This is a genomic window from Paenirhodobacter sp. (assembly GCF_047600745.1).
Lineage (GTDB): Bacteria > Pseudomonadota > Alphaproteobacteria > Rhodobacterales > Rhodobacteraceae > Rhodobacter.
Map to the genome: position 1 here is coordinate 224148 of NZ_JASGKI010000006.1, position 55001 is coordinate 279148.

The 55001-nt window shown below is 67.7% G+C and carries 58 protein-coding genes, 5 pseudogenes and 1 other annotated feature (1 of these 64 only partly in view); of the genes and pseudogenes, 30 read left to right on the top strand and 33 right to left on the bottom strand.

Annotation, left to right across the window (positions count from 1 at the left end; genetic code table 11):
- From QM789_RS20215 to QM789_RS20250, 8 genes are all read left to right on the top strand, one after another.
- On the top strand, positions 1–71 hold the final stretch of the coding sequence (locus tag QM789_RS20215) for a hypothetical protein (protein WP_420353640.1). 142 nt of this gene lie to the left of the window's left edge; only the last 71 of its 213 coding nucleotides appear in the window; its start codon lies off the left edge, out of view; it ends in the stop codon at positions 69–71.
- A 286-nt stretch (positions 72–357) separates the two neighbouring features.
- A complete protein-coding gene (locus tag QM789_RS20220) occupies positions 358–1167 on the top strand; it encodes an IclR family transcriptional regulator (RefSeq protein ID WP_420353641.1) in 810 nt (269 codons plus the stop codon).
- Between the two features lie 18 nt (positions 1168–1185).
- Positions 1186–1359 (top strand): hypothetical protein, encoded by a 174-nt coding sequence (locus QM789_RS20225; protein ID WP_420353642.1) that lies wholly within the window; start codon positions 1186–1188, stop codon positions 1357–1359.
- 370 nt (positions 1360–1729) lie between these two features.
- The gene (locus tag QM789_RS20230) at positions 1730–2197 is read left to right on the top strand and encodes an FAD-binding protein (RefSeq protein ID WP_420353643.1); all 468 of its coding nucleotides are present in this window, start codon (positions 1730–1732) and stop codon (positions 2195–2197) included.
- 303 nt (positions 2198–2500) lie between these two features.
- Entirely contained in the window at positions 2501–2938 is a 438-nt protein-coding gene (locus tag QM789_RS20235; RefSeq protein ID WP_420353644.1) for an FAD-binding protein, read from the top strand.
- Positions 2869–4050 carry an FAD-binding protein gene (locus tag QM789_RS20240; protein WP_420353965.1) on the top strand — a complete coding sequence of 394 codons (1182 nt, stop codon included), beginning with the start codon at positions 2869–2871 and terminating at the stop codon, positions 4048–4050. Before QM789_RS20235 ends, QM789_RS20240 begins: the two co-directional genes overlap by 70 nt.
- Positions 4051–4085: 35 nt before the next feature.
- Complete coding sequence (locus tag QM789_RS20245) at positions 4086–4895, top strand: FAD-binding protein (protein WP_420353645.1); 810 nt, start codon at positions 4086–4088, stop codon at positions 4893–4895.
- On the top strand, positions 4789–5007 hold the full coding sequence (locus QM789_RS20250; RefSeq protein WP_420353646.1) for an FAD-binding protein: 219 nt from the start codon (positions 4789–4791) through the stop codon (positions 5005–5007). Before QM789_RS20245 ends, QM789_RS20250 begins: the two co-directional genes overlap by 107 nt.
- Positions 5008–5036: 29 nt before the next feature.
- Here the strand turns inward: QM789_RS20250 and QM789_RS20255 are convergent, their stop codons facing one another.
- From QM789_RS20255 to QM789_RS20265, 3 genes are read right to left on the bottom strand one after another with little or no spacing between them, the layout of a single operon-like run.
- Complete coding sequence (locus tag QM789_RS20255) at positions 5037–5858, bottom strand: sugar phosphate isomerase/epimerase family protein (protein ID WP_420353647.1); 822 nt, start codon at positions 5856–5858, stop codon at positions 5037–5039.
- Positions 5855–6466 (bottom strand): NIPSNAP family protein, encoded by a 612-nt coding sequence (locus QM789_RS20260; protein ID WP_420353648.1) that lies wholly within the window; start codon positions 6464–6466, stop codon positions 5855–5857. Before QM789_RS20260 ends, QM789_RS20255 begins: the two co-directional genes overlap by 4 nt.
- 11 nt (positions 6467–6477) lie before the next feature.
- Positions 6478–7527 (bottom strand): Gfo/Idh/MocA family protein, encoded by a 1050-nt coding sequence (locus QM789_RS20265; protein ID WP_420353649.1) that lies wholly within the window; start codon positions 7525–7527, stop codon positions 6478–6480.
- 171 nt (positions 7528–7698) lie between these two features.
- Between QM789_RS20265 and QM789_RS20270 the strand changes: the two genes are divergently transcribed.
- Both QM789_RS20270 and QM789_RS20275 read left to right on the top strand, forming a co-directional pair.
- Positions 7699–8508, top strand: a complete 810-nt coding sequence (locus QM789_RS20270; protein ID WP_420353650.1) for a shikimate dehydrogenase family protein — start codon at positions 7699–7701, stop codon at positions 8506–8508.
- A gap of 356 nt (positions 8509–8864) precedes the next feature.
- Positions 8865–9026: a transposase gene (locus QM789_RS20275; protein ID WP_420353651.1), complete on the top strand. Its 162-nt coding sequence runs from the start codon at positions 8865–8867 to the stop codon at positions 9024–9026.
- Between the two features lie 376 nt (positions 9027–9402).
- On the opposite strand, the gene QM789_RS20280 is transcribed toward QM789_RS20275, so the two are convergent.
- Positions 9403–10302 (bottom strand): LysR family transcriptional regulator, encoded by a 900-nt coding sequence (locus QM789_RS20280; RefSeq protein WP_420353652.1) that lies wholly within the window; start codon positions 10300–10302, stop codon positions 9403–9405.
- A gap of 203 nt (positions 10303–10505) precedes the next feature.
- Between QM789_RS20280 and QM789_RS20285 the strand changes: the two genes are divergently transcribed.
- Both QM789_RS20285 and QM789_RS20290 read left to right on the top strand, forming a co-directional pair.
- Complete coding sequence (locus QM789_RS20285; protein WP_420353653.1) at positions 10506–11543, top strand: hypothetical protein; 1038 nt, start codon at positions 10506–10508, stop codon at positions 11541–11543.
- Positions 11477–12892, top strand: a complete 1416-nt coding sequence (locus tag QM789_RS20290; protein ID WP_420353654.1) for a PQQ-binding-like beta-propeller repeat protein — start codon at positions 11477–11479, stop codon at positions 12890–12892. The genes QM789_RS20285 and QM789_RS20290 overlap by 67 nt, the downstream gene beginning before the upstream one ends.
- 32 nt (positions 12893–12924) lie before the next feature.
- On the opposite strand, the gene QM789_RS20295 is transcribed toward QM789_RS20290, so the two are convergent.
- Together QM789_RS20295 and QM789_RS20300 are read right to left on the bottom strand one after the other, a co-directional pair.
- Positions 12925–13194, bottom strand: coding sequence for a hypothetical protein (locus tag QM789_RS20295; RefSeq protein WP_420353982.1), 270 nt, complete (start codon positions 13192–13194; stop codon positions 12925–12927).
- A 100-nt stretch (positions 13195–13294) separates the two neighbouring features.
- Positions 13295–13825 (bottom strand): annotated as a pseudogene (locus tag QM789_RS20300) (LysR family transcriptional regulator); the annotation flags it as partial.
- Positions 13826–14019: 194 nt separating this feature from the next.
- Here QM789_RS20300 and QM789_RS20305 point away from each other — a divergent pair.
- The 8 genes and pseudogenes from QM789_RS20305 to QM789_RS20340 all read left to right on the top strand — a co-directional run bounded on the left by QM789_RS20305 (position 14020) and on the right by QM789_RS20340 (position 21169).
- Positions 14020–14542, top strand: a pseudogene (locus QM789_RS20305) (ABC transporter ATP-binding protein).
- A gap of 209 nt (positions 14543–14751) precedes the next feature.
- On the top strand, positions 14752–15063 hold the full coding sequence (locus tag QM789_RS20310) for a TOBE domain-containing protein (protein ID WP_420353655.1): 312 nt from the start codon (positions 14752–14754) through the stop codon (positions 15061–15063).
- 147 nt (positions 15064–15210) lie between these two features.
- Entirely contained in the window at positions 15211–15651 is a 441-nt protein-coding gene (locus tag QM789_RS20315) for an HAD-IA family hydrolase (protein ID WP_420353656.1), read from the top strand.
- Positions 15606–15726: a sequence feature (AL1L pseudoknot), on the top strand. Its footprint overlaps the gene before it by 46 nt.
- Positions 15624–16222, top strand: a pseudogene (locus QM789_RS20320) (DDE-type integrase/transposase/recombinase); the annotation flags it as partial. (Overlaps the previous feature by 103 nt.) The gene QM789_RS20315 and the pseudogene QM789_RS20320, both read left to right, overlap by 28 nt.
- A gap of 91 nt (positions 16223–16313) precedes the next feature.
- A pseudogene (locus QM789_RS20325) lies at positions 16314–16514 on the top strand (IS30 family transposase); the annotation flags it as partial.
- A 371-nt stretch (positions 16515–16885) separates the two neighbouring features.
- Positions 16886–17125, top strand: coding sequence for a hypothetical protein (locus QM789_RS20330; RefSeq protein WP_420353657.1), 240 nt, complete (start codon positions 16886–16888; stop codon positions 17123–17125).
- 1275 nt (positions 17126–18400) lie between these two features.
- Positions 18401–19447 carry an NAD(P)H-dependent flavin oxidoreductase gene (locus QM789_RS20335; RefSeq protein WP_420353658.1) on the top strand — a complete coding sequence of 349 codons (1047 nt, stop codon included), beginning with the start codon at positions 18401–18403 and terminating at the stop codon, positions 19445–19447.
- Between the two features lie 168 nt (positions 19448–19615).
- Positions 19616–21169, top strand: coding sequence for an ABC-F family ATP-binding cassette domain-containing protein (locus tag QM789_RS20340; RefSeq protein ID WP_420353659.1), 1554 nt, complete (start codon positions 19616–19618; stop codon positions 21167–21169).
- Here QM789_RS20340 and QM789_RS20345 read toward each other — a convergent pair.
- From QM789_RS20345 to QM789_RS20385, 9 genes are all read right to left on the bottom strand, one after another.
- Positions 21156–22496, bottom strand: coding sequence for an NAD(P)/FAD-dependent oxidoreductase (locus QM789_RS20345; protein WP_420353660.1), 1341 nt, complete (start codon positions 22494–22496; stop codon positions 21156–21158). The genes QM789_RS20340 and QM789_RS20345 overlap by 14 nt on opposite strands.
- Positions 22497–22519: 23 nt before the next feature.
- Positions 22520–23842, bottom strand: a complete 1323-nt coding sequence (locus tag QM789_RS20350) for an NAD(P)/FAD-dependent oxidoreductase (RefSeq protein WP_420353661.1) — start codon at positions 23840–23842, stop codon at positions 22520–22522.
- A complete protein-coding gene (locus QM789_RS20355; protein WP_420353662.1) occupies positions 23839–24714 on the bottom strand; it encodes an ABC transporter permease in 876 nt (291 codons plus the stop codon). Before QM789_RS20355 ends, QM789_RS20350 begins: the two co-directional genes overlap by 4 nt.
- Before the next feature lie 11 nt (positions 24715–24725).
- Positions 24726–25676, bottom strand: a complete 951-nt coding sequence (locus tag QM789_RS20360; protein WP_420353663.1) for an ABC transporter permease — start codon at positions 25674–25676, stop codon at positions 24726–24728.
- Positions 25677–25736: 60 nt separating this feature from the next.
- Positions 25737–27392: a peptide ABC transporter substrate-binding protein gene (locus QM789_RS20365; protein WP_420353664.1), complete on the bottom strand. Its 1656-nt coding sequence runs from the start codon at positions 27390–27392 to the stop codon at positions 25737–25739.
- A gap of 65 nt (positions 27393–27457) precedes the next feature.
- On the bottom strand, positions 27458–28789 hold the full coding sequence (locus QM789_RS20370) for an NAD(P)/FAD-dependent oxidoreductase (protein WP_420353665.1): 1332 nt from the start codon (positions 28787–28789) through the stop codon (positions 27458–27460).
- Position 28790: 1 nt separating this feature from the next.
- Positions 28791–29489, bottom strand: coding sequence for an SDR family NAD(P)-dependent oxidoreductase (locus QM789_RS20375; RefSeq protein ID WP_420353666.1), 699 nt, complete (start codon positions 29487–29489; stop codon positions 28791–28793).
- The gene (locus QM789_RS20380) at positions 29486–29989 is read right to left on the bottom strand and encodes a MarR family winged helix-turn-helix transcriptional regulator (RefSeq protein ID WP_420353667.1); all 504 of its coding nucleotides are present in this window, start codon (positions 29987–29989) and stop codon (positions 29486–29488) included. The genes QM789_RS20375 and QM789_RS20380 overlap by 4 nt, the downstream gene beginning before the upstream one ends.
- A gap of 154 nt (positions 29990–30143) precedes the next feature.
- Entirely contained in the window at positions 30144–31769 is a 1626-nt protein-coding gene (locus QM789_RS20385) for an ABC transporter ATP-binding protein (protein ID WP_420353668.1), read from the bottom strand.
- 243 nt (positions 31770–32012) lie between these two features.
- Between QM789_RS20385 and QM789_RS20390 the strand changes: the two genes are divergently transcribed.
- Positions 32013–32633, top strand: coding sequence for a LysE family translocator (locus tag QM789_RS20390; protein WP_420353669.1), 621 nt, complete (start codon positions 32013–32015; stop codon positions 32631–32633).
- 11 nt (positions 32634–32644) lie between these two features.
- Here QM789_RS20390 and QM789_RS20395 read toward each other — a convergent pair whose 3' ends face one another.
- The 10 genes from QM789_RS20395 to QM789_RS20440 all read right to left on the bottom strand — a co-directional run bounded on the left by QM789_RS20395 (position 32645) and on the right by QM789_RS20440 (position 41864).
- The gene (locus QM789_RS20395; protein WP_420353670.1) at positions 32645–33760 is read right to left on the bottom strand and encodes an HPP family protein; all 1116 of its coding nucleotides are present in this window, start codon (positions 33758–33760) and stop codon (positions 32645–32647) included.
- Positions 33761–33843: 83 nt separating this feature from the next.
- Positions 33844–35073, bottom strand: a complete 1230-nt coding sequence (locus QM789_RS20400; protein WP_420353671.1) for an alginate export family protein — start codon at positions 35071–35073, stop codon at positions 33844–33846.
- A 177-nt stretch (positions 35074–35250) separates the two neighbouring features.
- Positions 35251–35712 carry a nucleoside deaminase gene (locus tag QM789_RS20405; protein WP_420353966.1) on the bottom strand — a complete coding sequence of 154 codons (462 nt, stop codon included), beginning with the start codon at positions 35710–35712 and terminating at the stop codon, positions 35251–35253.
- On the bottom strand, positions 35619–36029 hold the full coding sequence (locus QM789_RS20410) for a hypothetical protein (protein WP_420353672.1): 411 nt from the start codon (positions 36027–36029) through the stop codon (positions 35619–35621). The genes QM789_RS20405 and QM789_RS20410 overlap by 94 nt, the downstream gene beginning before the upstream one ends.
- Positions 36030–36033: 4 nt before the next feature.
- A complete protein-coding gene (locus tag QM789_RS20415; RefSeq protein WP_420353673.1) occupies positions 36034–36999 on the bottom strand; it encodes an ABC transporter substrate-binding protein in 966 nt (321 codons plus the stop codon).
- Positions 36996–37748 (bottom strand): alpha/beta fold hydrolase, encoded by a 753-nt coding sequence (locus QM789_RS20420; protein ID WP_420353674.1) that lies wholly within the window; start codon positions 37746–37748, stop codon positions 36996–36998. The genes QM789_RS20415 and QM789_RS20420 overlap by 4 nt, the downstream gene beginning before the upstream one ends.
- The gene (locus QM789_RS20425) at positions 37745–38722 is read right to left on the bottom strand and encodes an isopenicillin N synthase family dioxygenase (RefSeq protein WP_420353675.1); all 978 of its coding nucleotides are present in this window, start codon (positions 38720–38722) and stop codon (positions 37745–37747) included. The genes QM789_RS20420 and QM789_RS20425 overlap by 4 nt, the downstream gene beginning before the upstream one ends.
- Before the next feature lie 96 nt (positions 38723–38818).
- Positions 38819–39733 carry a LysR family transcriptional regulator gene (locus tag QM789_RS20430; RefSeq protein WP_420353676.1) on the bottom strand — a complete coding sequence of 305 codons (915 nt, stop codon included), beginning with the start codon at positions 39731–39733 and terminating at the stop codon, positions 38819–38821.
- A 371-nt stretch (positions 39734–40104) separates the two neighbouring features.
- Positions 40105–40893 carry an SDR family NAD(P)-dependent oxidoreductase gene (locus QM789_RS20435; protein ID WP_420353677.1) on the bottom strand — a complete coding sequence of 263 codons (789 nt, stop codon included), beginning with the start codon at positions 40891–40893 and terminating at the stop codon, positions 40105–40107.
- On the bottom strand, positions 40890–41864 hold the full coding sequence (locus QM789_RS20440; RefSeq protein WP_420353678.1) for a hypothetical protein: 975 nt from the start codon (positions 41862–41864) through the stop codon (positions 40890–40892). The genes QM789_RS20435 and QM789_RS20440 overlap by 4 nt, the downstream gene beginning before the upstream one ends.
- 96 nt (positions 41865–41960) lie before the next feature.
- Here QM789_RS20440 and QM789_RS20445 point away from each other — a divergent pair, with 96 nt between their 5' ends.
- On the top strand, positions 41961–42848 hold the full coding sequence (locus QM789_RS20445; RefSeq protein ID WP_420353679.1) for a LysR family transcriptional regulator: 888 nt from the start codon (positions 41961–41963) through the stop codon (positions 42846–42848).
- Between the two features lie 2 nt (positions 42849–42850).
- On the opposite strand, the gene QM789_RS20450 is transcribed toward QM789_RS20445, so the two are convergent.
- Positions 42851–43516 (bottom strand): FMN-dependent NADH-azoreductase, encoded by a 666-nt coding sequence (locus QM789_RS20450; RefSeq protein ID WP_420353680.1) that lies wholly within the window; start codon positions 43514–43516, stop codon positions 42851–42853.
- 84 nt (positions 43517–43600) lie between these two features.
- Here QM789_RS20450 and QM789_RS20455 point away from each other — a divergent pair, with 84 nt between their 5' ends.
- Positions 43601–44506 carry a LysR substrate-binding domain-containing protein gene (locus QM789_RS20455; protein ID WP_420353681.1) on the top strand — a complete coding sequence of 302 codons (906 nt, stop codon included), beginning with the start codon at positions 43601–43603 and terminating at the stop codon, positions 44504–44506.
- 136 nt (positions 44507–44642) lie between these two features.
- On the opposite strand, the gene QM789_RS20460 is transcribed toward QM789_RS20455, so the two are convergent.
- Positions 44643–45233, bottom strand: a complete 591-nt coding sequence (locus QM789_RS20460; RefSeq protein WP_420353682.1) for an NADPH-dependent F420 reductase — start codon at positions 45231–45233, stop codon at positions 44643–44645.
- Positions 45234–45300: 67 nt separating this feature from the next.
- On the opposite strand from QM789_RS20460, the pseudogene QM789_RS20465 reads away from it, so the two are divergent.
- From QM789_RS20465 to QM789_RS20475, 3 genes and pseudogenes are all read left to right on the top strand, one after another.
- Positions 45301–45582: pseudogene (locus QM789_RS20465) on the top strand (AraC family ligand binding domain-containing protein); the annotation flags it as partial.
- Between the two features lie 261 nt (positions 45583–45843).
- Positions 45844–46083, top strand: a complete 240-nt coding sequence (locus tag QM789_RS20470; protein WP_420353967.1) for a helix-turn-helix domain-containing protein — start codon at positions 45844–45846, stop codon at positions 46081–46083.
- Positions 46080–46298 carry a hypothetical protein gene (locus QM789_RS20475; RefSeq protein WP_420353683.1) on the top strand — a complete coding sequence of 73 codons (219 nt, stop codon included), beginning with the start codon at positions 46080–46082 and terminating at the stop codon, positions 46296–46298. The genes QM789_RS20470 and QM789_RS20475 overlap by 4 nt, the downstream gene beginning before the upstream one ends.
- 13 nt (positions 46299–46311) lie before the next feature.
- On the opposite strand, the gene QM789_RS20480 is transcribed toward QM789_RS20475, so the two are convergent.
- Entirely contained in the window at positions 46312–46671 is a 360-nt protein-coding gene (locus tag QM789_RS20480; protein ID WP_420353684.1) for a MerR family transcriptional regulator, read from the bottom strand.
- 81 nt (positions 46672–46752) lie between these two features.
- On the opposite strand from QM789_RS20480, the gene QM789_RS20485 reads away from it, so the two are divergent.
- Complete coding sequence (locus QM789_RS20485; protein ID WP_420353685.1) at positions 46753–47565, top strand: aminotransferase class IV family protein; 813 nt, start codon at positions 46753–46755, stop codon at positions 47563–47565.
- A 56-nt stretch (positions 47566–47621) separates the two neighbouring features.
- Here the strand turns inward: QM789_RS20485 and QM789_RS20490 are convergent, their stop codons facing one another.
- Positions 47622–48635 (bottom strand): zinc-dependent alcohol dehydrogenase family protein, encoded by a 1014-nt coding sequence (locus tag QM789_RS20490; RefSeq protein ID WP_420353686.1) that lies wholly within the window; start codon positions 48633–48635, stop codon positions 47622–47624.
- Between the two features lie 92 nt (positions 48636–48727).
- Here QM789_RS20490 and QM789_RS20495 point away from each other — a divergent pair, with 92 nt between their 5' ends.
- Positions 48728–49621: a LysR family transcriptional regulator gene (locus QM789_RS20495; RefSeq protein ID WP_420353687.1), complete on the top strand. Its 894-nt coding sequence runs from the start codon at positions 48728–48730 to the stop codon at positions 49619–49621.
- Here the strand turns inward: QM789_RS20495 and QM789_RS20500 are convergent.
- The 3 genes from QM789_RS20500 to QM789_RS20510 are packed head-to-tail and all read right to left on the bottom strand — an operon-like array spanning position 49616 to position 53079.
- Positions 49616–50653 carry an aldo/keto reductase gene (locus QM789_RS20500; protein ID WP_420353688.1) on the bottom strand — a complete coding sequence of 346 codons (1038 nt, stop codon included), beginning with the start codon at positions 50651–50653 and terminating at the stop codon, positions 49616–49618. The two genes, QM789_RS20495 and QM789_RS20500, sit on opposite strands and share 6 nt — an antisense overlap.
- A gap of 31 nt (positions 50654–50684) precedes the next feature.
- The gene (locus QM789_RS20505; protein ID WP_420353689.1) at positions 50685–51926 is read right to left on the bottom strand and encodes an SGNH/GDSL hydrolase family protein; all 1242 of its coding nucleotides are present in this window, start codon (positions 51924–51926) and stop codon (positions 50685–50687) included.
- Positions 51916–53079, bottom strand: a complete 1164-nt coding sequence (locus QM789_RS20510; RefSeq protein ID WP_420353690.1) for an MFS transporter — start codon at positions 53077–53079, stop codon at positions 51916–51918. The genes QM789_RS20505 and QM789_RS20510 overlap by 11 nt, the downstream gene beginning before the upstream one ends.
- 107 nt (positions 53080–53186) lie before the next feature.
- On the opposite strand from QM789_RS20510, the gene QM789_RS20515 reads away from it, so the two are divergent.
- Complete coding sequence (locus QM789_RS20515) at positions 53187–53672, top strand: GNAT family N-acetyltransferase (RefSeq protein WP_420353691.1); 486 nt, start codon at positions 53187–53189, stop codon at positions 53670–53672.
- 48 nt (positions 53673–53720) lie between these two features.
- Positions 53721–54581 carry a LysR family transcriptional regulator gene (locus QM789_RS20520; RefSeq protein WP_420353692.1) on the top strand — a complete coding sequence of 287 codons (861 nt, stop codon included), beginning with the start codon at positions 53721–53723 and terminating at the stop codon, positions 54579–54581.
- Here QM789_RS20520 and QM789_RS20525 read toward each other — a convergent pair.
- Positions 54578–54994 (bottom strand): nuclear transport factor 2 family protein, encoded by a 417-nt coding sequence (locus QM789_RS20525; protein WP_420353693.1) that lies wholly within the window; start codon positions 54992–54994, stop codon positions 54578–54580. The two genes, QM789_RS20520 and QM789_RS20525, sit on opposite strands and share 4 nt — an antisense overlap.
- Positions 54995–55001 lie beyond the last annotated feature (7 nt).

Sequence of the window (55001 nt, forward strand, 5' to 3'; positions counted from 1 at the left end):
AAGTCGAAGGGCCGCGTGATGGGCTGGAGATCGGGGTCTTTGCCGGGGTCGGGTCGCACTGTGGCGGATGATGCCCGAACGCACGCCCGCGCGGGGCTGTGCCGATGTCTGCGCTGCGATCTGTCAGGCGGAGCATGCCGCCGATCTGTCCCATGAGGCTTCGGCATCTGCCGCACCTCGCCCGAAGCGGCCCCGGGGTATGGGTGCTTTCCGATGTGGGTTGCGAACAGCCGGTGTCCAGTGCGCCGACGCGGCGCTTCCCGGTGATGGCGGATCAATCCCGTTCCCGGGCCGAAGGCGGGTTGACCTTTCCGGAGTTGAAAGGTCTTCTCGCCACAGCGAAAGGGGAGCGGTCGAGTGAGCAGTGTTCTCGAAAAAGCCATGACCATCGTCGAGCTTCTGGTCGACAACCCGGCGGGGCTGCCGGTCTCGGCCATTTCGGCGGCGACGGGGCAGCCGATCAGCGGGGTGCATCGGACGCTGCACGAACTGATCCGGCTGGGCTATGTGCGGCAGTTGCACGACGGCGGGGATTACGCGCTGTCGATCAAGCTGGCGGCGATGGGGCTGGGTTTTCTGGGGCGCGCGGGGATCACCGATGTGGCGCAGCCGATCCTCGACCGGCTGGCGGCGGCATCCGGCGAGCTGATCCGGCTTTCGGTGACGGATGGGCGCAAGCTGACCTGGGTGGCGGTGGCACAGGGGGCGACGCGGGGCCTGCGCTACGATCCGGGGCAGGAGCAGGGGGTGGAGGTGCATCTGGCGACCTCGGCCGGGGGGCGGGCGTGGCTCGCCTCGATGAGCGACGAGGCGGCGCTCGAACTGGTCGGCACGCAGGGGTTTTCGCGCGCGGGCGGCCCCGAGGGCGCCCCGGCGGGCGTGGCCGGGCTGCTCGCGATCCTGAACGAAACCCGGGAGCGGGGCTATTCGGTGGCGGTCAGCACCTATCTTCTGGGCATGGCGGCGATGGCGATGACCGTGCGCTATCACGGCGAAGGGCCGGTGCTGGGCTGTCTGTCGATCGCGGGGCCTGCGGTGCGGATGGATGCGGCGCGGATGGCGGAACTGGCGCCGATGCTGCGGGAGGCGGCCGATGACCTGGGGGTCGCGGCGCTCGGCTCGCAATATTTCGCGGCGCGGATGAAGGCGCTCGGCCAGGGCGGCTAGGGCGATTCGGAGCGTCAGGTGGCGCAGCAGGCGGGCGTGCGGGGAGGGATCCCCGGCGCCCTTTTTCATGCGCGGCAGCGGCGTTTCCGGCAAGCCTTTGGAATGGCGTATCATTTCCGGGAATGCCGCGATATTTCGGAAACGAACTTAAAAGTGGAAAGCATTTCAACATTGTGTATATCGTCGGGGTGACAGGAAACGCCCTGCCGGTGGGATGAGGACCGGCGGGGCCATCAGGCGAGCGAGGATGCAGTCCGAACCCCTTTGGGGGACCGGCGGGCTGTATCCGGGGATGAAGAGATGATGTTCACGGAAACCGTCGGGGCCACAGGCCGACATCGGCGTTGGGCACCCCGGAGGCCGACCAACCCGGCCCGCGACGATGCCGCCACGCGGGGGGATCCGTGCGCCCGACCGGGATTGGCCAGAAGCAAGAGGCCAGAAACAAGAGGAATGAAATGACCATGCACCGCGAGATCGACTGCGATGTGCTGGTGATCGGCTCGGGGGCGGGGGGCTTGCCGCCGCCGTCACCGCCGCCGAACGCGGGCTGAAGGTGATCGTGGCGGAAAAGGCCCCGGTTCTGGGCGGCACGACCGCGTTTTCCGGCGGCTGGCTGTGGATTCCGAACGCGCCGCATGCGGTGGCGGCGGGGCAGGGCGAGGATCTCGGGGCGGTGCGCGCCTATCTGCGCGCCGTCATCGGCAACCATTACGATGCGGCGATGATCGACCGCTACCTTGAGGCGGCGCCCCGGATGCTGGCGTTTTTCGAGGACCGGACCGAGGTGCAGTTCACCCCCGGTTCCGGCGTGCCGGATTTCCATGGCAATCTGCCCGGCGCGGCGGCGGGGTGGCGCTCGGTGGTGGCGGCGCCCTATGACGGGCGGCGTCTGGGGCGGCTGATCGAGCGGCTGCGGCGGCCGATCCCGGAGACGACCTTCATGGGCATGGGGATTGCCTCGGGCGTCGACATGCGGATGTTCCTGACGGCGACGCGCTCGGCCCGAGGCGTTCGGCTATGTTACTAAGCGGGTGCTGCGGAACCTGCGCGATCTGGCGCTGTATCGGCGGCCGATGCAGCTGGTGAACGGCAATGCGCTGGTGGCGCGGCTGATGCGCTCCGCCGCCGACCAGGGCGCGAGCTGCTGACCGTGCCCCCGCGCAGTCTCTGCTGCGTGATGGCGGGCGGGTGACGGGGGCGATGCTCGACACGCCGCGGGGGCCGGTGGCGGTTGCGCCGGGCGTGGCGTGATCCTGGCGACGGGCGGTTTTCCGCGCGACGAGGCGCGGCTTTCCGCGATTGCTGCCGCATGTGCAGGCGGGCACGCCGCATGTGTCCGCCGGCGCCGGAGACGAATACCGGCGACGGTCTGCGGCTGGCCGAAAGCGCCGGCGGGCGGGTGAGCGAGGACCTGGCCCATGGTGCCGCCTATGCGCCGGTGTCGCGGGTGCCGCGCGCCGATGGCACAGAGGGGCGTTTCCCGCATCTGGTCGAGCGCGGCAAGCCGGGGCTGATCGCGGTGCTGGCCTCGGGGCGGCGCTTTGTGAACGAGGGCGGCCCCTATCACGATTATGTGCGCGAGATGATCGCCGCGACCCCGCCGGGCGCGCCGGTGCGGTCCTGGCTGATCTGCGACCGGCGATTTTTGCGGCGCTATGGGCTGGGCGCGGTGAAGCCCGCGCCGCTGCTCTATGGGGGCTGGATCCGGAACGGCTATCTACGAAGACCGGGGCGACGCTTGCCGAATTGGCGGACGGCTGCGGGATAGACGCGGCGGGGCTTGAGGCGACGGTGGCGCGTTACAATACCGATGCGGCAAAGGGGGAAGACCCGGACTTTCATCGGGGTGAAACGCTCTATAGCCGGGTGCAGGGCGATCCGGACCATGAGCCGAACCCCGCCGTCGCGCCGATCGGGCCGGGGCCCTATTATGCGGTCGAGGTCGTCCCCGGCAGTCTCGGCACCTTTGCCGGGGTGGTAACGGATGCCGATGGCGCGGGTCTGGGCGCCGATGACCGCCCGGTACCGGGCCTATACGCGGCGGGCAATGACATGAACAGCATCATGGGCGGCGCCTATCCGAGCGGGGGCATCACCCTCGGCCCGGCGATGACATTCGGTTTCCTCGCCGCCGAGGCGATCGCCTCGGGCGAGGGCGCAAAACGGGAGGAGGGAAACATGGAGTCTGATCCGCAGGAGGTCGATCTTCTGGTGCTGGGCGCGGGCGCCGGCGGGATGACGGCGGCACTGGTCGCGGCTCTGGAAGGGCTGGATGTGCTGCTGGTCGAAAAGACCGGGCAGGTCGGCGGCACGACATCGACCTCGGGCGGGACGACATGGGTGCCGGGGACTCATCTGTCCGAGGACAGGGCCCGAGGAGGACGCGCAGAGTTTCTGGATGCCATCGTCGGGAATCGGGGGGGCGAGGATCTGCGCACGGCGTTCCTGGCCTCCGGCCCCGCCGCGATTGCCGAACTGGAGGCGAAGACGGAGGTGAAATTTGCCGCTGCCGCCGCGCATCCGGATTATCTTGATGGGCCGGGGCAGGCCTATGGCGGGCGGGCGCTTGGGCCGCTGGCGTTTGACGGGCGGCTGCTGGGCGCGGATTTCGACCGGATTCGCCCACCGCGGCGCGAGTTCATGGGGCTGGGCGGGATGATGGTCGGGCGAGCGGAACTGGGCGCACTGCTTTCGCCCTTCGCTTCCCTCGGGAATTTCCGCACGACGATCACAATGGTCGGGCGCTATGGTCTGGACCGGCTGCGCTATCCGGCGCGGCACCCGGCTGATCATGGGAAATGCGCTGGTGGCGCGGCTGCTTCTATAGCCTGCGCAAGGCCGGAGTGCCGGTGCTGTTCGATGCACAGGCAAGCGAATTGATCGTCTGGACGGCGTGCGGGTGATCCGGCGCGGTGGTGAACGGACGCCGGATTCTCGCGCGCAGGGGGGTGGTGCTGGCGACGGGCGGCATCTGCTGGAACGCGGCGATCCGCGCGCGGCTGTTCCCGGCGGAAACGCGGGCCTATGCGCTCGGCCCGGCGACGAATACCGGCGACGGGGCGGATCTGGCCACGGGCATCGGCGCGGCGTTCGACGATGGCGGCGACAGCCCTGCGCTGTGGATGCCGTGCTCGTCCTACACCCGGGCGGATGGGACGCTGGCGGTCTGGCCGCATATCCTCCTCGACCGGGCCAAACCCGGCCTGTTCGCGGTGAATGCGAAGGGGGAGCGGTTCGTGAACGAGTCGGATTCCTATCACGATTTCTCGGTCGGGCAGATCCGGGCGGGGGCATTCCCGGCGCATCTGGTCTGTGATGCGGGGTTCATGCGCAAATACGGGATGGGGATGATCCTGCCCGGGGCGCGCAATCTGAGCGCGATGCTCAAGGCGGGCTATGTGATCGAGGCGCCGACACTCGATGCGCTGGCGGCGCGGATCGGCTGTGACGCGGTGGGGCTGAAACGCACGGTGGCGGAGTATAACCGCTATGCGGAGAGCGGCGTGGACGCGGCATTCGGGCGTGGCACCTCGGTGATGAACCGCTTCAACGGCGATCCGGCGCAGGCGAACCCCTGTCTGGGGCCGGTCGGCGCGGGGCCTTATCTACGCGATGGCGGTGAAGCCCGCGGATCTGGCGTCTTCGGCGGGGCTGGCGGGGGATGCGTTCGGGCGGGTGCTGGCGCAGGACGGCCAGCCGATCGCCGGGCTTTATGCCTGCGGTAACGACCTCGCCTCGATCTTTCGCGGCACCTATCCGGGGCCGGGCACGACGATCGGCCCGGCAATGGTCTTTGGCTGGCGGGTGGCAAAGCACGCGGCGGGGACGCTTGGCTAAGAGGAAAGGCCCCCGAAAGGGGGCCTTTGTCAGCCGCGTCCGGCGGCGCGCAGGATCGCCCTTGTGGCGGCGATGGCCATTTCCGCCCGGCCAAGCGCATCGACCTTGGCGGCGAGCGCGCGGTGCGGGATCTCCACGCTGATCGGCATGCCTTCGGGGATGACACGGGCCAGCACGATCAGGTCGATCCCACCTTCGCCCGGCATCAGCCGTTCGCCGCGCGCGACACGGATCAGCCCTTCGTCCGACGGGTCGTAGGGCTTCGCGCCGTCGCAGAACTGCACATAATGCAGCCGGTTGCGGGGCAGGGCGGCGATTTCGTCCAGCGTGGTGCGTGCCCGGTCCCAGTGCAGCGCATCGACGAGGACACCGCCGCCGGGCTGGTCCGCCGCCTCGACGATGCGCAGCGCGGTGGCGGCATCGGGCACCGCCGTCCAGGGCATGAACTCAAGGTCCGACGTCAGGCCATGCCGCGCGGCCAACTCCGTGAAGCGCGCGAAACTGGCGGTCAGGCGGGCCTCATCCGGGTCATCCCCGGCGACGAGGACATGCTTCGCGCCAAGCGCCTCGGAGCGCGCGCAGAAGCGGGCGAAGAGATCCCAGTCGTTTTCGGGTTTCAGGCGGATGATTTCCATATCGCCAAGCCGCACGCCGGTATCGGCCAGCGCCGCGCGGACCTCGCGCAAAAGCGCATCGTCGGTCAGCAGGGGATAGTCCGGCTCGCCGCTCGTGGCGGCGGGCAGGAGGCGCAGGCCGACCATATCGTAACCGGCGGCCGAGGCGGTTTTCACCGCCTCAACCGGGCCAAGCTCGAAGGTCGTCAGAAACGCGAGCGAGATCGGATGCGTCATTTGAGCGGCGAGAACGGCAGCGGCAGGGCGATCTGGCTGGTCATGTCGGGCGAGAGCCAGTCCGGCCCGCCCTTCGGCGGCCATTTGCCATCGGCGACGGATTGGTTGCGGGCCTCGGTCCGGGCGGCGAGGCTCGGATAGGGCCAGATCTGGGTGATGCGCGGCTCGCCATCAAGGCCATACATGGCGACGGTCAGCGGCGAATAGGCGCTGCGTTCCGGCACGGCGGCGCGCCACTTCTCCTGCGTCTGGGCGATGCCGTTCAGCTTCGCCTTGTAGGTGCGGAATTCGTAGATCGGGCCAAAGGTGCCGGTCGCCACCGGGGGCAGGAAGTCGAACGCGCGGTAGCTTTCCATGCTCAGCTTGCGGGTGAATTCGGTCGCGCCGAAGGGGTCGTCGGAGAGCAGCGCGCGTTCGCGTTCGGCGCTCAGATCGGCATGGCTGTCAAAGCCGCGCAACACGAAGACGCGGTTCAGCGTGCCGATGTCGGTGGCCCAGGCGCCGAGCAGCCTGCCCTTGCCCGCGGCGACCCAGGCTTCGATGCCCGGCGCGGCCTTGGCGGCGCCGCCGAACACGGTGTCGAGGGTGGCGATTTCGTAATAGCTCATCTTTGGTCCTTTCAGGCGTTGAGGGGAGAGAGATCGACCGCGACGATGCGGCCGGTTTCGGCGGCCACGCGGATCGCGTCGAGCACGATGATATTGGCGGTCGCGTCGCGCGCCGAAACGTGGGGCGTGCCGCCGTGGCGGATCAGATCGGCGAAATGCGCAAGCTGCGCTTCGTAGGGGTCGCCGGGGGTATGGGCGAGGCGTTCGGGCACCATCTCCGCCGTCCAGTCGGGCGCGCCCGGATGACGCCAGAGCGTCAGATCGGGCAGGGACAGGCCGGCCTTGCTGCCCGCATACATATGCGCGGACACCGGATGCGCCGGGAAGCGGGCGGGGTTCTCACCCGAGGTCAGATCCCAGGCCCAGGGCCCGGCGGCGGCATCCGAGATGCACAGCGTCGCCAGCCCGCCCGAGGCGAAGCGCAGGCAGACGGCGGCGGTATCCTCGACCGCGAAGCCCCGGCGGGCATTGCTGGTAAGGGCCTGAACCGTGGCGATTTCGCCGAAGAAATGCCGCAGGAGGTCGATTTCATGGACAAGGTTGATCAGCAGCGGCCCGCCCGCGCCGGGGTTGCGCCGCCAGGCGGCGTTGAAATAGGGATCGGGCTTCGCCAGCGCGCAGGTGACGGTGGCCATGACCAGATCGCCGAGCACGCCCGCAGCGATGGCATCGCGCGCGGCGCGGGTGATCGGGTTGTGGCGGCGGTGATGGCCGACCAGAACCGGCACGCCGGTCTCTTCGGCCACCGCGATCAGCCGCAGCGCGGAATCGAGGCTTTCCGCCACCGGTTTTTCCAGCAGCACCGGCAGCCCGGCGCGCAACAGCGCCGCGCTCACCGGCAGGTGGGTTTCGTTCGGCGTGGCGACGATGGCGGCATCGGCCAGACCCGAGGCGATCAGCGCCGCGACATCCGGCAGGCAGGGCACGCCGCACGATTCGGCCGCCACCGGGTCCACGATCGCCGACAGGCGCATCCCCGGCATCCGTTCCAGCGTGTCGATATGAGTGCGCCCGATGACGCCCGCGCCGATGACGGCGATATTGAGGGTTTCCCCAGCCATGCGTTTCCTCCCCGAAGCGCTCCTCCGTCATTTGTAAATGAATTTTATTCTTGAACCAAGTTCCATTTATTGAAAATCTGCACCGGACGGTGGAGGAGACCGGATTCGGGGGCGGCCACACCGGGCTTTGTCACCCCCGGGGGCCGCTGCGGAGCGGCGAGAGGAGAGACAATGACGACCTTGCGTATCGACGGCGAAACGCGCTTTCTGCCGATCATCGGCCACCCGATCGGGCAGGTGAAATCGCCCGCCGCGCTGAGCCGGATCATGGCCGAGCGGGGCTACAACGGGGTGGTGGTGCCGCTCGACGTGCCGCCTGCGGTGCTGCCCGGCTGGATGGCGGCGGCGCGGCAGGTGGAAAACTGCGACGGGATCGTCATCACCGTGCCGCTCAAGGCGCCCTGCATGGCGTTCTGTGACCGCGTGTCGGACCGGGCGCGGGCGGCGGGGGCGGTGAACATCATGATCCGCGAGGGCGGCCAGTGGCTCGGCGATGCGACGGACGGGCAGGGGCATATGGACGGCGTTGCCGCCGAGGGCTTTGACGTGGCGGGCAAGCCTGCGCTGCTGGTTGGTGCGGGTGGCGCCGGGGCGGCGATCGCCTATGAGATTCTGGCGCGCGGGGCATCGGAACTGTCGGTGCATGACATCGAAGCGGGGCGGCGCGACGCGCTGATCGCGCGGCTGAACGCGGCCTTTCCGGGGCGGGCGAAGGTCGGCTCGACCGATCCGCGCGGCTTCGCGCTGATCTCGAACGCGACGCCTTTGGGGATGCGCGAGGGCGACCCCCTGCCGGTGCAGGTGGAGCATCTGGTGGCGGGGCAATTCGTGTCGGACGTGGTGACGCGCCCCGCCGTGCCGCCCCTGATCGCGGCGGCACGGGCGGCGGGCTGCGGCACCATGCCGGGCAGCGGTATGTTCGACGCGCAGGCGGTGCTTCTGGCCGAACTCCTGATGGGCGTGCGGAAGATTTCTGCCTGAGGGAGCGGGCGGGTTGCGGCGCGGCCCGCCCGGTTTCGGATGTCCCAGCGATCCCGGCGATGGCCAGCACCCTGAGCGGAGAGGCATCCCGGGCCCCGTTGCGCCCGCCTTTCGACGTCGGATCCCGCGCACCGGGCGGTATTGCGGATATGGCTGCGCATCCCGGCCACCGCGGGGTCGTGGCGTGCCCGGGCGGTGACCGACTTGCGTCGCGGTTCCGTCTGACAAAGCCCGGTTGGTATGCGCATGTCTTCGGCGTTTCGTTTGCGGTTTGCCCGCGCGCCTTGATGAAAGTCGGCGTGAGGCTTGGGTCTCTGTCAATGGCCCGCGCTTGAAAGCGCTTCGGTTCGAACGGGGTGACCTACCGCTCCGCCATTGATGATCCTTCCCGATTCACATCGTCGAAGAAAGTCGGGCCATGGGTCGGCCTGACGCCCTCAAGCAATCAGTCAGGCGAACGCGACGTATCGGGCGGAATTACAAAAGCCGGCGACATCAACCTGTGGCGCACGCTGTGACCCGGGCCGCGACAGTCATGCTGCACCGTGGGCGTTCGGCAGAGCTGAGAGCATGGGCCAAGGAGGTCGCTCGCCGCCGCGGCTGCTCACGGACCGAAGCATGCGCCCGGGTGAGCGCAAACGAAGGCGAGCAAGAGCAGAGCGGCGACGAAAAGCAATCAGATCACCGAACCCGCCTCGGTGCGACCGACACGTCGTGACGGAAAAGGCTTGACTGGAACTGCCCCGGTACCGAAGTCCTGAGCATAAGCCTTGACCTGGCTGACCGGTCTGGTCCGGCATCATGGTGCCACGGAGGACGACCGCCGCCTATCGGTTGATCCCGGCGCAGGCGGACCGGGGCACTGTCCGAAATCCCGGCGGGGGATGAACGGGCCTAGTGTAGCAGGATCCCGTCCGTGCCGGTGCGGCAGCGCTGCCGTATCAGGTCGGCGATCTCGCGCACCCGCGCGCGGCGGGATCTGTTCGGCGTGACATACAGATAGGTGAGGTCGCGGATGATCGGGCGCGTGCCGGGCGGGGCGCAGACCGTCAGTTCGCCGCGCGCCAGATGCGGCGACAGCAGACGCAGGGATTCGAGCGCGACCCCCGCCCCCCGGAGCAGGCTCGGCATGATGTAATTCACCCGGTTGTAATGCAGTCGCCGGGGGCCGGGCCAGTCGGCATCGTTTTCGGTGAACCAGTCCTCCCAGCTGACAGCATTCGTTTCATTCGTCAGCAGAAGCTGCTGCGACAGGGCCGTGACGTCGGTGACCTCCCGCGCCAGATCGGGCGCGCAGACCGGTGCGAACACATCCGGGCCGAGCGGTTCGACATCGCGCAGCTTCTGCGCCCCGGCGCCGTAAAGGATCGCGACGTCATAGTCGTGATAGGATTCGAAATCCGGCGCTTCGTCGGCGGCGATACGGATGTCGCTGTCATGGTGTGTCATGATCTCGACCAGCGCGGGGCCGAGGATCTGCGCCGCAATGCCGGGCGGGCTGGTGAAGGACAGCGGCCGCTCCGCGTTCCGGCGCACCGCGTCGAGGCCCAGCCGGATATGCCGGAACCCTTCATCGACATGGCGCAGTAGCCGTTCGCCCTGCGCCGTCAGGGCGACGCCGGTGCGGGTGCGCGCGAACAACGCGCATCCCAGCCGCTCTTCGAGCTTGCGCATCGCCTGGCTGACCGCGCTGGTCGAGAGGGCCAGCGTGGCTGCGGCGTTCTTGAACGACCGCAGGCGCGCGGCCTCGGCGAAGATTTCGAGACTGCCGGGAGGGACCGCAAGACGAGGCATTCGTGACCTTTCGGGTTAAGTGGCGCTTAATATGTATTTAGCACGCATCGTTTGAGTGCAACGGCATACCGGCGTATATCGCGGATCAGGGACGGAAAGATCGGCGGTTCTTCCCGTAGCGGCCACCCGGCGCATAAGCCGGAGTGAACCGGGCGTCAGCGCCGATGCCGTTCAGCCGCAGACCGAAACACGAGGACAAGACCTTGCAATCCAATCCACAGGCCGGGGGATCGCCCCTCTGGCTTACTGTCATATGCTGGATCGTCGCGCTGGTGGTGCTGGCGATCGCGGCATATTTCGTCAAAGGGGGCGTGCAGCTCCTGTCGCTGGGCGGTTCGCCCTATTACGTCATCGCCGGTGTCGTGCTGCTGGTGACGGGAGGGCTGCTGGCACTGCGGCGGCCCGTGGCGGGGTACATCTACGCCGCCTTTTTCGTGCTGACCGCGGTTTGGGCGGTGTGGGAGTCCGGCTTCACGTTCTGGGCGCTGGCGGCGCGGATCGGCATGTTCGCCGTGCTCGGCCTGATCCTCGCGCTCCTGGTGCCGCAGTTCCCGGCGGTGCGCGGCAACCGGGCCGTGCGTCGGGGCGCGTATGGGGCCGCGGTGGTGCTGGCCGTCGGGCTGGCGGCCGCGCTCTATGGCGCCTTCACGCCGGTCTGGCTGGTCAAGCCGGGCTATCAGCCGGCGGTCGCCACGGATTACGATCCGGCCTCCGAACCCGACACATGGCTCGGCTTCGGGCGGACGACCTCGGGCGAGCAATTCGCGCCCTATGACCAGATCACCCGCGAGAATGTCAACAAGCTCAAGGTCGCCTGGACCTTCCGCACCGGTGACATCACCGGAAACGGTGCCGAAAGCCAGAACACGCCCCTGCAGATCGGTAATATCCTTTACCCCTGCACGCCGAAGAACAAGGTCTTCGCGCTGGAGGGCGATACCGGCAGGGAGTTGTGGAAGTTTGATCCCGGCGTCACCGCCGAGGATGCGGCGAACTGGAACCGCTGTCGGTCGCTGGCCTATTACGAGGTTCCGGGCCTGGCCGATGACGCGCCGGGCAAGAAGCGGCTCTATGTGACCACCGCCGACATGCGGCTGATCGCGCTCGACGCCGTGACCGGGAAGCCGGTCGAGAAGCTTTGGCGAAAACGGTCAGGTTCTATCTTGCTGTCGGCATGGGCAAGGTCATCCCGGGTTTCTACAACCCGACCTCGGGGCCGCTGCTGGCCGGGGGCAACCTGATCGTCGGCGGCTGGGTCATGGACAACCAGTCGACGGACGAGCCTTCGGGCGTGGTGCGGGCCTTCGACGCGGTGACGGGCAAGCTCGCCTGGGCCTGGGACGTCGGTCGTCCGGGGCAGCCGAACCCGCCGCCCGCGGGCGAATTCTACACCCGCGGCACGCCCAACACCTGGGCCACGCCGAGCTATGACCCCGACCTCAACATGGTCTTCCTGCCGACCGGCAACGGCACGCCCGACCTGTTCGGCGGCAACCGCTCGCCAGAAACCGACCGGGTGAGTTCCTCGGTCGTGGCGCTGAACGCGACGACGGGGGCGGAGGTCTGGACCTTTCAGCTTGTCCATCATGACGTGTGGGATCTGGACATGCCGTCGAAGCCGGTCCTGTATGACATGCCGGACGGCAAGGGCGGCCGGGCCCCGGCGGTGATCCAGGCGGGCAAGAACGGCGAGATCTATGTGCTCGACCGCCGCACCGGCAAGCCGCTGACCGCCGTCGAGGAACGCCCGGTGCCCACCAAGGGCGTCCCCGGGGAGCGGCTCTCGCCGACGCAGCCCTATTCGGTGGGGATGCCGTCGATGCGCGATCCGGTCCTGAGCGAGGCGCGGATGTGGGGGATCACCCCGATCGACCAGCTCAACTGCCGGATCCAGTTCAAGGAACTGCATTACGAGGGCGATTATACCCCTCCGCAACTGGTCTGGTATCTGCAAAACCCGTCCTGGTATGGCACCACCAACTGGGGCGGCCAGTCGATCGACAAGCGCCACGACATCATGATCGTGAACGATATGCGCGTCGCGATGAAGGGCAAGCTGCTGTCGCGCGAGGATCAGATCCGCCGGGCGCGGGAAACCGGCAAGACGAAGCCCGGCGTGGGCGGCGTGGTGCCACTGGAAAACACCCCCTACGGCGGGGAGCGCGGCATGGTGCAGTCCTTCCTGGGCGTTCCCTGCACGACGCCGCCCTTCGGCACGATCGGCGCGATCGACATGCGCACGCAGAAGATGCTCTGGCACCGCTCCATCGGCACGCCCGAGCAGTTCGGCCCGCTGGGCATCAAGACCCACCTGCCGGTCGAGCTCGGGATGCCCAGCCTGGGCGGCACGGTGCCGACGGCCTCGGGGCTGATCTTCTTCTCGGCGACCTCGGATTACTACCTTCGGGCGCTGGACGTGATGACGGGCGAGGTGGTGTGGAAAAGCCCGCTTCCCGTGGGGGGCAGTTCGACGCCGCTGATCTTCGTTTCACCAAAGGACGGGCGGCAATATGTCGTCGTGACGGCAGGGGGCGCGCGCTCGGCGCCGGATTACGGCGACTACATCATCGCCTACGCCCTGCCGGAATGATCCAGGCCCGGGCCCCGCATCCGGGGCCCGGTTCAACCGGCCTTGCCCATGTGCAGCAGTGGCTCGATCCCGAGGGTCGGGTATTTCCGCCCGACCTGCAACGCTTCGCCGCGCAGTTCGGCGATCAGCCAGTCGCGCACCCTGGTGGCCTGCGGCGAAAGCTCGCGCCCACGCGCATTGACGAAATGGCACAGCCACCCGGTGCGCGTGGCCGGAACCAGCGCGCCGATGCACAGCCAATGCGACACCACGTTCAGCCAACCGAGCGCCACCCCCTGCCCCAGCAGGGGCGCCTGAATCACGATCGCATACTCCGAAAGCGCCAGCGGTGCGCCGCGCGGTATCGGGAAAGAACAGGTGCGGCCAGTCTTTCGAGGTTTCGGCGATGTCGAGCCGTTCCAGCGCGCCATTGAGCGGATGCAGCGGGCGCAGCGTATATTCGGGGCTGTACACCGGCACCAGCATTTCACGCATGATGAAGGCGGCATCGTGCCGCGGGTCGGGGCCTTCGACGTAGCGCATGCCGAAATTCACATCGTCGACCGAGCCGGAGATCGCCTCCATGATCAGCTGAAAGCGCGGATTCACCGTCGGAAATTCGGCCTTGAACCGCGACATGCGCGGCATCAGCCAATGCGTGGTGAAGGGGGGTGAGAGCGAGAGGGTCACGGTCTCCATCCCACGCTGGCGCTCACCGATCTGGCGCAGCGCGGTTTCGATCAAGGCGAGGCCCCGCGTCGTTGCCTCTGACAGGATGCGCCCCGCCTCGGTCAGGGTGACCCTACCGGGCTGGCGCAGGAACAGCGCAGTGCCAAGATGGCTTTCGAGCCGGGCGATCATCCGGCTGACCGCAGCCGGGGTGAGTTTCAGGTCGGAGGAGACATCGGTGAAACTCCCCCCGCCGCACCACGGCGCCAAAGGTGAAGAGCGCATTCATAGAAGGCAGCAGGGCACGGATGCTCAACATTACATAATGTAACGCAATTCCCTTTTTCAATTGCCCGAAACGGCTTTTATGGCCGAACATCCAGTCATGACACGAACCGGCTCGAAGGCCGGAACGGTCTGGCAGGAGCGCACGACCCTACCGCTGGTCGAACAAGAACCAACAGACAGGGAACCGCCGTATGACCCGATCGGAGCAGGACAAATGTGGCGTTTCGATCCGGAACGCGACGAGACGCCATGGCCGGTTCACGGCGCTGGACGCGGTGAGCCTCGAGGTGGAGCCGAGCGAATTCGTGTCGATCCTCGGGCTGTCGGGGTCAGGCAAGACGACCTGCCTCGGGCTTCTGGGCGGCTTCGCGCAGCCGACCTCGGGGCAGATATTCCTATGCGGAAAGGACATTACATTTACGTCGCCGCACAAGCGACATCGGGATCGTGTCCCAGAACTACGCGCTGTTTCCGCATATGACGGTGGGGGAGAGCTTCACCTATCCACTGCACGCCCGGCGGATGCCCAAAGCGGACGGGCCCGCGCGGCTGGAGGCGGCGATGGCGATGGTAGACCTGCGGATCTACGCGGAACGCGCGATTTCCGCGCTGTCGGGCGGGCAGCGGCAACGGGTGGCACTGGCGATGATCTTCGAGCCGGAACCGCTTTCGGCGCTGGACAAGCAACTGCGTGAGACGATGAGATCGAACTGAAGGCGCTGTATGCGAAGCTAGTCGCGACGGTCATCTATGTGACCCATGACCAGCGCGAGGCGCTCACCATCTTGGACCGGATCGCGGTGATGCGGGCGGGGCGTGCAACTGGATACGCCCGGGCGGCTGCACGACCACCCGGCCGTTTCCTTTGTGGCGGGGTTCATCGGCGAAGCGACGCTGATCCCGGCGGAACGGATCGAAGCGCGGTGCCTGCGGGGCGGTTGTTCCTGGCGGTGCAGTCCGAAAAGCTGATCCTGGCCGGTCCGCAGACTCCGCCCGAGGCCAACCGGATCGGCACCACGTTGGTTTCGACGCTGTATCAGGGTGAGGGCTATCGCCTGCTGGCGCGGCTGGTCGACGGATCGGACATCAGCCTGCGGCTGCCGGGCAATCACGCCGGGCGCCAGATGCTGCATGGACCGATCACCGCGGTGACGCTGGCGCTGCATTCCAAAGACATGATCGTGGTGCCCGAGGCCCTGACATCCCTCGTAAGCAACAAGGAATCTTTGCGGTGAAACTGAACGATTTCAAGGTGCTGACCTTCGACGTCGTGGACACGCTGATCGACTTCGAGAACGGCGTTCTGGCGGCGGAAGGCGGCGGCCACCGATGACGAGATCTTTGAGCCCTACAAGCGCGGGCGCGACCGGCAGTCCCATGCGATGAAGGATATCTATCTGTCTCTGGCGGCAGAGGCCGGTTTCGCGGCGGATGCGTTCCAGCTTGCCTGCCTGCGCTGGCCCGCCTTTGCCGATTCCGCCGAGGCACTGGCCCGGCTGAGGGCGATGACCAATGCCTACTGTACTGCCTTTTCGGCCTATTCCGAGAGCCTTGGAAACCCGTTCCACGACAGCGTGACCCGCGACGATACCGGCTGCGCCAACCCCGAACCGCAGTTCTTCGCCTTCAACAAGAGGCGGCAGTTGGCACATCGCTTCCGACAGGCCGAGATCCTGCATGTGCCGCAGAGCCAGTATCATGACATCGGCATCGCGCGGGAGCTTGGCTATGCCACCTGCTGGATCGTGCGGCGTTCGGGCCTTGCTGGATTCGGCGACACTGCTTCAGCATTGCCGGAGATGCTCGACCAACGGTCGAAGTGATGGTGTCGCATCATTCATGCGCATCGGGGGAGGCATGGGGTCGAGCCGATCTGCGGCGTGCTGCCGATTGCCCCGTCCACCTACTACAGCCATCTGGCGAAGCGGGCCGACCCGGCGCGACAGTCCGCCCGGGCGCGCCGTGACGATGCGCCACGCCCCGAGATCCTTCGGGTCTATGGCGTTCGCAGGGTCTGGCGGCAGCTGTGACGCGAAGGCTTCGACATCGCCCGTTGCACGGTCGGGAAACTGATGAAGAATAAAGGGATTCGGGGCATCATTCGTGGCGAGCCTCACAGGACGACGATCCCGGACACGTCCGTTGGACAAGGTTAACCGCCAGTTCCGCATGCCTGCGCCGAACATGCTGTGGGGCAGCGACTTCACCTGTGCCGCCACCTGGAAGGGCTTTGCTTATGTGGCCTTCGCCATCGACGCCTATGCCCGCAAGATTTTGGGCTGGCGCGTCAGCACCTCGGCGCATGCAGGCTTCGTTCTTGATGCGCTGGAGCAGGCCGTGCATGACCGGCGCCCGATCGAGGGGCTGGTTCATCATTCTCACCGCGGTTCGCAGCGCGGATTCAACCGGTCGTCGCAGCACCCCGATTTTGGAGGTGCTGATGACGACCGGAAAACGGACGTCGGAGTGATCGACGCGGCGCAAATTGTCCTCGTCAGGTCGGTCGCCAGTCTGGCCGCGTGAACATCTGTGCCGGTTCTGGCGGGAGATTGCAGCGGGACCGTCCAGCGAAGAAGCCGCTGTTGCCGCAGGTGTTTCAGCTCCGGTCGGAACCCGATGGTTCCGGAGTTCTGGCAGAATGCCTCCCACTCATCCTGCACTATCGGCTCCTGTGCCGAAGCGCCGTACCGCCCTTCGTGCGCCGGGTGGTGGAGACGCTGGATGCGAGCGGCCATCCGATCCGCCCCGATCAGAACGGCACCTTTCGTGGCGTGATGGGCTACAGCGACCGGGGCGAACGGCAGCCGACCTCGGTTGTCTGGCTGGCAGAGGAGGTTCGCCACCGCCCCAATCTGCGCCTGATGACCGGCCACCACGCCCTGCGCCTGCTGTTCGACGGCAGCCGGGCGACGGGCGCCGAGGCCGCTGCGCATTCTGTCGTGTGCAGGTTCGCATGCTGCGGGCTGGCGGCTGGGCAGCATCTTCTTCGGGGTCACCAAATCCTGTTCGCGCGGGGCGGTCACGCTGGCGGCGCCGGATGACCATGCCGCGCCGGTGTTGGATTTCCGCATACTGTCGGACCCGCGCGACCTGACCCGCCTGAAGGACGCCCTGCTGCGCGGGGCGGGCGTGCTGACGGCCCTGCTGGATGCGGCGGGGCCGCTGCGGAGGGCGCTGGTGCGGCGGCTGATCACACGGGGCGAAACCATCGCCGGGCTGCGGGTGGCTGATGCCTCGGTCATGCCGACGCTGCCGCGCCAACCTGCCCACGATCATGATCGCCGCGCGCGGGGGTGAGGTGATGGCCGACAGATCCGACGCGCCCCCTTCCTGCGCGCAAACGGGGACTGGCCCGTCTTTGTCTCCGCACGGGAGCATGAGGGGCGGATGGTGTGGAGCCCGTGCCATGCACCAACTCTCGGGGTCTTGCGTCGTTTTCCTCCGTTTCGGTGGATCGTGGGTCTGGCGCATGACGACGCAGAAACGGCGGGAGATTTCGTACCGCGAATATCGTGGGGAGGATCGCGCCTCCGCGGCAGCAAAGGCCCGAATGCGAGGGTGCCGTCTTCGCCGGGGAAAGGACGGTCGCGTCGGTCAACACCGCCATGAGCCAGCTTCGCCCGAGGCTATCGACCGTTAGTCTCCGGACGCCTGAAGGCAAGCGCGGCCTGCCCGCACAGCCGACAGGCTACCGGACATCCTTGCGGTCTTGCGGTGGCCGGCTTCGACGTCAACAGCAGCAGAAATCCCAAAGTCGTCGCCGTAGACATTGAGGCTCATATACAGGAAGCGTGGCCTGCGGGATGGAACTGCCATCCCGCAGGCGGAGTTTTCCGTCTCCGAAGCCCTGCGCAGCACCAGTTCGTTCCATCGCCTCGGAAGCGCAGTATCAACGCCCGGTCAGCCACCGGGTCGGTCGGTCGATGCCAGCCGCAGCCGGGCCTCGGCGTCATCAACGCCCTGAACGCGTGGTGTGCCCACATGCTCCACGCCTCGAAGAAGTCGCGGCGGAGGCCATAGGGGGCACTTCGTCGCGGAAGCGGTCCCAAGGGCTTCCGGCCCGCCGTCGGCACGGCGAGCGACAGCGGTTCCGCCGCAGGTCGATGATCGCCTGCCGGTTTGCCCATCCACCGCCGCAAGGTCGGCGATGGGCAGGGCCCCCACGGCATCTCAGAGCACCAGCACGCGACGTGTCCTCGGAGGATTGGATGACGGCAGTCACAGACGAATGGCTTGAGGCGGGCGCAGTTCCTGCGGGTCGATCCTCGGTTGAAGGCGAGTTGCACAGCGCTGAACGCGATGCGGGGTGTCGGAAGCCGGTCAGCGCGCGGCGGCTGTGGTCGACGGGTCTCGGTGTCGAACGAGACTGTCGGTGCTGGCGGCAGGGTTTGCGCAACGCGGCGCCCCGGTGGAGGACGTCGCCCGCCGCCTTCCGATGATGGCGCAGCGTCCCGAAATGCGGGCGGATCCGACGTGAGGACACCGGGCCGCAGGACGGGCGGGATTTCCAAAGGAAGGGGTGGATTTTCCCGGGGGTTGGGGCGATGCTGGGCCTGCAAACCGGGGGGAAGCATGATTGATGTGTTGGGGGTCGCGCGCCCCATCGTTCAGGCGCCGATGGCCGGGGTCTCCACCCCGGCGTTGGCGGCGGCAGTGTCCAATGCCGGAGGGCTGGGCTCGCTCGGGATCGGGTCCAGCACTGTCGCGCAGGCGGGTGCGGCCATCGCCGAGACCCGCGCGCTGACCGGCAAGCCCTTCAACGTTAACGTCTTTTGCCACGAACCGGCGCGCCGGGACGCGGCGCGCGAGGCCGCCTGGCTGCGGCATCTGGCGCCGCTCTTTGCCGAATTCGGCGTGGAGCCACCGGTGGGGTTGCAGGAGATCTACCGGAGCTTTCTCGGGGATGACGCGGCGTTCCGGATGTTGCTCGACGCGCGCCCGGCGGTTGTCAGCTTCCATTTCGGCCTGCCCGGCGCCGACCGGATCGCCGCCTTCCGCGCGGCCGGGATCCGGATGCTGGCGACGGCGACCAACCTTGCCGAAGCGCGGGCGATCGCGGCGGCGGGGCTCGACGGGATCGTGGCGCAGGGGATCGAGGCGGGCGGTCATCGCGGCATGTTCGACCCCGGGGCGGCGGACGAGCGGCTGAGCACATCGGTCCTCGTGCGCCTGCTGGTGACGCGGGTCGGCCTGCCGGTGATCGCTGCGGGCGGGATCATGGACGGCGCGGGGATCCGCGCGGCGCTCGACCTTGGGGCGGTGGCGGCGCAGCTTGGCACGGCGTTCATCCTGTGCCCGGAATCGGCGGCGAACGCGGGCTACCGGGAGCGGCTGACGGGCCCCGACGCGGGCGTGACCCGCCTGACGCCGGTCCTGTCGGGGCGCCCGGCGCGCGGGATCGTCAACCGCCTCATCACCCATGGCGAGGCGCCGGGAAGCCCCTCGCCCGCAGCCTATCCGCTCGCCTATGACGCGGCCAAACGGCTCCAGGCGGCCTCGGACACCTGCGCCGCGCACTGGGCCGGACAGGGCGCCCCGCTGGCCCGCGCGCTTCCGGCGGCGGATCTGGTCGCGGCGCTGATCGCGGAGATGGAAGCCGCCCGGCCCGGAAGGGCATGATCGCCGCCGAGGGGGGCGGAGAAGCCCGATGCCCTCGGGCCCCGGCCCGCCTCCCGGCTTGAAACCCTCGCGGGCCGTTCCTATCTGGAAGGGGTCAATCGGAGGCACTTTCAATGGACCTGACCCTCGCCGCATTCGCCCCTTCGGTTCCGCTGCGAGAAGTTCCCCATGGCCTCCATCTCCCTGTCCCGCCTGTGCTGGTCCGCGCCTGACGGCACGCCGCTTTTCACTGACCTCGACCTCAGCTTCGGGCCGGAGCGCACCGGCATCGTCGGGCGCAACGGATCGGGCAAGAGCACGCTTCTGCGCCTGATCTCTGGCGATCTGTTCCCGGCCTCGGGCACGGTGCGGGTCACCGGCCGCGTTGCGATGATGCGGCAGGACGCATCCGGCGAGACCATCGCCGATCTGCTCGGGGTCCGCGCCGCACTCGACCTGCTGGACCGGGCTGCGGCGGGGCTTGCCGATGACCTGAGCGAGGCCGATTGGACCCTGCCCGCGCGGATCGAGGCGGCGTTGCTGCGCTGCGGCCTCTCCCCCGCGCCGCAGACCCCGCTCGCCACGCTGTCGGGTGGGCAGCGCAGCCGGGCCGCCCTTGCCGCGCTGATCCTGACCGAGCCGGATTTCCTGCTGCTGGACGAGCCGACGAACAACCTCGACCAGGACGGGCGCCGGGCGGTGTCCGACCTTCTTCGGGACTGGACCGGTGGCGCGATCGTGGTCAGCCATGACCGCGCGCTGCTGGAGGAGATGGACGCCATCGTCGAGCTGACCTCCCTCGGTGCGGCCCGCTATGGCGGGAATTACAGCGCTTACCGGCAGCGCAAGGCGGCCGAACTGGAGGCGGCGGCGCGCGACCTCGCCCATGCGGAACAGACCGGCAAGGAGACCGCCCGCCGCGCGCAACAGGCGGCCGAGCGCAAGGCACGCAAGGACTCTGCCGGGCGCAGGGCGCGGGCGAAGGGGGATCAGCCGAAGATCGTGATGGGTGCCGCGAAGGGCCGGGCCGAGGCATCCGGCGGCGCGCGGCTGCGCGATGCCCGGCGGGCGGCGGCGGAGGCGGCGCTGTCTGCCGCGCGCGAGAGGGTGGAAATCCTGCAACCCCTGCGCATGGACCTGCCGCCGACAGGGCTTGCGCCGGGCAAGGTGGTGCTGCGGCTGGATGCGGTGAGCGGCGGATACGACCCGGCCCGCCCGGTGATCCGCGACCTGTCGCTGACCGTCACCGGCCCCGAGCGCATCGTCATCGCCGGGCCGAACGGCAGCGGCAAGACCACGCTCCTAAGGCTGATCACCGGCCAGATCGCGCCGCAAAGCGGACGGGTCGAACGGATGGTGCCCTGCGCGCTGCTGGACCAGCATGTCGGGCTGCTGGACCCCGCGCAGACCCTGCGCGACAATTTCCGGCGGCTGAACCCCGGAACGGAGGGCCATGCAACGCTCGCCCGGTTCGGGTTCCGCGCGGCGGATGCCCTGCGCCGGGCGGGTGACCTGAGCGGGGGCGAACGGCTGCGGGCGGGCCTTGCCTGCGCGCTCGGCGCGATGCCGCCGCCGATGCTGCTGATCCTCGACGAGCCGACCAATCACCTCGATCTGGACGGGATCGCGGCGCTGGAATCCGCGCTGGCGGGGTATGACGGCGCCGTGCTGGTGGTCAGCCACGACACCGCCTTTCTGGAAACCCTCGCCCCGGACAGGACCGTTCACCTCAGCGCGTGGTGATGCCGATCATCGGTTCGATCCGGCTGCCATCGGTGAAGCGCGACAGGCGGAAGGGCGCGGGATCGACGACCGGCGCCGCCCCCGTTACCAGATCCGCCGCCAGCCGCCCCGCCCCCGGGCCAAGGCCGAAGCCATGCCCGGAAAAGCCGGTCGAGACGAACAGCCCCGGCGTGCCTTCGACGGGGGAAATCACCGGGATCACGTCGGGCAGCACGTCGATCGCCCCGGCCCAGTATTGCGCCACCGTCGCGCTGCGGAACACCGGATAGGCGGCCTTGACCGCAGCGAACATCCGGTCCGCGCGCTTGATGTCCGGAATGGGGTCGAGGATGCGGGTGTCCTCGAACGGTGTCCGGTCCCCCGCGCCCCAGCGGCGGCGGGTGCTCAGCGCCTCCAGCGTCTGCCGCCCCAGGGTCATCCGCATGCCGCGCCATTCGTTCTTCAGCGTCGGCAGGAAGGCGCGGAACAGGCGCAGGCTGTCGGGCGTGATCTCATAGCGCCCGGTATCGGCGCCCGCGATGGTATAGCCGCCATCCGTGCGCCGGCGCAGGGTGAAGGTCTTGTATTTCACCGTGCCCTCCGGCCCCTCGGGCACCGGGCTGGTGCGCAGGGCGGTGCCGGTGGTGCGTAGCTGCGGCAGGTAGATCCCCATGTTGTCGAGGAACAGCCGCGACCACACGCCCCCCGCCAGCAACACGGCGGAACAGCGGATCGTGCCCTTTTCCGTCACCACCGCCGAGACCCGCCCGGCGGTGGTTTCCACAACCCGGACCGCGCAGTTCTGATGCACCGTGCCGCCGCGCTCCTGCACCGCGCGGGCGATGGCGGGGGCGGCCTTTTGCGGCTCGGCGCGGCCATCGGCGGGGTTGAACATCGCGGCCTTGATGTCGAGGTCCAGCCCCGGAAACCGCGCCAGCGCCTCGGCCTTCGGCAGGATCCGGGCGGGGATCTGGTATTTCGCCTGCTGCGCCACCGCCGCCTCGGCATCGGCCACATCGGCATCGGTCGCGAGGGTGAAGGTCACGCCACATTGGCTATAGCCGGTGTCGCCGCCGATCCGCGCGTTCAGCCCCTGCCACAGGCGGGTGGATTCCACCATCAGCGGCATCTCGCGCGGGTCGCGGTTCGACAGCCGGACCCAGCCCCAGTTGCGGCTGGACTGCTCGGCGCCGACCTCGCCCTTTTCGCACAGCGCGACCTTCAGGCCCCGATCGGCGAGTTCGAGCGCCGCGCAAACCCCCGCGATCCCGCCACCGATGACCACCACATCCACCGATTGCGGCAATTGCCCATCGCTGACCACCGGGTCAAGCATCGGTCCTGGCATTCGACTTCTCCTTTTGATGGCCCTCAGGCATGCGGGGGCAGGGGGGCACGTTGGATCAGCGCGCGCAGATCGTCGCGCAGGCGGTAGCCGCACAGCGCCATCTGCGGCGCGAAACTCATGTAGCGGGGCTGGGTACTCAGCGGTTCGATGCGCAGCGACAGGTCGCGTTCCGGCACGTCCAGCGCCCATTCCGACAGGATCCCGCCCAGCATCGAGCCCGTGGGCACGCCCCGTCCGGACAGCCCCGTCAGCGCCACCACCCCGGGCGCAAGGCCATACAGCCGCGGCACCGTGAGGCGCTGCATGTCCAGTTCGCCCATCCAGAAAAACTGCCAGTCGAGCGTTTCGCGCACCCCGGGGTGGAGCCATTTCAGCCGGTCGCTCAGAACCTGCCGGGTATGGGCCATGTCCCGCCCGCGCCGCCCCATCGGGAACATCGACGCCACGATGCGGTTTTCGCGGTTGTATTTGTAGACGTAGATGTCGCCGCGCCCGTCCTGGATCGTGGTGCGGCGGGGCAGGCAGGCGGCCTGGCTTTCGGCCGAAAGCGGCTGTGTCGCGGCGACGAAGACGCGCATGATGCGGAAGGTCTGCTCCAGCTGAGGCCAGCCGCCGACGGTATAGGCGCCGGTGGTGAAGATCACCTTCTCGGCCAGAACCTCGCCCTCATCGCTGCGCAGCCGCCATTTGCCATCGAGCCGGGTGCAGCCGGTAACGCCGGAGCGGGTGAAGATCCGCCCGCCCTCGGACAGCACCGCCCGGCCAAGGCCGCGCGCATAGGCCAGCGCATTCAGCCCGCCCGCTTCCTCGTGCAGCCAGCCGCCGTAGAAGCGCGGCGATCCGGTGATCGCCTCGGCCTCGGCCCGGTCGAGCATCCGGGTGCGGGCGCCGACGGCGTTATAGTCGCGGCAGCGCGCCTCCATCACCTTGATATGGCTGGGAAACAGCGCGCCCTGAATGTAGCCGTTCTGCTCCCATTCGCAGTCGATGCCATAGCGTGCGACCATCTCGGCCACCCGGTCGTTGGCGCGGGTCTGGCGGTGGATCAGCCGCTCGGCCCAGGGCGCGCCCAGCACGCGGCGCAGATCGGGCAGGCTGTAATGCGTGAAGGTCGGCGTGCAATGCCCCGCGTTGCGCCCCGACCCGCCGAAGCCCAGCTCCATTCGTTCGAGCAGCACGACCGAAACGCCCTTGCGCGCCAGTTCCAGCGCCGTCGTCAGCCCGGAATAGCCGCCCCCGACCACGCAGACATCCGCCGTTTCGCGGCCCTGCAACCGCGGCGTTTCCGGCGCGGCGGGGGCGGTCGCATACCAAAGCGTATCCTCGAAGGGGGAAAACCGCGTCATTGCAGATCCGTCCTGCTGTCGAAGGCGTCGCGCAGCCCGTCGCCGATGAAGTTGAACCCGGTCACCGCCATGGTGATCGCGATCCCCGGCACCAGCGCGAGCCACGGCGCCGATTGCAGATATTGCTGCGCGCCGTTGAGCATGTTGCCCCAGCTTGGCAAGGGCGGCTGGATCCCGTAGCCGAGGAAGCTGATATAGGCTTCGAGCAGGATCGCGCGCGCTACCGTCAGCGTGGCGGCGACGATGATCGGGCCGATGGCATTGGGCAGCAGTTCGCGGAACATGATCCAGCGCCCCGACAGGCCCAGCATCCGCGCCGCCTGCACGAAATCGCGGTCGCGCAGCGACTTCACCTCGGATTCGACGATGCGGGCGACCTCCATCCAGCTTGTCGCGGAAATGATCAGCGCGATCATCACCGGGCCGGGCTTGATGAAAGCAGCGAGCACCAGCATCAGGAACACCGAGGGGAAGGCGAGGAACGCATCCACCACCCGCATCAGCACCGCCGCGATCCGCCCGCCGTAATAGCCCGACACGACGCCGACCACCGCGCCGATCGTCGTGGCGATCAGCATCACGGCAAAGCCGATGGCCATGGAAACCTGCCCCGCATGGAACAGCCGCGCGGCCAGGTCGCGCCCAAGGGGATCGGTGCCGAAGATATGCGCCCCGGTTCCGGGCGGCGCAAAGCGGGCGCGCAGGTCGATATACAACTCGTCGAAGGGCAGCAGCCAGGGCCCGATGAAACAGGCCAGCGTCAGCGCCAGCACCATGACCAGCCCCAGCAGGGCCAGCCGGTGGCGCAGGAACCGGCGCAGCGCGCGGGAGCGGATGAAGGGGCGGGGCAGGGCGGTCTCGGTCATGGACATCGTGGGGCCTCTCATTCCAGACGGATGCGCGGGTCGATCGCCGCGACGATCAGATCGGCGGCAAGGTTGCCGATCAGCACGAGGATGGCGGAGGTCATCAAAAGCCCCATCACCACCGGATAATCGGAATACCCCAGACTATCGAGGAACAGCCGCCCCATCCCGGGCCAGGTGAACACCGTTTCCGTCACCAGCGCGCCCGAAAGCAGCACCGGAAGCTGCAACCCCGCCAGCGTCACCATCGGCACCAGCGCATTGCCGACGATATGCTTGAACAGGATCCGCCCCCGGCCAAGGCCCTTGGCCCGGGCGGTGCGGATGAAATCCTGATGGACGACGTTCAGGGTCGCGGTGCGCATGTAGCGGCTCCAGACCGCGACATCGACCAGCGCCAGAACCAGCGCGGGCAGGACCAGATGGCGGGCGTAATCGCCCAGCGAGCCGTCCCCCACCGTATACATGTTCCCCGCCGGAAACCAGCCAAGCCCGAGCGAGAAGACATAGATCGCCACCAGCCCGAACCAGAAGGTCGGGATTGACAGCGCGATCATCGACAGCACCGTCATCGTATGGTCGAAGGCCGATCCGCGGCGCAGCGCGCTGCCGATGCCGATACCGGTGCCCAGCACCACGGCCAGCGCCGTCGCCGTGCCCATCAGCAGGAGCGTGGCGAACATGTGCTGTCCGATGATCTCTAGCACCGGCTGGCCGTCGCGGTAGGACCGGCCCCAGTCGCCGGTGACCAGATGGCGCAGCCAGTCGAGGTATTGCACCACCAGCGGCCGGTCGAGGCCCATCTGCGTGCGGATCTTGTCGAGCTGTTCCTGTGTCATCCCCGGCGACAGCGCGAATTGCGACAGTGGCCCGCCGGGCGCGAGGCTGAGGACCGTGAACCCGATGAAGGACACGATCAGCAGCAGGATAAGGCTTTGCCAGAAGCGGCCGAGCACATAACGAAGCATCGGGGAACCTCTCGTTCCGGGCTGCGTGGCGCCGGGGCCACACGGCCCCGGCCGTCAGGTTCAGATCTTCCAGGTGCGGATGTTCCAGCTGTCGACGCGGTTGTTCACGTTCGGCACCGGGCCGGTGACGTTCGCCTTGCGGCCCTTGACGACGGCATATTGGAAGATCGGCAGCATCGGCAGGTCGTTGCGGATGACCTCCTGCATCTTCCGGTAGATCGGCTTGCGGTCCTCGGGGACGAAGGTCTTGCCGCCCTCGTCGAGCAGGGCATCGACCTCGGCGCTTTGATAGCAGAAGGTGTTCTGCCCCGCCCCGCCGCGCGCGGGCGAATTGGTCGAACGGAAATAGTCCGAAATATCCGGATCCGCGCCCAGCAGCACGTTCAGCCCGACGATCACCGTGTCGAACTCCGACTTCATCCAGTAGTCGCCCCACATCACCGCCGGCGGCAGGTTGGAAATCGTCATCTCGACGCCGATGTCCTTGAAGGACTGTTGCAGGAACTGCTGCACCTGTTCGCGCAGGTGGTTGCCCGCCGTGGTGGAATTGGTGAAGCTCAGCCGCACGCCGTCCTTGGCCCGGATGCCGTCGGCGCCCTTCGCCCAACCGGCATCGTCGAGCAGCTTGTTCGCCGTTTCCAGGCTGTATTCGTGCTTCGGCAGGTCCGGATTGTAATAGGCCGACTGCTGCGGCATGTAGGTCTCGGTCGGCTGCGGGATGCCGTAATAGAGCGCGTCGATGATCGACTGCTTGTCGATCGCCGCATAAAGCGCCTGCCGCACGGCCAGATCCTGAAACTGCGGCCGCATCATGTTCAGCCCGAAGGATTCAAAGGTGCCGCTTCCGGCGACCTCGACGGTCTTGCCGGGGAGGGCCTTCGCCTCTTCGTAATGGTCGGGCGTGATCCATTGCAGGCCCACCACGTCGATGTCGCCCGCCTTGAACTGCGTATACATCACGTTCAGGTCGGGAATGTATTTCAGGATCAGCGTTTTGAAATAAGGGCCGTCCATGTGATAGGCGGCGTTCGCCTCAAGTTCGATATGGTCGCCCGCCATGCGGTTCTTCCACTTGAACGGGCCGGTGCCGATCGGGGCGTTGTTGAAGGGCGCGGTGTTCTTGTCCGCCACGCCGTCAAACGCGTGCTTCGGCACGATCCAGGTCGAGGCCAGCACCGCCGACATCGGCGCGAAGGGGATGCTCATCGTCCAGCGGATTTCGGTTGGCGAGACCACGGTGATCTCCTGCACCAGCGCATAGCCGGTCGAACGGCCGGAGCGGAAATCCTTCTCCATCGGCAGTTGCAGGCTGAACTTCACATCCTCGGCGGTGAAGGGCTTGCCGTCATGCCAGGTGACGCCTTCCTTCAGCTTCACCGTCCAGGTCAGGCCGTCCGCCGAAATCCCGCCATTCGCGACGGTGGGCACCTCGGTCGCCAGGACCGGGAACAGGTTGCCCTCCGGGTCGAAATCGAACAGCGTATCGAAGACGGAATAATAGACGCCCTCATCGACCTCGATATGCGGCATGAACGGGTTGAAATTCGTCGGCTCCTGCGAAAAGGACAGCACCAGCTTCCCCTCCGCCGAGGCATTGGCGGCAAAGGCCGCGTCCCGCCCGATCATCGACGGCAGGATCAGCCCGCTGGCCCCCGCCGCCCCCATCATCATCAGCGCCGCGCGCCGGTTCAGCGTGAATTCGGTCTTTTGTGTCATCTGCGGATGCTCCCTGTTGGTGGGTGGTGTCGCGCCCCGCTCTTGTGGCGGGTGCGCGGGTGGTGTCAGACGCCTGAAATGATCTCCATCTTCGTGCCGTCCGAAAAGCGGCTGAAGCGGAACGGGGTCGGGTCGACGCAGGGCGTCTGCCCGGTGACAATATCCGCCATCAGCCGCCCGGCCCCCGGGCTGATGCCGAAACCGTGGCCGGAAAAGCCGGTCGCGATATAGAACCCCGGCACCGTATCGACGCCCGAAATCACCGGCACCGCATCGGGCGTGGCGTCGATCGCACCGGCCCAGCGTTGCGCGATTTCGGCCTTTTCGAACACCGGATAGGCCTTGCGCAGGTTGCGCAGCGCCTGATCCTGAAGGCTGAACGAGGGTTTCGGATCCAGCACGCGGCAGTATTCAAAGGGCGAAGCCTCGTCCATTTTCCACCGGCTGGGGATGCGCGCTTCGTCGAGGAAACGGAAGCTGCCGCGCAGCCGCAGCGCCCGCCATTCATGGCCAAGCGCGGGCAGGAAATCGCGGAAGAAGCGGAAGCTGTCGGGCACGATGTCGACGATGTTCTCGAACCCGTTCGCGATGGTATAGCCGCCGTCCTGCCGCTTGCGGATGGCAAAGCCGTTCGACCAGATCGCCGCCTCCGGCCCACCGTCGAGCGGCCTGGTGCGGATCACCGAATTGACCACCTTCAACTGCGGCAGCCGCAGCCCGGTGTTGCGCGCCAACAGGCTCGACCACGCGCCGCCGGCCAGAACGGCCGCATCGCAGCCGATATAGCCGCGCTCGGTGAACACGCCGCAGACCTTGCCGCCCTTGGTGTCGATGCCGCGCACCGCGCATTCGGTCAGCACATGGGCGCCACGGTCGCGCGCGGCCTCCGCCACGGCGGGGGCGACCTTCTGCGGCTCCGCCCGGCCGTCGATCGGCGTGTAGAGCGCACCCTTGATCGGCAGGTGCCCGCCCGGGCAGATCGCATCGAATTCGCGCTGGTCCAGCATCCGCGTCTCGATCTGATAGCCGTCCAGATGCTTGATCCAGTCGGCGTGGCGGGCATATTCCTTGTCATCGGCGCAGGTGAACATGATGCCGGTGCGCTTATAACCGACATCGCGGCCCAGCCGCTCGGCCTGATGTTCCCAGATCCGGATCGCCTCGACCATCAGCGGCACTTCGCGCGGGTCGCGGCGGCTGATCCGGACCCAGCCCCAGTTGCGGCTGGACTGCTCATGCCCGATGCCGCCCTTTTCGCACAGCGCAACCTTCAGCCCCCGTTCGACCAGTTCGAGCGCGGTCGATGCCCCGATCGCGCCGCCGCCGATGACCACCACATCGACCTTCTCCGGCAGGTCGGCATCCCCGTGAAACGGAACGACATAGGGTCCGGGCATGTCAGAACGACTCCTCAAGCTGGCAGTTGACGCAGAACTCGGCCACACTGGCTTCGTTCGGCAGGTCGATCAGCAGCGCGATCACCCGCGCAAGGTCATGGGGCGAGGTCATCAGCTCCGCCGGGCGCTCGGTCAGCGCGGCGGCCATATCGGTCGCGACGAAGCCGGGGCAGACCGCCGTCGCCCGGACGCCCTTCTCGAACCCCGCATGCCGCAGCCCATGCGCAAGCGCCAGCGCCGCGAATTTCGACACCGAATAGGCGCCCGAACGCGCGGATTTCACCCGCTTGCCCGACAGCGAAGCGAGGATGATCACCCGCCCCCGGCCGGTCTCGCACAGCCGCTCCCAAGCCGCCGCCGCCAGACGGCGCGGCGCCTTCACGTTCACATCGAGCAACTGATCGAATTCGTCATCGCCGATTTCCACCACCGATTTCGGGATCGAAATCCCGGCATTGGCAACCAGCGCGTCGATCCGGCCAAAGCGGGCCGTGGCCTCGGCCACCCATCCCGCAGGGGCGGCGGGGTCCAGCGCGTCATAGGCGAAGCAATGCACCCGCTCCGGATCGGCCCAATTCGGCAGTTCGGGCCGCCGCATGCCCAGCGAAACCGCCCAGCCATCCGCGAACAGCTTGCGCGCAACGGCGGCGCCAATGCCCCGGTTTGCGCCCGAGATCAACGCGACCCGTGTCGATGTCATTCCCATTTCTGCCTCATTCTCATGTAGGTCCGCTTGAGGATGCGCAGGAAGGGCGCGCGATCCTCGGGCGCGATGAAATCGAAGAACTCCCGCTCCTGCGCCCGGACGATGCCGCGCACGGTTTCGGCCAGATCGTGGCCTGCGGGCGTGATGCGCAGCGCCTGCGCGCGCTGGTCATCCGCCGCCACGGCGCGTTCCACCAGCCCGGCGGTGACCAGCCGGTCGATGATCCGCCCGGTGGCCGGGCGGTCGCGCATCAGCACCTCGGCAATCGCCGAAGGGCGGATGCCGGGGTAATCGTCGATCAGCAGCAGCGCCGTGATCTTGCCCTTGCCCTTCGCGATGTCGAGATGCCGCATCCGCTGGTCCAGATCCTGCGACACGAAGGAGTTGATCGAACGGATATACCAGCTGAACGCCCCCTCCAGCACGTCGATCCGATAGCCCGCAATGACGATGGGGTCGTCTTCGGCATCATCACGGAGTGCGGGCTGCGGCATGGTCCGGGATCCTCGCGGTCGCTGTCTCCGGCTCGGGGACATGTCGAGGGTGTGACAGCCGTCGGATTCGGGCAACAGGAAAGTTGCAGATAACAACCATTTTGATTGTGAAACGCAACTTGTCCATAATTTGGGCACAATCCTCCCGGATCCGTCAGACCCGCGCCATCCCCGGAATCGCCGCGACCAGCGAGCGGGTATAATCGTGCCGTGGATTTCGGAAAATCTGCGAGGGCGGGCCGTATTCCACCACCTTGCCGCGATGCAGCACCAGAATGTCGTCGCAGATCTGGCTTGCCACCCGCAGGTCATGGGTGATGAAGATCATCGACAACCGGCTTTCACGCTGCACCCGGTTGAGCAGTTCCAGCACCTGTGCCTGGATCGAGACATCGAGCGCCGAGACCGCCTCATCCGCAATGATCACCTGCGGCGCGAACATCAGCGCCCGGGCGATGCCGACCCGTTGCCGCTGCCCGCCCGAGAATTCATGCGGATAACGGTCATAGGCCGTGGCGCTCAGCCCCACGGTTTCGAGGATCTCGCACGCCCGCTTGCGCGCGCCGTCATGGGTCATCAGGCCATGCGCCAGCGGCCCCACCGTCAGCGCCTGCCCCACCGTGAAGCGCGGGTTGAGCGAGGCATAGGGATCCTGAAAGATCATCTGGATCTGCGGCCGCATATGGCGGAATTCCGGCTCGCTCATCGGCAGGATATTTTCGCCGCCGAAGCGTAATTCACCGCCATCCGCCGGCATCAGCTTCATCAGCACCCGCCCCATCGAGGATTTGCCCGAGCCGGATTCGCCGACGATGCCCAGCGTCTCGCCCTGCCGCAGGGTGAAGCTGACATCGTTGACGGCATGGACCTCGCGCATCCGGCCAAGGAAGCCGCTGCGGGTGCGGTAGGTCTTGTGCAAGCCCGTCGCCTGCATCACCACCGGCTTGTCGTCGATGCGGGGGCGGTCGGTCTCGCGCAGGGTCGGCACGGCGGCGAGGAGCTTTTTCGTATAGGGTTCCACGGGGGCGCGCAGCACCTGCACCGCCGGACCCTGTTCGATCAGATTGCCCTTTTCCATCACGATCACCCGGTCGGCAATATCGGCCACGACACCGAAGTCATGGGTGATGAACATCACGCTCATGCCCTTTCGCCGCTGCACCTTGCGGATCAGGTCGAGGATCTGCGCCTGCGTGGTGACGTCGAGCGCGGTGGTCGGCTCGTCCGCGATCAGGATTTCCGGATCGAGCGCCAGCGCCATCGCGATCATCACCCGCTGCCGCTGCCCGCCCGACAGGCGGAACGGATATTGATGCTGGATCAGCGCGGGGTCCGGCAGGCCGACCTCGGTCAGCATCTCGACCACGCGCGCGGCGCGGCTTTCGGGCGTGCCGACGTGATGGGCGTCGAGCACCTCGCGGATCTGGTCGCCGATCGTCATCAGCGGATTGAGCGCCGACAGCGGATCCTGAAAGATGATCGAAATATCCTTGCCCCGCATCGCGCGCCGTTCGGAGCCGGGCATCTTCAGCAGGTCGCGACCGTGGAAGGTGATCTCGCCCGCCGTCACGCGCATCACCTCCGGCAAAAGGCCCATCACCGCATTCGCCGTCACCGATTTGCCGGAGCCGGATTCACCGATGATGCACAGGATCTCCCCCGGCATCAGCTCGAAGCTGATGTTGCGCACGGCATGGGGGCGGTCGCGCAGGCCGGGGATCGCCACATCGAGGTTGCGCACGGACAGGATCGGCGCGGGCGCCGGGGCTTGGGTCGTCATGTCTTTGGCTTTCGTTTGTGTTATTATGCCGGGCAATTAGGCAGGCGGCGCCCCCTTCACGCAAGCCAAAGCCGATGGGGCGCGGCAGGACAGCCCCCGACCGCGTAATTTTTGGGCGAGTCCGCCGCCCCGCCCGAATAGGGGATCGCTGCGCCGGGGCCAGTGGATTTTCACGGCGGTGGCTTGCCTTGCGATAGGTCTCGTGGATTGCTCGACCCAGGCAACCTTGGGGGAAACATGTCGATGGAACTCTGGCTCGCCTTCGTCGCGGCCTCGGTCGTCCTGCTGGCCATTCCCGGGCCGACCGTTCTTCTGGTGATCTCATACGCGCTCGGGCATGGGAAGCGCTCCGCGACGGCGACCATCGCCGGTGTCGCATTGGGCGACTTCACCGCGATGACCGCTTCGATGCTCGGCCTCGGCGCGCTTCTCGCCGCCTCCGCAACGCTGTTCACCGTGTTGAAATGGGTCGGGGCGGCCTATCTGATCTATCTCGGCCTCAAGCTCTGGCGCGCGCCGGTGGCGGGCAACGGCACAGTTCCGGTCGCGAAGGAACGCCCGCTCCGCATCTTCCTGCACAGCTATATCGTCACCGCCCTGAACCCGAAAAGTATCCTCTTCTTCGTCGCGTTCCTGCCGCAGTTCCTGAACCATGCGGAGCCGATCGCCTTCCAGATGGTCGTGTTCGAGGCGACGTTCCTCGTGCTGGCAACGGCCAACGCCGCCGCCTACGGCCTGATGGCCGCGATGGCGCGCAACACGATCCGCAAGCCCGGCGTTCAAAGGGCGGTCAACCGCACGGGCGGGTCACTGATGATCGGCGCGGGGTTGCTCGCCCTGGGCTGGAAGCGGGCCGGGGCCTGAGGTCGCGGCGCTCACCGCACCGGCAGATCCCGCCGCAGGCTTTGCCGTGACAGGGCGGCGATCAGGTCGGTCTGCGTCACGATGCCGAGGATCCGCCCGCCCTCCAGCACCGGCACCGCATCGCAATCGCCAAGCGCCAGAAGCGGCAGCAGCGCCGCGATGGGGGTATCGGGCGCGGCATGGGGCGGGTCGGCCTGCATGATCTGTTCCGCGCGGGTGGGGGCGCCCCACCGGGCCCCGCCCGCGCGCCGGATCAGGTGGATCTGGAAGATCACGCCCCGGAAGCGGCCGTCCTCGGCCACCGGCAGCGAGGTGAAGTTATGCGTGCTGAACAGCTCCGCCACCACCCGCAACCGGGTGTCGGGCGTGACGGTCACAAGGTCGCGCGACATGATGTCGGCGGCGGTCAGCGGCCCGGCCTGATGCGACGCGGCCTGAAGCTCGGCGGCCCCGATCAGCCGGGCCAGATCCTCGATCCCGAGGTTCAGGTTCAGCCGATACCGTTCCAGAATCCCGGCCAGTTCGTCGCGTGACAGGCCCAGACGCTCGGGTGCGGGAGGGTCGGCGGTGCCATGCGGGCCGGGCGCGTCGAACTGCCGGAACGGATAGCGCCGCCCGGTCAACCGGGCATAGGCGATGGCCAGCACCACCAGCGCCACCGTTCCCGCCAGCACCGGCGCCAGCACGAACCGAAAGCCCAGTTCGCCGATCGCATCCGGGTTCAGCGCGGCGGTCATCGCCACCGCACCGGCGGGCGGATGCACCGCGCGCAGCGCGATCATCGCCATGACCGCGCCCCCGACGGCGAGCGCCACGCACCACGCCGGATCGGGGATGAACATCGTCGCCAGCACGCCGATCGCCGCCGCGCTGCCATTGCCCACCACCGCCGACCAGGGCTGTGCCAGCGGGCTGTTCGGCACCGCGAACAGCAGCACCGCGCTCGCCCCGAAAGGCGCGATCAGATACAGCCCCAGCCGCAGGTCCGTCATCGGCGACAGCAGGAACAGCCCCGCCACCGCCAGCCCGACCAGCGCGCCGATCCCCGCCCGCACCGCCTCGCGCGGCGATCCGGGGCCGATGGCCGGGCCAAGCGCCTGCGCGATCCGGGTCAATGTCGTGGTCATGTCCGTGCCTGTTCTTTGGGCGTGTTGCGCAAAACTGTCGCAACCTGCCAAAGGGCGCAAGCGGTCTTTTCCCCTCCGCCCGATCAGAAGCGGAGTTCGAATTCGAGCCGTGCATACAGCGCGTCATCCGCCGCGCCAAAGGCATCGCCGGGGCGGAAATAGCCCAGAACCAGTTGAAACTCCCGGTCTTCGTCCGGCTCATAGGTCAGCACGAGGTCGATTTCCTCTCCCAGATCGCGGCTGATCCCGTCCGGATCGGCGTCGAGCGCACTGTCGCGCAGGGTATCGCTGGCCTCGACCTGCCGGAACCGGTTGTAGACCAGATCGAGCGCCAGCGTCTCTGTCGGGTTCATGCCCAGCCCGGCGGTCAGGATCGCCATGTTCGACAGTTCCGGATCGAACCCCGCGCCGTAATAGCTCAGTTTGGACCCGGCGCCGAAGCGGCCTTCGTTCGATTGCAGGCCGGTCTGGCGGAATTCGGTGTTGCGATTGTCCTGCGGATCGTCATCACCGCTGGCCCAGGCATAGCCCAGCGTCAGGCGCCGCGCCCCAAGGGTCCAGGTCGCCCCCGCCGTCAGCGCATGGCCGCGCAGGGGCCGCGTGCCGTCTGTCCCGCGCACGAACGCAAGGTCGGCCCAATGCTCCACCGCCCCGGTCAGTGCGCCGTGGCTGCGCAGGCCCAGATGCAGCGGGCGGTCCCTGCCCGAACGGTCCCCCTTCGAACGGTCATCGCGCAGCACCGCATAGCCGCCCAGCCACAGCCCATCCCGAACCTCCACATCCGCCAGCGCGGCGAGGTTGTTCACCGGCTCTCCGGTCGAGCGCGGATCCAGCAGATCCCGATGCCACATATCCGCGCGCGACAGCGACAGATCGAACGCGACGCGCCCCCCTTCGTGCAGCAACCGCAGCCCGTCGAGGTTTTCATCGAACAGCCATTCGCGCGGGTCGCGCAACTGGAACCGGCCCAGCTGGATTTCGCCGCCGTCATAGGCTTCGATGCCGATCCAGGCCTGATTGATCTTCAGCCGCTCGATCCGGTCCACCCGTTCGCCCTGAGTGTAATCGCGGATCAGGGCCGCCTCTGCTTCCAGCCGCGCCCGCACCGTTTCGGAATGCCGATAGCGCAGCGTGCCGCGCAGGGTCAGTTCATGGGCGTTCACATCCGCGCGGTCGTCATCGTCAAGGTCGAAATTGCCCTCGTATTCGCTTTCCCACCCCAGTTGGAACTGCGTTTCCAGCCGGCTGTCTTCGGCCAGCGCCGGTGCGGACAGGGCCATGCAGGCGGCAAGCCCGGCGGGAAGTCGGTTCATCGGTATCTCCTTGTTATCGACGCGGGGCCTGCATGTCCGCGCCCGGGGGGCAGGGTCATGCAATCCACCCGGCATTTCATCGACAACGCGGCAGGGCCGGATTTCCTCCACCGGAAAACGCTTCGCGGCGAAGTTTTATGCCGCCCGGTCGGGGCGGATGCCCGATCCGCCCCGAGGTCAGGCGGAGGGGGTCCAGAAGCCGCGCTGAAGCTCCGCCGCCTCTTCCGCCAGCAGCGGGCCGACCACTTCGACCGGGCGCTGTCCGGCGCCGAAGACGATGCGGCAGGGCAGATCCAGGGTCGGGTTTTCCGCGTGGTTTCCGGTCAGCTCCTTCAGCTCATGCTCGGTCTGGCCAAAGACGACGCGCCCCACCCCCGCCCAGTAGAGCGCGCCGGAACACATCGCGCAGGGCTCGGCTGAGGTATACAGCGTGCAGTCCTTCAGGACCTCCGGCCGCCAGCGTTTCGAGGCCCGCGTGGCGATCAGCCGCTCGGCATGTGCGGTCATGTCATGGCCCTCTTCCTCGAAGGCATTGCCCTGCTCCATCAGCACCGCGCCATCCGGCCCGACGAGGATGCAGCCGAACGGATGCTGGCCCTTGTCGCGGGCGGCGCGGGCGATGTCGAAGGCCTTGCGCAGGTAGGTTTCGTGGTCGAGGTCGGGAAGCATGGCAGTCTCCGGTCAGCGGGTGGGTTGAGGGTCCAGGGCGCGAAACGGCGCCGGATCCGGTCGATGGAGCAAAACAGGATCAGGCTGAGCGTCACCAGAACGGCGCGCCCCGCAAAGGTCTGTGGAATGCGGAAGTTCGAGGTCGAGAAGGCGATCCCCTTCTCCGCCACTCGCAGCGGCGCCCAGATAGTGGCCGCCCATACCGCCAGCGGCGCCTCGATCATATCGCCCGGGCGCGGCGACATCACGATCAGCCGGTCGGCGGGTAACAGCGCCTCGGGGATCATCGCGTCACTTCAGAAAGCGGGTATCAACAGCCGTCGCCGGATCGAAACTGTCGGGCGCAAGCCCCTGCGAGCGCGCCACCCAATCCCACGTCGCCCGCAGCAGGCCGGGTTCAAAGACGCCCGCGCCGTCCTTTTCGGCGGTCGGATTGACCATCAGCGGGATCGAGGCACGCCATTGCCCCTCGGCGGCGGCAAGGTCGATGCCGGGCGCGAGGCTTTGCACCGCCGCCGCGGCCCCCGCCGGATCGGCAATCGCCGCAGCCTGCGCCTTCTCATAGGCGGCGACGAATTTGCGCAGCGTTTCGGGTTTCGACTGGATCATCCGGTCGGAGGCCAGCAGCGACAGGCCATAGCCCTCGAAGCCCGCATCCGACCACGGGATGTTGTGCAGCACCTTGCCGACCTCCGCCAGCGGCCCCTCAAAGGCCGGGGCGACGGTGAGCCAGTTGATCGTGGCGGCGATCTGCCCCGTCGCCAGCATCGGCGCCAGCGCGCCCGGATCCACCTTCAGCAGCCTGATACTGTCGGCGTCGATACCGTTTTCCTTCAGCAGGATCGGCCAGACCACATTCGAGGCCGAGAAGGTCGCCGTCGCCACCGTCTTGCCTTCGAGATCCTTCAGCCGGGTGATGCCGCTGCCCTCGGTGGTGAAGATCGCATCGGGCTGCACCGTGTAGATCGCGGCGATCGCCGTCACCGGCGCGCCGCTTTCCGCCCGCGCCTGCAACAGCGCCGAGAGGCCCCCGGTGCCGATGTCCGCCGCGCCGGTGGCGAGCTTGGTCACCACATCGGACGAGCCCCGGCCCGACTGGATCGTGACATCAAGGCCCGCGTCCTTGAAATAGCCCTTTTCCACCCCGTAATAGACCGCCGCCTTGTCGCCCGAGGGCAGCCAGTCGATCAGGAAGGTGACGTCTTCGGCAAAGGCGGGTGCGGCCAGAACGGCGCAGGCCAGCGCAAGGGTTTTCACTGCATGGCTCCTTGTGTCAGGGGTTCATGCGCCATCAGAAAGGGCCGGATGACGGCGAGGAGATCGGCGGGCGCCGCAAGCTGCGGCACATGCCCGGTCGTCAGTGTGGCGCGTTCCGCCCCGGGCGAGAGCTCTTGCATCCGGCGCTGCACCGCGAGCACGACGGAACGGTCCCCGGTCGCCTCGACATACAGACGCGGTACCCGGCCATAGCGGGCGGGGGTCAGGCGCGGGGTGACGGCGCGGGCACCCTCGCCCTGTGGTGTCAGGCGCTGCGCGGCATCAGGCGGGCAATCGTGCAGGAAAATCTTCCGCGCGGCCTCGGGCGGCACACGCGACAGGCGCCGGTCATCGGACCAGATCAGCCAGGGGCCGATGCCTGCGGCCTCCGGGTGTTCGGGCAGCAGATCGGCCACGATCCGGGCGAAACTGCCGCCATCGGGCAGCATCATCCCGGCGACATAGGTCAGGCTCAGCACCGCATCGGGCCGCGCCTCGGCCAGCATCGAGGCAAAGACCCCGCCGCCCGAATGGCCGATGACATGGGCCGGGCCGGTGCGGTTCAGCACGCCCTCCAGATGCGTCAGGCAATCCGCCGCGCTGACATCTTCAGGCCGGATCGGCCCCGTGCCATTCCCCGGCAGGTCCACCGCGACCGGATCGAACCCCGCCGCCCGCAACAGCGGCACAAAGGCATCCCAGGCCCAGCTTCCCTGCCAGGCGCCATGGATCAGGATGACCGCCGTCATGCCTTTTGCGCCACGGCATAGGTATGGGCATACATCTCGCGCAGGTGATCCTCGACCGTGATCGGCGGGAATTTCGCGGGTTCGGACGGGTCGAGGCTTTCCACCACTACATCGGGGTTGCCGGTGTAGAAGAACGGCACCGAATAGCGTTCCCGCCCCGAGGCATTCACCACCCGATGCAGCGTCGAACGATAGCGCCCGTTGGTCCAGCGCTGGATCATGTCGCCCAGGTTGACGACAAAGGCGCCGGGCACCGGCTGCGCATGGATCCACGCGCCCGATGCCGCATCGAACACCTGTAACCCGCCGACCGTATCTTGCAACAGCAGGGTCAGGCCGCCGAAATCGGTATGCGCCCCGGCGCCCATCTCGTTTTCCGCCGCCTTGGCGGGCTGCGGCGGATAGTGCAGCAGCCGCAGCGTGATCAGCGGATCCTTGCAGAAGGTGGCGAAATGGTCTTCGGGCAGGGCCAGCGACAGCGCCATGCCGCGCATCAGCCGCTCGCCCAGATCCTGCATCGCGGCGAAATAGGCGCGCATCACCGGGCGGAAGCCGGGCAGATCCTCCGGCCACTGGTTCGGCCCCCGGTTGAACCGGCGCGCGACCACGCGCGGGTCGTCCATCGGCAGTTCGGGGCCGATGTAGAACCCTTCCTTCAGGTCGGCGGGCGCGGTCGGGTCCAGCGCCTGCCCCCGCATCGGCTCATAGCCCCGGTTGCAGAAGGAATGCGCCTTGTCGATCCGCGCCTTGGCCTCGGGCGGCTGGTCGAAGAACGCCTTGGATTCGGCGAAAACCGCGTCGATCAGGCCCTGCGGCACGCCATGGCCGGTGGCATAGAAGAACCCCTTGTCGAGACAGGCCGCGCGCAGCGCCCGGCCCACGGCCTCGCGCGCCGCAGGGTCAGCGGACGACAGCCCCGCGACGTCGATCACGGGCAGGGCTGCGGCGGAAACGGAACGGGCGGTCAGGGTCATCGGTCGGGCCTTCGGTCAGGGAACCGGGCGACCCTAACCGCCCCGCCATGCGCCCCCAAAGAACAGAATTCTCAGCATGCCGATGCCGTTTCGGCATCACCCTTCGCGCGCCACCGCCACCAGATGATCCGCCATCAGCCGCAACGTCAGATCCACCGAGGGCGCCAGCGACCGCCCGGCCCGGACATAGATCCCCAACTCGCTCCACATCGGTTCGCCCTGCCGCATCAGCGGCACATGCACCAGTTCGCCGCGCGCAAGCTCCGGCTCCAGCCCGAGCCGGGTCTGGAACGAAATCCCGAGCCCCGCCAGCGTCATCCGATACATCAGTTGCACCGAGGAGGAGGTGACGAAGGCACCCTCACCCGGCGGCAGATCGGCCAGCAGCGGGCGCAGAATACGGTGGATCGACAGCGAGGCATCGGGCAGGATCAGCCGGTGCCCGATGCAGTCGTTCAGCGTCACCCACGGCCGCCCGGCCAGCGGATGACCGGGCGCCGCCACCAGCCCGAGCCGGAACCGCGCCACCGCCGCCTGCCGCAGATCGGGCTGGCGCTGGATGTCGAAACCGATGCCCATATCGGCCTGCCCCCCGGTCACCATCGCGGCGATCCGGTCCGAACCCTGGGTGGTGGCGCTGACGGTGATGCGGGGCGCGCGGTCGTGCAACTGGCCGAGGGCCTCGGGCAGAAAGGTCCGGGTCAGCCCCTCGATCGTCACGATGTCCACATGCCCGATCCGCGCGCCCTTCAGGCCCTCGATCTCGCCCCGGGCGCGCTCGAAATCCTGAAGGACCACAACGACATGACGGGCCAGCGCCTCCCCCGCCGCGGTCAGCCGCACGCCGCCCGGAACGCGCTCGAACAGCACCGCGCCGATCTCGTCTTCGAGCTTCAGGATCTGCCGGTTCACCGCCGAAGAGGCGACATTGAGCCGCCGCGCCGCCGCGCGGATGGACCCTGCGCGGCGCACGGCGTCGAAATAATACAGCGAAGCGGCATGAAGGCGCATCAGGATCTCCCGTCGGATGCGCCGATCATGCCCCGATCATCCGCGCGGGACGAGGGCGAAACGTCTGCCGCTCCGGCTTCGCCCCGCGCCAGCGCGAAGTGACCGCCGCATCGTCGCCCGGATGCCACGCGACAGGGGGCTCTGCCGGTTGCGGTTTGTCCCGACCGGTCGAACGCCCGCCGCATCAGGTCGGGGATGATATAGCGGTCGTCGGCGGCTCCCAAAACCGGCCATATCCAACAAAACGCCGGATCCGCAGGTTTCGCAAACGGGCACAAAGAGAGACCCGCGATTCCGTAACGCGCCCATACCGGCCGCTTTGCCGTCGGATGTGGGGTTCCTGCCTGTTCCGAGGGGCGCCGTGCGATCCCTCAGCGCAGGCCGGCGATGGTATAGCCGCCGTCCACGAGGAGGCTCTGGCCGGTGACGAAGCGGGCCTCGTCGGTAGAGAGCCAGACCGCGACGTCGCCCGCGTCCTCGGGCAGGCCCGCGCGTCTGGCTGGGGTATGCTCGACGAAGGGGATGAAGGCGGAGGCGTCCGACCAGCCGCCGCGCGCCATCGGCGTGTCGATGATGCCGGGGGCGATGTTGTTGATCCGGATGCCCTTCGGCCCGTATTCCAGCGCCACTGCCCGGATCATCGCATCCAGCGCGCCCTTGCTGGCCGAATAGCTGGACGATCCGGCCAGCGCGCCCTGCGCCAGCCACGACGAGGTATTGACGATGCTGCCGCCCGTTCCCTGCGCAAGAAACGCCTCGATCTGGTATTTCACCGACAGCCAGACGCCGCGCAGGTTGGTGGCGATGACGGCATCGAAATCGGCACTGCTCTGTTCCATGATCGGCGCGAAATTCCCGAGGATCCCGGCGTTGTTGAAGGCGGCATCCAGACGGCCGAAGCGGTCGATTGTGGCACCGATCAGGCGGCGGATGTCGTCCTCGCGCGCTACATCGGTCGGCACGGCCAGCGCGGCGCCGCCCTGGGCGGTGATCTCCGCCGCGACGGCTTCGATCTCCGCCCGGCGGCGTCCGGCAAGGACAACCGCCGCGCCTTCACGGGCATAGGCCAGCGCCGCCGCCCGGCCGATGCCGGTACCGCCACCGGTGACGATAGCGACGCGATCCTGAAGCCTGGGGGGAGTTGCGGTTTCGGTGGTCATGATTGCGCTCCTGGGACTATTGTTGCGCAGGCAGGGTGATCGAGTTGACGATGAAGGGCACGCCGGGTTCGACGGGGCCGGCGTCCGGCGCATGGCGGAACAGCACCGTGTATTTCGAACTCGATGAAGTAGATCCTGCCGTCATGCACCGCGCCGGAACTGGGATCGGCCAGCCCGTTCGCCAACGTGTCGAGGGTGGCGGGGCCGTCCGGGTGCAGCGTGGCGACGGAGATCGAGCCGTTCAGCGGATCGTTGGCGGCGAAAGTGTTGTTCTCGAAGATCACGATCCGGCCATCGACGAAGCGGATCGCGTCGGCGTTCTTCAGCACGCGCGGCATCGGCACCGACGTCACCGCGCCATCCCTCAGCCCGACCCGCAGCAATTCCTGCGCGGCGGCAACACGCGAGACATAGACCGCCTTGCCCGGGTCGATCGTGATGCCGTTCAGGCACATCGGCCCGTCACAGAAGGCGGGGTTTTCGGCCCAGACCCGCAGCTCCGCCTCCGCCGCATCCAGCACCAGAATCCGCGGGCGTTTCGTGTCCGACACGAAGACCCGGCCCGCATCCAGCGCCAGATCGTTGCAATAGCCACCGCCGGGCAGGGCGTAGCTGGCCTTCGGTGCGCCGGTCGTCAGGTCGAACGCCTTCAGCGCGCTTTCGGTCCGGGGCGCGGTGCTGAACCCCGTGTCGCCGGAGCAGGCCCAGAGCGTTTCGCGCGCGGCATCAATCAGCAGCCCCTGCGTGTTGAACAGCCCGTTGCTGCCCGGCGGAATGAAGACCTCGGTACGGGTCTCGCCGGGGCGCAGCCGCGCGACGGAGCCCTGATGCCAGCTTCCGATATAGGTGGTGCCGTCCTCGGCGATGGCAACGCTCTCGGGATAGAAATCGTCGGGCAGGGGGAACAGGTCGGGCACCTGCGCGGCGGCGGGAAGCGCGAGGCACAGCGCCAGCGCAGTGAGGAATTTCATCGGTCGTCTCCTATCGTTCGGCGCATCCTACTGCGGGAGATTGTTCGGGATAATCCGCCTTGCATCGCACGCGGTGTTGGGTCAAATTCACCAATCATGCGGACGGGCGATTTCGGAGAACTGGCGGCCTTCGTGGCGATTGCCGAAGAGGGTGGCTTTCGCCGGGCGGCCGCGCGGCTGAACCTGACGCCCTCGACGCTCTCGCATTCGCTGCGGTCTTTGGAGGAAAAGCTCGGCGTGCGGCTGGTCAGCCGGACCACCCGGACGGTTGCCCTGACCGAGGCCGGGGAGGCCCTGTTGCGCCAGATCGGCCCGGCCTTCGCCCGTATCGAAACCGCGGTCGAGACCATCAACACCTTCCGCGACCATCCCGCAGGGACGGTGCGGATCAGCGTGCCGCGCGCGGTGGCGGCGCGGGTTCTGGTGCCGAAGTTCCGCGCCTTTTCCGACCGTTACCCGGATGTCACGCTGGAGGTGGCGGCGGAGAACGGCTTTGTCGACATCGTGAAACAGGGGTTCGACGCGGGCATCCGGCTGGGCGAAAGCCTCGACCGGGACATGATCGCCGTCCGCGTTACGCCAGACCTGCGCGCGGCGGTGGTGGCGGCGCCCGACTACCTCGCCCGCTTCCCCGCGCCGGAGACTCCGCGCGACCTGCACCGCCACGCCTGCATCGGCTGGCGCCAGCCGGGCAGCGGCGCGCTCTACCGCTGGGAGTTCGCGAAGGATGGGCAGGCGCTGAGCGTCGCCGTGACCGGGCCGCTGATCCTGAACGACCCCGATCTGATGGTCGATGCCGCGCTCTCCGGCGTGGGGCTGGCCTATGCGACGGAACAGCATGTCGCGGATCATCTGGCGGCGGGCCGCCTGATCCGAGTGCTGGAGGACTGGTGCCCGCCATACCCTGGCTTCTTCCTCTACTATCCCGGCCGCCGCCAACCCCCCGCCGCGCTGCGTGCGCTGGTGGAGATGCTGCGGGTCTGACATCACGCAGGCAACAGCCGCGCGACCAGATCATCCACGCGCGCCTCGGCATCGCGGATCGAGGCCGCCAGCCGTTCATCCGCGAATTCGTCATATTCGATGGCGACGGAATGCACCTCGGTCAGGCCCAGATACCCGAGCGGGACGGCGATACCGCGTTCCACCAGGTTCATCGCCTCCAACCGACCGCCCGGATCATAGCCGTAATCCCCGCGCGCGGCGAGGATCACCAGCCGCTTTCCCGGCGCCAGCATCGGCCAATACGGCTCCCCCGCGCGGCTGCGGTCGAAACCGAAGGTCAGGCCGACGCGGACGATATTGTCGATCCACGCTTTGAGCTGGGCCGGAACGCCGAAATTATACATCGGCGCCCCGATCACCACGACATCGGCCGCGATCAGTTCCGCCACCAGTTCGTCGCTTTCGGCCAGCCGCGCCCGCGCCGCCGCGTCCCGCCGTTCGGGCGGGGTAGAGGCGGCGGCAATCCAGTCGCCGCTGACCGGGGAGGGCGGCGCCTGCCCAACATCGCGACAGGTGACGGTATCGCCGGGCCGGGCATCCTGCCAGCGCTGGACGAAACGATGGGTCAGGCGGCGGGTATGCGATCCGCGCGGATCGGTTCCCGATCGGCCGGGGCGGGCGCTGGCGTTGATATGCAGGATTTTCATCGTCTCTCCATGAAACTGACTGGCTCACTCACGGAGGGTTTTGTCGATTGCATAGCCTGATGACAAAGGCGAATGTCTCAGGTGATGGAACAGTTTGAATCATCTATAATCCAGCGCAGGAAACTGCCCCCGCTTCCGGCGCTGCGCGCCTTCGAGGCGGCGGCACGGCATCTGAGCTTTCGCATGGCGGCCGAGGAACTTGCCGTGACACCGACCGCGATCAGCCATCAGGTGCGGCTGCTGGAGGAAACCCTCGGCCTGCGGCTGTTCGTGCGCCATATCCGGCGGGTTTCGCTGACGCCGGAAGGGGCGCAGCTTTACCCGGTGCTGCGCGAGGGGCTGGACGGTTTCGCCCGTGCCATCGCCGCGCTGTATCCGCAAAGCCGCCGGGCGGTGACGCTTACGGCGACGACACTGTTCACCGCCCGGCGCCTCATCCCCGCGCTGGCGGCGTTCCGCGCGCAATGGCAGGACCATGACCTGCGGCTTCATGCCAGTGAGGAGGTGGTCGATCTGCGGCGCGGCGGGGCGGATATTGCCCTGCGCTATGGCGATGGCCCGTTCCCCGGCCTGATTGCCGAACCCCTCTGCCGGGAGCGTTTCGGGGTGGTGTGCAGCCCCCGGCTTGGCCTTTCCGCGCCCGCCGACCTGCTGCAAACGACACTGATCCATTCCGAATGGCACCGCCGCGACATGCAGCCAGACTGGGTGAACTGGCGCAGCCTCGCCGATCTGGACGGGCTGGATACCACCGCCGGGCTGCGCTTCAGCGATGAGAGCCACGCCATTCAGGCCGCCGTCGCCGGTCATGGCGCGATGATCGCCAGCCTTGTTCTGGTCGAGGACGAGCTGTCGCAAGGCGTCCTGTGCCATCCGTTCGGGCCGGTCATCGAAGGGCACGCCTATCACCTGCTGACAACCGCCGAGAACGCCGCCCGCGAAGATGTTCAGGCGGTGATGGCGTGGCTGCGGACAGTGGTTCCCGCCTGAAGCGCTGCGGTGGTCAGGGTGTTGACCGTTCCATCGCGTCCAGAAGATCCTGCTCGAAGACTGGTGCCCGCCCTTTCCCGGCTTCTTCCCCTACTACCCCCGCCGCGCTGCGTGCGCTGGTGGAGATGCCGCGGGTCTAGCCTGCCCTGACCAGCGCCAGGCCGATCCGGTCGCCCATCCCGAGGCCATAGCCAAACTGGATCAGTTGTTCGGTCATCGGTTCCAGATAGCGCGCGTTCTGCAAAGCGCCCGCCGGAATGGCCTCAAGCCCGAACGCCTGCGCGAGCGCGATGACCGCGCCCACCGCCTCCGTGTCATCGCCCGCCACGAGAACGGGGACCGAGACCTCGCGTCCCTCGGCGCGCAGGGCGAGGACGGCGGCAAAGACGGTGCTGAACGCCTTGACGACATGCGCGCCGGGCAGGCGGGCGGCGATCTCTTCGGCGGCGGAAGTGGCATGGCCGAGCGTCAGGCTCATGAAGTCATCGGCGAGCGGGTTGGTCACGTCGATGACGATCTTGCGTGCCAAGACGCGGGCCACTGCCGGATCGCTGACGATTTCAATCGCCTTGGGATATTTCGTGGCGATGACGACGATCCCGGCCTGTTCCAGAGCCTTGACCGGCGCGCCTTCACGGCCGAAGGACAGCACCTCATGCCTGGCCTTCCGGGCGAGCGCCGCGATGGGTGCGCCCATATTGCCTTTTCCGAGAACCACGATGGTCATTCTGTTGCTCCTGTCTCGTTGAATGATCGAGACATAGCCGGGGCAAACATGGTATTCTCGCCCTGTGATGCCAATTGATAGGGCGAGACAGACAAATCCCGGAATCGTGGACCCGGACGCGACATCGCGACCGGTCTTCGTGCTGTCCGACCGGCACGAGCGCATGCAGGTGCCGTGGCACAGCCACCGGCGGTCGCAGCTCATCCATGTCAGCACGGGGGTGTTGACCGTGATGACCCGCCACGCCCGTTTCGTCATCCCGCCGCAAAGGGCGGTCTGGATCGGGCCGGGGGTGGAGCATCGGATCGCCAGCCGGGCGCCGTTCTGGCTGACCACCTGCTATGTCGAGCCGGGAGTGCTCGATGTGCCGGAAGGGGTGCGGGCCGTCGCGGTGGATCGGCTGACCGACGAATTGCTGATCGCGGCGTCCGGCTTCGGCGGCGACTACCCCGGGCACGGCGCGGAAGCCCGGCTGGTGGCCGTGCTGCTGGACAGGCTGCCGGCGCTCAGGCCGACGGACATCTACCTGCCGGAGCCGGCGGACGCCCGGCTGCGCCGGATCGCCGGGCGGCTGTTCGCCGCGCCGGAGTGCAACGCGACACTGGCGGCCCTGTCGGCAGAGGCCGCGCTGACCGAACGGACGGCCGCGCGGCTTTTCGTGAAGGAGACCGGGCTGACCTTCGGTCGCTGGCGTCAGCATCTGAAGCTGCAAGTGGCGCTGGAACATCTGTCGGACGGATCCAGCGTCACCGAAGCCGCCTTCGCCGTTGGATATTCCGACGTGTCTTCGTTCATCGCGGCGTTCAGGCAGCTTTTCGGCACGACGCCCTCGCGCATCCTGTCGGGGTGAGAGGTCACGCCATTCAGGCCGCCATCGCCGGTCATGGCGCGATGATCGCCAGCCTTGTTCTGGTCGAGGACGAGCTGTCGCAAGGCGTCCTGTGCCATCCGTTCGGGCCGGTCATCGAAGGGCACGCCTATCACCTGCTGACAACCGCCGAGAACGCCGCCCGCGCGGATGTTCGGGCGGTGATGGCCTGGCTGCGGACAGTGGTTTCCTCCTGAAGCACTGCGGCGGTCAGGGCGTTGACCGTTCCATCGCGTCCAGAAGATCCGCCAGCAGGGCACGGCTGTCCGCCAGTTTCGCCACCTGATCCTCGACCAGCGCGATCTGGCGGCGCAGCGTGTCCTTCAACTCATCGCAGGGCTCGAATGCCCCGCGGTCTTCCAGCGCGCAGGGCAGGAACTGCCGGATCACCGGCAGCGTCATCCCCGCCGTGCCGAGGCTTCTGATCCGTCGCACCGTTTCCACATCCCGCGCGTCATAATCGCGATAGCCGTTCGGCCCGCGCACAGGTGTTAGCAGGCCCTCGCCCTCGTAATAGCGCAGCATGCGGATGCTGGTCCGGCTGCGCCGCGATAGTTCGCCGATCTTCATGAAACACCCCTTGACCCTGACAGCGCTGTCACAGTGTAGAGAGGCGGCTCTTCGATGCAATCCCGATCAGGAGCCGATGGAATGCCCTTGGAATTTCCCAGCCGAACCCAGATTGATGGCCGAACCGCGACGGCAGACAATCTTGCCCCCCTTGCCTTTGCCGGTTTCGCGCATTTCACCGCCATGCAGCTGCGGGGCGGGCGCGTCCGGGGGCTTGATCTGCACCTTGCGCGCCTGCGTTCGGCATCCGTGGCCTTCTTTGGTCAGGCCATGCCCGACGATCTGGTGCGGTCCCATCTGCGCCATGCGCTGGCGGGTGGCCCCGCCGACCTGTCCCTGACCGCCACCATGTTTTCGCGCCGGGGCGAGTTCACGCCCCTGGGCGCGGGGGACGATCCCGCGATCCTCGTGCGCACCGCGCCGCCTTCGGATGGCCCGGCCGGCCCCCTGCGCCTGATGGCGGTGCCGCACGAACGCCCTTTGGTCGGCATCAAGCATGTGGGCGAGGCGGCCAAGACCTTTTACCTGCGCCAAGCGGTCGCGCGCGGTTTCGACGATGCGGCCTTTGTCGATCACCGGGGGCATCTCAGCGAGGCGACGATCTGGAACCTTGCCTTCTGGGACGGCGAGACGGTCATCTGGCCCGATGCCGCCGTTCTGCCCGGCATCACCATGCAGATCCTCCGCCGCCAGTTGGACGCCATGGGCGTTCCGCAGCGCAGCGAGCCGGTCTCGCTGGACCGGCTCCAAAGCCTGACGGGCGCTGTGGTGATGAACTCGTGGACCCCCGGCATCACGGTCAGCGCGATCGGCGCGGTCGATCTGCCGGGCTCCGCCTCATTGGTCGAGTTGCTGCACCACGCCTATGGGAACGAACCTGCATCCGCCCCCTGAGCGCAGCAGATGGCAAAGCCGGTTGGCTTTGCCATGCCGCTGGCGCGCAATGGGCCTCACGCCACCTCCACGACCACCTTCCCGAAGGGGCCACGGTCGAGATGATCCAGCGCGGCGGGCAGGTCGGCCATCGGATAGCGGGCGTCGATCACCGGTTTGATCCCGGCGTTGTCGACGGCGGCGACCAGATCCTCCAGCGCGCGGCGGTGCCCGACGCCGATGCCGTGGAGCGTGACGTTCTTCAGCATCAGCGGCCCGGCGGGCGCTGCAATGTCGAAGCCTTCCATCACCCCGATCTGGTAGATCCGGCCGTTGATTGCCGCCGTCTGCACCGCCCTGGCCAGATGCGGCCCGCCGATGAGTTCGAGGATATGATCCGCGCCCCGGTCGGCGGTGACGCGCCATGCGGCCTCGACCCAATCCTCCGCCGTCCGGTCGATCCCGTGATCCGCGCCGAGCGCGCGGGCACGCGCCAGCTTCTCCGCGCTTCCCGAGACGACGATCGCCTTCGCACCATGCGCCTTGGCGATCTGAAGGCCGAACAGCGCCACGCCGCCCGTGCCCTCGACCAGAACGGTTTCACCGGCGCGCAGCCGCCCCCTCTCGACCAGCGCGAACCAGGCAGTCAGCCCGGCGCAGGGCAGGGTGCTGGCTTCCGCGTCGGACAGGGCTTCCGGGGCGCGGACCAGCCAATCCTCGGGGAAGGCGACGTATTCCGCCAGAACACCGGGATGGGCGCCGCCCAGGGTCCGATAGGGCGGCGTGCGGGCGTCCCCCAGTGGTGCGCCGTCGATCCAGCCCGGCGCGAAGGTGGAAATCACCCTGTCGCCCACGCGGAACCGGGTCGCGCCCTCGCCCAGACCCACCACGGACCCGGCGAGGTCCGAGCCGGGGGTGAAGGGGAAGTCCAGCGGCAGGCCCATGCCGCCCTCGATCACCAGCTTGTCGCGGTAATTCAGCGCGACGGCGGCGACCTTCACCAGCACCTCTCCCGGCCCCGCGACGGGCATTGGAACCTCCGCAAGGGTCAGCCTGTCCCGACCGATCCCATTCATCTGCCAGCGTTTCATCATCTGCTCCTTTATTGCAGGCGCAGCTTATCGTTGAATACTGCGGCGTGGTGGCGATAGTATTTCGCATGATCGGTGCCTGAGGGGCGACAATGGACAATTCCCTGAGCGGCGTGGATGTCTTCGTTGCCGCCGTCGAATGCGGCAGCTTCGCGGCGGCGGCGGAACGGCTGCACCTCACCCGTTCGGCGGTCGCCAAGACCATCGCGCGGATCGAGGCGCGGCTGGAAACCCGCCTGTTCCACCGCACCACCCGCAGCCAGAGCCTGACCGAGGATGGCCAGCTTTATTACGAGCGCTGTGTGCGGGCGTTGGAGGAACTTCGCGCCGCCGAGGCCGCGCTCGCGGCCGGTCGGCGCGAGGCGTCGGGGCGGCTGCGGGTCTCGGTGCCGATCCTGTTCGGGCGGCGCTGCGTGGCCCCGGTTCTGGCCCGGCTGACGGCGCAGCATCCGAAGCTGGAACTCGACCTGTCCTTCTCCGACCGCCCGGTGGATCTGATCGAGGACGGCTTCGACCTCGCCATCCGCAACGGCGAGGTCGGCGAGGGCTCCGGCCTGATGAGCCGGACGATCAGCCTGCAACGGATGACGGTCTGCGCCGCGCCCGGCTATCTTGCCGAACGGGGGCGGCCGGAGGCGCTGGCCGACCTGATGGCTCATCGCGCCGTGGTCTACGGACGCGCGGGTCGCGTCCGCAGCTGGCAATTTCCGGGCGTCGGGGAGGCGACGCCGCCCGCGCGCCTGCGCTTCGACGATCTGGAAGCGATCGCGGATGCCGCCGAGGCCGGGCATGGCCTTGCCTGGCTGCCCTGCTGGCTGATCCGGGAGCGGGTGCGAGCGGGGCGGCTGGTGCCGCTGCTGGAAGGTCTGCCCCGGCTGGTTCTGCGGACACATGCCCTCTGGCCCGAAACGCCGCATCTGCCGCTGCGCACCCGGCTGGCCATCGACGCGCTGGCCGCCGCGCTGCCGGGGAGCGCCGAGCTATGAGGCCATCGGCGGGTTGAGCCGGGCGAAGCCCTCCTGTCGGCGATAGGGGAAATGGGGATAGGGGGCGGTGACGGCGCTGGCGGCATCCAGCTTCGCGATCTGGTCGGCGGTCAGGGTCCAGCCGATGGCGCCGAGGTTCTGGCGAAGCTGGTCTTCATTGCGGGCGCCGATGATGACGGTGGAGACGGTCGGGCGTTGCAGGAGCCAGTTGAGCGCGATCTGCGGAACGGTCTTGCCGGTTTCCTCCGCCACGGCGTCGAGCGCATCGACCACGCGATAGAGGTGTTCATCCTCCACCGGCGGGCCGAAGCTGGCGGTCTCATGCAGGCGGCTGCCTTCGGGGAGCGGTGTCCCGCGCCGGATTTTGCCGGTCAGCCGACCCCAGCCGAGCGGGCTCCAGACCATCGCGCCAAGCCCCTGATCCGCGCCGAGCGGCATCAGATCCCATTCGTAATCGCGCCCGACCAGCGAGTAATAGACCTGATTGGCGACATAGCGCGGCCAGCCATGACGCTCGGCCACGGCCAGCGATTTCATGATCTGCCAGCCGGAGAAGTTGGAGACGCCGACATAGCGCAGCTTGCCGTCACGCACGAGGGTGTCGAGCGTGGACAGCACTTCCTCGACCGGGGTGAAGGCGTCGAAGGCATGAAGCTGGAAGATGTCAATGCGGTCGGTTTGCAGGCGGCGCAGCGCGTCCTCCACCGCGCGGATCAGCCGAAAGCGCGAGGAACCGGCATCGTTCGGCCCGTCGCCCATCGGCAGGCTGGCCTTGGTCGAAATCAGCACGGCGTCGCGCCGGCCCTTGATCGCCTCGCCAAGCACTTCCTCCGAAGCGCCGTCGGAATAGACGTCTGCCGTGTCGAACAGGTTCACGCCGGCGTCGAGGCAGATGTCCACGAGGCGGCTGGCCTCCGGGACGCCGGAGGTGCCCCAATTGCTGAACAGCGGGCCGGAGCCGCCGAAGGTGCCCGCGCCGAAGCTGAGGACCGGCACCTTGAGGCCGGATTTGCCGAGAGGGCGGTATTCCATGGGATGTTCCTTTCGTTATGCAGGGGAAGGGTCAGCGGCCAAGCAGCGCATCGAGATCGACGGCCTCCGCCATCGCCCGGTTGCCCTCGTCGCCGGGATGAAGGTGATCGCCGGAATCGAAGGACGGGCTGATCCGCGCCGGGTGATCGGGATCGCGCAGCACCGCGTCGAAATCGACGATGGCGTCGAAGGCTCCGCTTTCCCTGATCCAGCGGTTGACCTCCTGCCGCAGCGCGTCCTTGTCGGGGTGGTAGTAGTTGCCAAGCGGCGTTCCGGTCAGCGCGCCCTCGAACGGCGGTAAGGTCGCGCCGATCAGGCGAACATTGTTCGCGCGCGCCCGTTCGATGACCTGCCGGTATCCCGCGATCATCTGTTCGGCGGTCGGGCGCGGCTGATCGGGGGCGAAATCGGTGCCCGGCCAGGAAATATCGTTGATGCCGATCAGCAGGATGGCCGCCTTCACATTCGGCTGGGACAGCACGTCCCGCTGAAACCGGGCGGCGACGTTCACGCCCATCTTGTCGCGAAGCAGCCTGCCGCCGGAAATACCGGCATTCAGCACGGCGATCCGGTGGGGAGCCAGCCGCGCGGCAAGGAAGTCCGGCCAGCGGGCATCGGCATCGACCGTCGCCCCGTTTCCATCGGTGATCGAGTCCCCGATGACGACGACCGCGCCTTCGTTGGGGGTATCGACCAGAACATCGCTCAGGATCACGCGGGCATCCGTGGTGGCGGTCGCGGTGAAGCCTTCGGCCCGGGTCAGGTCGCCATCGCCGAACCATGCCGTTCGGCGGCCATCCCAATGGAAGGTGGTCAGCGGCGTCTCATCGGGCAGGTAGATCGAGACCGCGAGCCGAGCCTGATCCGCGACGGTCAGGTCCAGCGGATCGCTGACAGCGGGCGCACCGGGCGGGATGGTGATGCCGTCCTCTCCGCCGAAGGTCAGCTTGTGGATCGCGCTGGCCGCGCCGTTTTCGCCTGCAAGTCCCACGCTCGCCCCGCCGATCCGCATCGGCTGGTCGCCATAGGTATTGGACAGGACAAGGCGCACCCGTGCGCCGCCAAGGCTGATCTTCGCCACCTGCCGGAAGGTCTGGCCCTCGATGGAGGCCGGAATCTTGGTCGGGAAGGGGAAATCGGAACCCCAGATCGGTTGCGGGCTGGCCATCCAGCTACCGACCCAGTTCTGACCCTCGGCATGGGCCGGGGAGAGGCCGGACATCAGCGCGAAGGCAGCGGCAAGGACGGGTCGCTGTCGGTATTTATTGGACATTGTTGCTTGCTCCGGTGTGAATAGGGGTGGCCGCCCGGACGGCGATCAGCGCCGTGGCGATGGCGAGCAGGGGGAACAGCGCGGCCGTGATCGGCACCACGGCGAGGCCCGCATGATTGATGACCATACCGCCCACCCATGCGCCGATGGCATTGCCGAGGTTGAAGGCACCGATGTTGAAGCTCGATGCGAGGCTCTGGCCCGCGCCTTCGGCCCGGGACAGAACCCACATCTGCAAGGGGGCGACGGTGGCGAAGCCCGCCGCGCCGAGCAGGCCGGTGAAGGCGATGGCGGCGGCCGGGGTGTTCAGCGCAAAGGCCATCAGGCCGAGGATGACGGCCAGCGCCGCCAGCGTGCCGAGGATGGCGCGGATCAGGTTGCGGTCGGCGAGGCGGCCGCCGAGCAGATTTCCCACCACCAGACCGCCACCGAACACCAGCAGGATCGGCGAGACGGCGCTATCGGCAAAACCGCCAACCTCTGTCAGCAGGGGCGCGATATAGGTGAAGACGGCGAAGACACCGGCGTAGCCGAGCACGGTGGTCAACAGGCCGAGCAGCACCGGCCAGCGGGCCATGACGCGCCAGTCCGACGCCTCCGGTTCCGCCCTGTCCTGCGGCACCAGCGCGGCGAGGATGGCAAGCGCGATCAGCCCCACCGCCGTCACCGCCCAGAACGTCGCGCGCCAGCCGTAATGCTGGCCGAGCCATGTGCCGAAGGGCACGCCGAGCACCGTCGCCACCGTCAGGCCAGTGAACATGATGGAAATGGCGGACGCGCGCCGGTCTTCGGGCACCAGCCCCGTCGCCACCACTGCGCCGACCCCGAAGAAGGTGCCATGGGTCAGCGCGGTCAGCACCCGCGCCGCCATCAGCCAGCCATAGGTGGGCGCAAGCGCGCAGGCCGCATTGCCGATGACGAAGATGACCATCAGCCCGACCAGCACCTGTTTGCGCGGCCAGCGGGCGGTGAGCGCAGTCAGGACCGGTGCGCCGATGGTGACGCCGAGCGCATAGCCGGAGATCAGCAACCCGGCGGCGGCGATGGTGACGCCGAGTTCACGGCTGACCTCCAGCAGGAGGCCCATGATGACGAATTCGGTGACGCCGATGCCGAAGGCCCCGGCCGTCAGGGCGTAGAGCGCGACGGGCATGAATCTATCCGATGATGTTTCGTTGCCCGGAAGATAGACGCTCCGCCGTGGATGAAGTAGAATGCGCTTGGGAATATCACCTGTGAAATCAATTCAACGGAGACTTGATGGACATCGCCCTTGAGAAATTCACCCACCAGGACTTCGACGATTATCTCAGACTGGTCAGCAACCCGGAGGTCATGGCGATGATCACCGAACGCGCCATTCCCGCCGATGAAGCGCGCCGCGACTACGAAAAACTGCTGGCCGAGAACGCCCTTCACCCGGATCTGGGACATTTCCGCGTCCTTGATGCAAGCGACGGGAGTTTCATCGGCCTGGGTAAGCTGGCGGTGGAAACCGCCGAGGCGGATCAGGCCGAACTGGGCTACATCCTCGCCCCGGAATATTGGGGCAAGGGAATCGCCAGCCGGATCGCTAGCCTTCTGGTGGCGCGGGCCGAACGGCAGCCCATTCTGCGACGTCTGTTCGCGATCATCGACCCGGCCAATATTCCGTCGCGGAAAATCCTGATCAACACCGGCTTCGTGTCGAAGGAGTTCAGGGATTTCGATGGCCTGCCGGGCGAAGTGCTCGAAAGGGGCTGGTAGGTCATGGGCAGCCCGCAGCAGAACCGATCCGGCGAAATGGAGGTCTTCGTGCGTGTCGTGGAATTAGGCGGCTTCTCCCCTGCCGCGCGGGCCGCGAACATGACACCTTCGGCCGTCAGCAAGCTGATCGCGCGGCTGGAAGCGCGGCTTGGCGCGCGGCTGCTGAACCGCTCGACCCGCCAGCTTCAGCTTACGCCTGAGGGCTGCGCCTTCTACGAACGGGCGACGCGCATCCTTGCCGATATCGAGGACGCCGAACGCGCGGCGGGGAGCGGTGAACAGGCGGTGGGCCGCGTGCGCGTCAATACCAGCGCCTCCTATTTCAACCATATCCTCGCGCCGGTGCTGCCCGCGTTTCTGGCGGCGCATCCGGGGGTGACGCTGGACATCGTGCAGACCGATGCGGTGGTCGATCTGCTGGCCGAACGCACCGATGTTGCTGTCCGAGCGGGGCCGCTGAAAAGCTCCAGCCTCGTCGCGCGAAAGCTCGGCGAGACGGCACTGACCATCGTTGCCGCGCCGTCCTATCTGGAACGCTGCGGCGAGCCGCAATCCATCGCCGATCTCGAACAGCACAATCGCCTCGGCTTTGGCTATGCCCGCGCCGTCGATGGCTGGCCGCTGCGGGAAGGGGGCCAGACCGTCACCGTGCCCGCCACCGGCCGCGTGCAGGCGAGCGATGGCGAGGGGCTGCGGCATCTGGCGCTGGCCGGGGCGGGGCTTGCACGGCTCGCGGCCTTCACGGTGCGGGCGGACATCGCCGCGGGGCGGCTGGTGCCGGTGCTCAGGCATCTGGACCCGGGCGAGCCGGAGGCATTCCACGCCGTCCATGTCGGTCAGGGTGGCCCGCTGCCCTCGCGCGTCCGTGCCCTGCTGGACTTTCTGGCCGCGAAGGGGCGGGTGAGCTAGGCCCCCTGATACAGCGCCACGCGGCGGGTGTCTTCGCCGGTAAAGTCGGGGTCGACGTAGATGAACATCCGGCAGATCAGCGGCCCGTCGAATTCAAAAACACTGGCGAAACGGCCCCCAGAGGACGTGCCGGGCCATGCGCGCCCTGTTGCGGTCACGCCCCATTCCCGGCCTTCGACCACCACGCGGTTCGCATCCGCGGTGAAGACGAAACCGTCGATGTCATGGGTCAGCGTCGCGGCCTCTTGCCCGATCCGTTCGGCAAAGCGCGCCATGGCGGCCTTGCCCCGCGTGAGGCCGAACTTCGGGAAGAAGAACGCCACATCCTCGGTGAACAGGTCGAGCAGCGTCGGGTCTTTCGCATCCACCCGGCGGAAGTAGTCGCGCACGGTTTCAAGGCGGGGGTCGGTCATCGGGTAT

What these genes read in the sequence shown, in the direction of transcription:
- QM789_RS20235 (WP_420353644.1), top strand. Translation starts at nt 2,501, where the DNA reads ATGTGTCCGCCGGCGCCGGAGACGAATACCGGCGACGGTCTGCGGCTG.
- QM789_RS20255 (WP_420353647.1), bottom strand. Translation starts at nt 5,858, where the DNA reads ATGACGCATCCGATCTCGCTCGCGTTTCTGACGACCTTCGAGCTTGGC.
- QM789_RS20260 (WP_420353648.1), bottom strand. Translation starts at nt 6,466, where the DNA reads ATGAGCTATTACGAAATCGCCACCCTCGACACCGTGTTCGGCGGCGCC.
- QM789_RS20265 (WP_420353649.1), bottom strand. Translation starts at nt 7,527, where the DNA reads ATGGCTGGGGAAACCCTCAATATCGCCGTCATCGGCGCGGGCGTCATC.
- QM789_RS20270 (WP_420353650.1), top strand. Translation starts at nt 7,699, where the DNA reads ATGACGACCTTGCGTATCGACGGCGAAACGCGCTTTCTGCCGATCATC.
- QM789_RS20280 (WP_420353652.1), bottom strand. Translation starts at nt 10,302, where the DNA reads ATGCCTCGTCTTGCGGTCCCTCCCGGCAGTCTCGAAATCTTCGCCGAG.
- QM789_RS20290 (WP_420353654.1), top strand. Translation starts at nt 11,477, where the DNA reads ATGGGCAAGGTCATCCCGGGTTTCTACAACCCGACCTCGGGGCCGCTG.
- QM789_RS20315 (WP_420353656.1), top strand. Translation starts at nt 15,211, where the DNA reads ATGAAGGATATCTATCTGTCTCTGGCGGCAGAGGCCGGTTTCGCGGCG.
- QM789_RS20335 (WP_420353658.1), top strand. Translation starts at nt 18,401, where the DNA reads ATGATTGATGTGTTGGGGGTCGCGCGCCCCATCGTTCAGGCGCCGATG.
- QM789_RS20340 (WP_420353659.1), top strand. Translation starts at nt 19,616, where the DNA reads ATGGCCTCCATCTCCCTGTCCCGCCTGTGCTGGTCCGCGCCTGACGGC.
- QM789_RS20345 (WP_420353660.1), bottom strand. Translation starts at nt 22,496, where the DNA reads ATGCCAGGACCGATGCTTGACCCGGTGGTCAGCGATGGGCAATTGCCG.
- QM789_RS20350 (WP_420353661.1), bottom strand. Translation starts at nt 23,842, where the DNA reads ATGACGCGGTTTTCCCCCTTCGAGGATACGCTTTGGTATGCGACCGCC.
- QM789_RS20355 (WP_420353662.1), bottom strand. Translation starts at nt 24,714, where the DNA reads ATGTCCATGACCGAGACCGCCCTGCCCCGCCCCTTCATCCGCTCCCGC.
- QM789_RS20360 (WP_420353663.1), bottom strand. Translation starts at nt 25,676, where the DNA reads ATGCTTCGTTATGTGCTCGGCCGCTTCTGGCAAAGCCTTATCCTGCTG.
- QM789_RS20365 (WP_420353664.1), bottom strand. Translation starts at nt 27,392, where the DNA reads ATGACACAAAAGACCGAATTCACGCTGAACCGGCGCGCGGCGCTGATG.
- QM789_RS20370 (WP_420353665.1), bottom strand. Translation starts at nt 28,789, where the DNA reads ATGCCCGGACCCTATGTCGTTCCGTTTCACGGGGATGCCGACCTGCCG.
- QM789_RS20375 (WP_420353666.1), bottom strand. Translation starts at nt 29,489, where the DNA reads ATGACATCGACACGGGTCGCGTTGATCTCGGGCGCAAACCGGGGCATT.
- QM789_RS20380 (WP_420353667.1), bottom strand. Translation starts at nt 29,989, where the DNA reads ATGCCGCAGCCCGCACTCCGTGATGATGCCGAAGACGACCCCATCGTC.
- QM789_RS20385 (WP_420353668.1), bottom strand. Translation starts at nt 31,769, where the DNA reads ATGACGACCCAAGCCCCGGCGCCCGCGCCGATCCTGTCCGTGCGCAAC.
- QM789_RS20390 (WP_420353669.1), top strand. Translation starts at nt 32,013, where the DNA reads ATGGAACTCTGGCTCGCCTTCGTCGCGGCCTCGGTCGTCCTGCTGGCC.
- QM789_RS20395 (WP_420353670.1), bottom strand. Translation starts at nt 33,760, where the DNA reads ATGACCACGACATTGACCCGGATCGCGCAGGCGCTTGGCCCGGCCATC.
- QM789_RS20400 (WP_420353671.1), bottom strand. Translation starts at nt 35,073, where the DNA reads ATGAACCGACTTCCCGCCGGGCTTGCCGCCTGCATGGCCCTGTCCGCA.
- QM789_RS20410 (WP_420353672.1), bottom strand. Translation starts at nt 36,029, where the DNA reads ATGATCCCCGAGGCGCTGTTACCCGCCGACCGGCTGATCGTGATGTCG.
- QM789_RS20420 (WP_420353674.1), bottom strand. Translation starts at nt 37,748, where the DNA reads ATGACGGCGGTCATCCTGATCCATGGCGCCTGGCAGGGAAGCTGGGCC.
- QM789_RS20425 (WP_420353675.1), bottom strand. Translation starts at nt 38,722, where the DNA reads ATGACCCTGACCGCCCGTTCCGTTTCCGCCGCAGCCCTGCCCGTGATC.
- QM789_RS20430 (WP_420353676.1), bottom strand. Translation starts at nt 39,733, where the DNA reads ATGCGCCTTCATGCCGCTTCGCTGTATTATTTCGACGCCGTGCGCCGC.
- QM789_RS20435 (WP_420353677.1), bottom strand. Translation starts at nt 40,893, where the DNA reads ATGACCACCGAAACCGCAACTCCCCCCAGGCTTCAGGATCGCGTCGCT.
- QM789_RS20440 (WP_420353678.1), bottom strand. Translation starts at nt 41,864, where the DNA reads ATGAAATTCCTCACTGCGCTGGCGCTGTGCCTCGCGCTTCCCGCCGCC.
- QM789_RS20445 (WP_420353679.1), top strand. Translation starts at nt 41,961, where the DNA reads ATGCGGACGGGCGATTTCGGAGAACTGGCGGCCTTCGTGGCGATTGCC.
- QM789_RS20450 (WP_420353680.1), bottom strand. Translation starts at nt 43,516, where the DNA reads ATGAAAATCCTGCATATCAACGCCAGCGCCCGCCCCGGCCGATCGGGA.
- QM789_RS20455 (WP_420353681.1), top strand. Translation starts at nt 43,601, where the DNA reads ATGGAACAGTTTGAATCATCTATAATCCAGCGCAGGAAACTGCCCCCG.
- QM789_RS20460 (WP_420353682.1), bottom strand. Translation starts at nt 45,233, where the DNA reads ATGACCATCGTGGTTCTCGGAAAAGGCAATATGGGCGCACCCATCGCG.
- QM789_RS20480 (WP_420353684.1), bottom strand. Translation starts at nt 46,671, where the DNA reads ATGAAGATCGGCGAACTATCGCGGCGCAGCCGGACCAGCATCCGCATG.
- QM789_RS20485 (WP_420353685.1), top strand. Translation starts at nt 46,753, where the DNA reads ATGCCCTTGGAATTTCCCAGCCGAACCCAGATTGATGGCCGAACCGCG.
- QM789_RS20490 (WP_420353686.1), bottom strand. Translation starts at nt 48,635, where the DNA reads ATGAAACGCTGGCAGATGAATGGGATCGGTCGGGACAGGCTGACCCTT.
- QM789_RS20495 (WP_420353687.1), top strand. Translation starts at nt 48,728, where the DNA reads ATGGACAATTCCCTGAGCGGCGTGGATGTCTTCGTTGCCGCCGTCGAA.
- QM789_RS20500 (WP_420353688.1), bottom strand. Translation starts at nt 50,653, where the DNA reads ATGGAATACCGCCCTCTCGGCAAATCCGGCCTCAAGGTGCCGGTCCTC.
- QM789_RS20505 (WP_420353689.1), bottom strand. Translation starts at nt 51,926, where the DNA reads ATGTCCAATAAATACCGACAGCGACCCGTCCTTGCCGCTGCCTTCGCG.
- QM789_RS20510 (WP_420353690.1), bottom strand. Translation starts at nt 53,079, where the DNA reads ATGCCCGTCGCGCTCTACGCCCTGACGGCCGGGGCCTTCGGCATCGGC.
- QM789_RS20515 (WP_420353691.1), top strand. Translation starts at nt 53,187, where the DNA reads ATGGACATCGCCCTTGAGAAATTCACCCACCAGGACTTCGACGATTAT.
- QM789_RS20525 (WP_420353693.1), bottom strand. Translation starts at nt 54,994, where the DNA reads ATGACCGACCCCCGCCTTGAAACCGTGCGCGACTACTTCCGCCGGGTG.